This is a genomic window from Pseudoalteromonas sp. 68 DY56-GL68 (assembly GCF_041414825.1).
Classification (GTDB): Bacteria; Pseudomonadota; Gammaproteobacteria; order Enterobacterales; family Alteromonadaceae; genus Pseudoalteromonas.
Map to the genome: position 1 here is coordinate 521,861 of NZ_JAOCZL010000018.1, position 57,671 is coordinate 579,531.

General features: G+C 41.0%; 58 protein-coding genes, 1 tRNA gene and 1 riboswitch (1 of these 60 cut by a window edge). Of the genes, 13 read left to right on the forward strand and 46 right to left on the reverse strand.

The features are described 5' to 3' along the window. Window positions 1–109: 109 nt before the first annotated feature. Window positions 110–185 (reverse strand) — tRNA-Phe (locus tag NYF15_RS10745). A gap of 41 nt (window positions 186–226) precedes the next feature. Here NYF15_RS10745 and NYF15_RS10750 point away from each other — a divergent pair. Both NYF15_RS10750 and NYF15_RS10755 read left to right on the forward strand, forming a co-directional pair. Further along, window positions 227–352, forward strand: coding sequence for a hypothetical protein (locus NYF15_RS10750; protein ID WP_371353562.1), 126 nt, complete (start codon window positions 227–229; stop codon window positions 350–352). A 313-nt stretch (window positions 353–665) separates the two neighbouring features. Further along, window positions 666–3,434, forward strand: a complete 2,769-nt coding sequence (locus NYF15_RS10755) for an ATP-binding protein (protein ID WP_371353563.1) — start codon at window positions 666–668, stop codon at window positions 3,432–3,434. A gap of 33 nt (window positions 3,435–3,467) precedes the next feature. Here the strand turns inward: NYF15_RS10755 and NYF15_RS10760 are convergent, their stop codons facing one another. Continuing rightward, the gene (locus tag NYF15_RS10760) at window positions 3,468–3,740 is read right to left on the reverse strand and encodes an oxidative damage protection protein (RefSeq protein WP_062570343.1); all 273 of its coding nucleotides are present in this window, start codon (window positions 3,738–3,740) and stop codon (window positions 3,468–3,470) included. Window positions 3,741–3,755: 15 nt separating this feature from the next. Continuing rightward, entirely contained in the window at window positions 3,756–4,832 is a 1,077-nt protein-coding gene (gene mutY, locus NYF15_RS10765) for an A/G-specific adenine glycosylase (RefSeq protein WP_371353564.1), read from the reverse strand. A 148-nt stretch (window positions 4,833–4,980) separates the two neighbouring features. Between mutY and trmB the strand changes: the two genes are divergently transcribed. From trmB to arcA, 5 genes are all read left to right on the forward strand, one after another. Continuing rightward, window positions 4,981–5,706, forward strand: a complete 726-nt coding sequence (gene trmB / locus NYF15_RS10770) for a tRNA (guanosine(46)-N7)-methyltransferase TrmB (protein WP_371353565.1) — start codon at window positions 4,981–4,983, stop codon at window positions 5,704–5,706. Window positions 5,707–5,723: 17 nt separating this feature from the next. Beyond that, window positions 5,724–6,752, forward strand: coding sequence for a methyltransferase (locus NYF15_RS10775; RefSeq protein ID WP_130151083.1), 1,029 nt, complete (start codon window positions 5,724–5,726; stop codon window positions 6,750–6,752). Window positions 6,753–6,874: 122 nt separating this feature from the next. After that, window positions 6,875–8,500 (forward strand): ATP-binding protein, encoded by a 1,626-nt coding sequence (locus tag NYF15_RS10780; protein WP_130151082.1) that lies wholly within the window; start codon window positions 6,875–6,877, stop codon window positions 8,498–8,500. After that, window positions 8,497–9,015: a YfiR family protein gene (locus NYF15_RS10785; RefSeq protein WP_130151081.1), complete on the forward strand. Its 519-nt coding sequence runs from the start codon at window positions 8,497–8,499 to the stop codon at window positions 9,013–9,015. The genes NYF15_RS10780 and NYF15_RS10785 overlap by 4 nt, the downstream gene beginning before the upstream one ends. 105 nt (window positions 9,016–9,120) lie before the next feature. Then, window positions 9,121–9,837, forward strand: a complete 717-nt coding sequence (gene arcA / locus NYF15_RS10790) for a two-component system response regulator ArcA (RefSeq protein WP_062570337.1) — start codon at window positions 9,121–9,123, stop codon at window positions 9,835–9,837. 6 nt (window positions 9,838–9,843) lie between these two features. Here arcA and arcB read toward each other — a convergent pair whose 3' ends face one another. Further along, a complete protein-coding gene (gene arcB, locus NYF15_RS10795) occupies window positions 9,844–12,171 on the reverse strand; it encodes an aerobic respiration two-component sensor histidine kinase ArcB (protein WP_371353566.1) in 2,328 nt (775 codons plus the stop codon). Window positions 12,172–12,345: 174 nt separating this feature from the next. Here arcB and folE2 point away from each other — a divergent pair, with 174 nt between their 5' ends. From folE2 to NYF15_RS10815, 4 genes are all read left to right on the forward strand, one after another. After that, the gene (folE2, locus tag NYF15_RS10800) at window positions 12,346–13,266 is read left to right on the forward strand and encodes a GTP cyclohydrolase FolE2 (protein WP_371353567.1); all 921 of its coding nucleotides are present in this window, start codon (window positions 12,346–12,348) and stop codon (window positions 13,264–13,266) included. A gap of 74 nt (window positions 13,267–13,340) precedes the next feature. Continuing rightward, a complete protein-coding gene (locus tag NYF15_RS10805; RefSeq protein ID WP_130151078.1) occupies window positions 13,341–13,934 on the forward strand; it encodes a DUF2726 domain-containing protein in 594 nt (197 codons plus the stop codon). A gap of 124 nt (window positions 13,935–14,058) precedes the next feature. After that, the gene (gene mtnN, locus NYF15_RS10810; protein WP_237119594.1) at window positions 14,059–14,766 is read left to right on the forward strand and encodes a 5'-methylthioadenosine/S-adenosylhomocysteine nucleosidase; all 708 of its coding nucleotides are present in this window, start codon (window positions 14,059–14,061) and stop codon (window positions 14,764–14,766) included. A gap of 1 nt (window position 14,767) precedes the next feature. Then, window positions 14,768–15,721 carry a cobalamin biosynthesis protein gene (locus NYF15_RS10815; RefSeq protein ID WP_371353568.1) on the forward strand — a complete coding sequence of 318 codons (954 nt, stop codon included), beginning with the start codon at window positions 14,768–14,770 and terminating at the stop codon, window positions 15,719–15,721. 53 nt (window positions 15,722–15,774) lie between these two features. Here the strand turns inward: NYF15_RS10815 and tyrS are convergent, their stop codons facing one another. Then, window positions 15,775–16,974: a tyrosine--tRNA ligase gene (gene tyrS, locus NYF15_RS10820; RefSeq protein WP_371353569.1), complete on the reverse strand. Its 1,200-nt coding sequence runs from the start codon at window positions 16,972–16,974 to the stop codon at window positions 15,775–15,777. Window positions 16,975–17,372: 398 nt separating this feature from the next. Here tyrS and NYF15_RS10825 point away from each other — a divergent pair, with 398 nt between their 5' ends. Next, window positions 17,373–18,689, forward strand: a complete 1,317-nt coding sequence (locus NYF15_RS10825) for a peptidoglycan DD-metalloendopeptidase family protein (RefSeq protein WP_130151074.1) — start codon at window positions 17,373–17,375, stop codon at window positions 18,687–18,689. A gap of 100 nt (window positions 18,690–18,789) precedes the next feature. Here NYF15_RS10825 and hrpB read toward each other — a convergent pair whose 3' ends face one another. Then, the gene (gene hrpB / locus NYF15_RS10830) at window positions 18,790–21,210 is read right to left on the reverse strand and encodes an ATP-dependent helicase HrpB (RefSeq protein WP_371353570.1); all 2,421 of its coding nucleotides are present in this window, start codon (window positions 21,208–21,210) and stop codon (window positions 18,790–18,792) included. A gap of 242 nt (window positions 21,211–21,452) precedes the next feature. On the opposite strand from hrpB, the gene NYF15_RS10835 reads away from it, so the two are divergent. Beyond that, window positions 21,453–21,650, forward strand: a complete 198-nt coding sequence (locus NYF15_RS10835; protein ID WP_062570328.1) for a CsbD family protein — start codon at window positions 21,453–21,455, stop codon at window positions 21,648–21,650. Window positions 21,651–21,691: 41 nt separating this feature from the next. On the opposite strand, the gene NYF15_RS10840 is transcribed toward NYF15_RS10835, so the two are convergent. The 40 genes from NYF15_RS10840 to flgC form a co-directional block, all read right to left on the reverse strand. Continuing rightward, window positions 21,692–22,834 (reverse strand): lipase family protein, encoded by a 1,143-nt coding sequence (locus NYF15_RS10840; RefSeq protein WP_371353571.1) that lies wholly within the window; start codon window positions 22,832–22,834, stop codon window positions 21,692–21,694. A 21-nt stretch (window positions 22,835–22,855) separates the two neighbouring features. Then, a complete protein-coding gene (locus NYF15_RS10845; RefSeq protein ID WP_371353572.1) occupies window positions 22,856–23,392 on the reverse strand; it encodes a DUF6795 domain-containing protein in 537 nt (178 codons plus the stop codon). Between the two features lie 275 nt (window positions 23,393–23,667). After that, the gene (locus NYF15_RS10850) at window positions 23,668–24,210 is read right to left on the reverse strand and encodes a DUF6795 domain-containing protein (protein ID WP_371353573.1); all 543 of its coding nucleotides are present in this window, start codon (window positions 24,208–24,210) and stop codon (window positions 23,668–23,670) included. Window positions 24,211–24,373: 163 nt separating this feature from the next. After that, complete coding sequence (locus NYF15_RS10855) at window positions 24,374–25,327, reverse strand: GGDEF domain-containing protein (protein WP_371353574.1); 954 nt, start codon at window positions 25,325–25,327, stop codon at window positions 24,374–24,376. A 350-nt stretch (window positions 25,328–25,677) separates the two neighbouring features. Continuing rightward, window positions 25,678–26,088, reverse strand: coding sequence for a hypothetical protein (locus NYF15_RS10860; RefSeq protein ID WP_371353575.1), 411 nt, complete (start codon window positions 26,086–26,088; stop codon window positions 25,678–25,680). Further along, window positions 26,078–27,433 carry a FliI/YscN family ATPase gene (locus NYF15_RS10865; RefSeq protein ID WP_341803956.1) on the reverse strand — a complete coding sequence of 452 codons (1,356 nt, stop codon included), beginning with the start codon at window positions 27,431–27,433 and terminating at the stop codon, window positions 26,078–26,080. The genes NYF15_RS10860 and NYF15_RS10865 overlap by 11 nt, the downstream gene beginning before the upstream one ends. Beyond that, window positions 27,426–28,058 (reverse strand): FliH/SctL family protein, encoded by a 633-nt coding sequence (locus tag NYF15_RS10870; protein ID WP_237119603.1) that lies wholly within the window; start codon window positions 28,056–28,058, stop codon window positions 27,426–27,428. The genes NYF15_RS10865 and NYF15_RS10870 overlap by 8 nt, the downstream gene beginning before the upstream one ends. A gap of 5 nt (window positions 28,059–28,063) precedes the next feature. After that, the gene (locus NYF15_RS10875) at window positions 28,064–29,095 is read right to left on the reverse strand and encodes a FliG C-terminal domain-containing protein (protein WP_237119604.1); all 1,032 of its coding nucleotides are present in this window, start codon (window positions 29,093–29,095) and stop codon (window positions 28,064–28,066) included. Beyond that, window positions 29,073–30,800 (reverse strand): flagellar basal-body MS-ring/collar protein FliF, encoded by a 1,728-nt coding sequence (fliF, locus tag NYF15_RS10880; RefSeq protein ID WP_130151067.1) that lies wholly within the window; start codon window positions 30,798–30,800, stop codon window positions 29,073–29,075. The genes NYF15_RS10875 and fliF overlap by 23 nt, the downstream gene beginning before the upstream one ends. Before the next feature lie 8 nt (window positions 30,801–30,808). Continuing rightward, window positions 30,809–31,132, reverse strand: a complete 324-nt coding sequence (locus NYF15_RS10885) for a flagellar hook-basal body complex protein FliE (protein ID WP_130151066.1) — start codon at window positions 31,130–31,132, stop codon at window positions 30,809–30,811. A 16-nt stretch (window positions 31,133–31,148) separates the two neighbouring features. After that, window positions 31,149–32,459 carry a sigma-54 dependent transcriptional regulator gene (locus NYF15_RS10890; protein WP_130151065.1) on the reverse strand — a complete coding sequence of 437 codons (1,311 nt, stop codon included), beginning with the start codon at window positions 32,457–32,459 and terminating at the stop codon, window positions 31,149–31,151. A gap of 15 nt (window positions 32,460–32,474) precedes the next feature. After that, on the reverse strand, window positions 32,475–33,359 hold the full coding sequence (locus tag NYF15_RS10895; protein ID WP_237119607.1) for an OmpA family protein: 885 nt from the start codon (window positions 33,357–33,359) through the stop codon (window positions 32,475–32,477). 98 nt (window positions 33,360–33,457) lie between these two features. Further along, window positions 33,458–33,543, reverse strand: a riboswitch (cyclic di-GMP riboswitch). Window positions 33,544–33,675: 132 nt separating this feature from the next. Further along, entirely contained in the window at window positions 33,676–35,748 is a 2,073-nt protein-coding gene (gene flhA / locus NYF15_RS10900) for a flagellar biosynthesis protein FlhA (protein ID WP_371353622.1), read from the reverse strand. Window positions 35,749–35,763: 15 nt separating this feature from the next. Next, a complete protein-coding gene (gene flhB / locus NYF15_RS10905; protein WP_130151063.1) occupies window positions 35,764–36,894 on the reverse strand; it encodes a flagellar biosynthesis protein FlhB in 1,131 nt (376 codons plus the stop codon). Further along, window positions 36,895–37,623 carry a flagellar biosynthetic protein FliR gene (fliR, locus tag NYF15_RS10910; protein WP_371353576.1) on the reverse strand — a complete coding sequence of 243 codons (729 nt, stop codon included), beginning with the start codon at window positions 37,621–37,623 and terminating at the stop codon, window positions 36,895–36,897. Between the two features lie 50 nt (window positions 37,624–37,673). Continuing rightward, complete coding sequence (locus tag NYF15_RS10915) at window positions 37,674–37,943, reverse strand: flagellar biosynthetic protein FliQ (RefSeq protein ID WP_130151061.1); 270 nt, start codon at window positions 37,941–37,943, stop codon at window positions 37,674–37,676. Then, entirely contained in the window at window positions 37,940–38,692 is a 753-nt protein-coding gene (gene fliP, locus NYF15_RS10920; protein WP_062570313.1) for a flagellar type III secretion system pore protein FliP, read from the reverse strand. The genes NYF15_RS10915 and fliP overlap by 4 nt, the downstream gene beginning before the upstream one ends. Before the next feature lie 3 nt (window positions 38,693–38,695). After that, complete coding sequence (locus tag NYF15_RS10925) at window positions 38,696–39,025, reverse strand: FliM/FliN family flagellar motor switch protein (protein WP_130151060.1); 330 nt, start codon at window positions 39,023–39,025, stop codon at window positions 38,696–38,698. A gap of 7 nt (window positions 39,026–39,032) precedes the next feature. Beyond that, on the reverse strand, window positions 39,033–39,917 hold the full coding sequence (locus tag NYF15_RS10930) for a FliM/FliN family flagellar motor C-terminal domain-containing protein (RefSeq protein ID WP_371353577.1): 885 nt from the start codon (window positions 39,915–39,917) through the stop codon (window positions 39,033–39,035). Window positions 39,918–39,944: 27 nt separating this feature from the next. Further along, complete coding sequence (locus tag NYF15_RS10935) at window positions 39,945–40,334, reverse strand: PilZ domain-containing protein (protein WP_130151058.1); 390 nt, start codon at window positions 40,332–40,334, stop codon at window positions 39,945–39,947. Then, window positions 40,327–41,319, reverse strand: coding sequence for a flagellar motor protein MotB (locus tag NYF15_RS10940; RefSeq protein WP_237119609.1), 993 nt, complete (start codon window positions 41,317–41,319; stop codon window positions 40,327–40,329). The genes NYF15_RS10935 and NYF15_RS10940 overlap by 8 nt, the downstream gene beginning before the upstream one ends. Next, window positions 41,320–42,183 (reverse strand): flagellar motor stator protein MotA, encoded by an 864-nt coding sequence (motA, locus tag NYF15_RS10945; protein ID WP_130151056.1) that lies wholly within the window; start codon window positions 42,181–42,183, stop codon window positions 41,320–41,322. Window positions 42,184–42,201: 18 nt separating this feature from the next. Further along, window positions 42,202–42,924, reverse strand: coding sequence for a FliA/WhiG family RNA polymerase sigma factor (locus NYF15_RS10950; RefSeq protein WP_062570307.1), 723 nt, complete (start codon window positions 42,922–42,924; stop codon window positions 42,202–42,204). Window positions 42,925–42,933: 9 nt separating this feature from the next. Further along, on the reverse strand, window positions 42,934–43,371 hold the full coding sequence (fliL, locus tag NYF15_RS10955) for a flagellar basal body-associated protein FliL (protein ID WP_371353578.1): 438 nt from the start codon (window positions 43,369–43,371) through the stop codon (window positions 42,934–42,936). A 16-nt stretch (window positions 43,372–43,387) separates the two neighbouring features. Then, window positions 43,388–44,803, reverse strand: a complete 1,416-nt coding sequence (locus NYF15_RS10960) for a flagellar hook-length control protein FliK (protein ID WP_371353579.1) — start codon at window positions 44,801–44,803, stop codon at window positions 43,388–43,390. Further along, window positions 44,803–45,114 carry a hypothetical protein gene (locus NYF15_RS10965; RefSeq protein WP_371353580.1) on the reverse strand — a complete coding sequence of 104 codons (312 nt, stop codon included), beginning with the start codon at window positions 45,112–45,114 and terminating at the stop codon, window positions 44,803–44,805. The genes NYF15_RS10960 and NYF15_RS10965 overlap by 1 nt, the downstream gene beginning before the upstream one ends. 276 nt (window positions 45,115–45,390) lie before the next feature. Further along, window positions 45,391–45,783 carry a flagellar export chaperone FliS gene (gene fliS, locus NYF15_RS10970; protein WP_062570303.1) on the reverse strand — a complete coding sequence of 131 codons (393 nt, stop codon included), beginning with the start codon at window positions 45,781–45,783 and terminating at the stop codon, window positions 45,391–45,393. A gap of 11 nt (window positions 45,784–45,794) precedes the next feature. Continuing rightward, entirely contained in the window at window positions 45,795–47,087 is a 1,293-nt protein-coding gene (gene fliD, locus NYF15_RS10975; RefSeq protein WP_130151051.1) for a flagellar filament capping protein FliD, read from the reverse strand. Between the two features lie 100 nt (window positions 47,088–47,187). After that, window positions 47,188–48,027 (reverse strand): flagellin, encoded by an 840-nt coding sequence (locus NYF15_RS10980; protein WP_062570301.1) that lies wholly within the window; start codon window positions 48,025–48,027, stop codon window positions 47,188–47,190. Window positions 48,028–48,215: 188 nt separating this feature from the next. Then, window positions 48,216–49,244: a flagellin gene (locus NYF15_RS10985; protein ID WP_130151049.1), complete on the reverse strand. Its 1,029-nt coding sequence runs from the start codon at window positions 49,242–49,244 to the stop codon at window positions 48,216–48,218. A gap of 24 nt (window positions 49,245–49,268) precedes the next feature. Further along, window positions 49,269–50,168, reverse strand: coding sequence for a flagellar hook-associated protein FlgL (gene flgL / locus NYF15_RS10990; protein ID WP_193988437.1), 900 nt, complete (start codon window positions 50,166–50,168; stop codon window positions 49,269–49,271). 9 nt (window positions 50,169–50,177) lie between these two features. After that, window positions 50,178–51,512: a flagellar hook-associated protein FlgK gene (gene flgK, locus NYF15_RS10995; protein WP_371353581.1), complete on the reverse strand. Its 1,335-nt coding sequence runs from the start codon at window positions 51,510–51,512 to the stop codon at window positions 50,178–50,180. A gap of 5 nt (window positions 51,513–51,517) precedes the next feature. Continuing rightward, window positions 51,518–51,994 (reverse strand): rod-binding protein, encoded by a 477-nt coding sequence (locus NYF15_RS11000; protein WP_237119616.1) that lies wholly within the window; start codon window positions 51,992–51,994, stop codon window positions 51,518–51,520. Between the two features lie 15 nt (window positions 51,995–52,009). After that, window positions 52,010–53,119: a flagellar basal body P-ring protein FlgI gene (locus tag NYF15_RS11005; RefSeq protein ID WP_237119617.1), complete on the reverse strand. Its 1,110-nt coding sequence runs from the start codon at window positions 53,117–53,119 to the stop codon at window positions 52,010–52,012. 9 nt (window positions 53,120–53,128) lie between these two features. Continuing rightward, window positions 53,129–53,848: a flagellar basal body L-ring protein FlgH gene (locus tag NYF15_RS11010; RefSeq protein WP_240701243.1), complete on the reverse strand. Its 720-nt coding sequence runs from the start codon at window positions 53,846–53,848 to the stop codon at window positions 53,129–53,131. Between the two features lie 5 nt (window positions 53,849–53,853). Next, window positions 53,854–54,639, reverse strand: a complete 786-nt coding sequence (gene flgG / locus NYF15_RS11015) for a flagellar basal-body rod protein FlgG (protein WP_062570295.1) — start codon at window positions 54,637–54,639, stop codon at window positions 53,854–53,856. 15 nt (window positions 54,640–54,654) lie between these two features. Then, window positions 54,655–55,395, reverse strand: coding sequence for a flagellar basal body rod protein FlgF (locus NYF15_RS11020; protein ID WP_062570294.1), 741 nt, complete (start codon window positions 55,393–55,395; stop codon window positions 54,655–54,657). 11 nt (window positions 55,396–55,406) lie between these two features. Beyond that, window positions 55,407–56,768 (reverse strand): flagellar hook protein FlgE, encoded by a 1,362-nt coding sequence (locus tag NYF15_RS11025; protein ID WP_371353582.1) that lies wholly within the window; start codon window positions 56,766–56,768, stop codon window positions 55,407–55,409. A 17-nt stretch (window positions 56,769–56,785) separates the two neighbouring features. Then, window positions 56,786–57,442, reverse strand: a complete 657-nt coding sequence (locus tag NYF15_RS11030) for a flagellar hook assembly protein FlgD (protein WP_130151043.1) — start codon at window positions 57,440–57,442, stop codon at window positions 56,786–56,788. 4 nt (window positions 57,443–57,446) lie between these two features. Next, window positions 57,447–57,671, reverse strand: the 3' portion of a protein-coding gene (gene flgC, locus NYF15_RS11035) for a flagellar basal body rod protein FlgC (protein WP_062570291.1). 192 nt of this gene lie beyond the right edge of the window; only the last 225 of its 417 coding nucleotides appear in the window; its start codon lies off the right edge, out of view; its stop codon occupies window positions 57,447–57,449.

Consider the following 57,671-nt stretch of genomic DNA (forward strand, 5'->3'; position numbering starts at 1 on the left):
TTACAAGTCAGTTGCTCTACCAACTGAGCTAAGTCGGCACACTAAATTTGTGTGCTTTGCACAATACTGATGTTCTCACTATTAGATACAACACCAATATATTAAATAATGGTGCCCAGAGGCGGAATCGAACCACCGACACGAGGATTTTCAATCCTCTGCTCTACCGACTGAGCTATCTGGGCAATATTCGGTTTTTGTGCTGAACATCCAAAGAGGATTTTCAATGCAACTCCTGATGGCTCTACCGACTGAGCTATCTGGGCAATATTCGGTTTTTGTGCTGAACATCCAAAGAGGATTTTCAATGCAATTCCAAATGGCTCTACCGACTGAGCTATCTGGGCACTAACTTTTACACGCACTTTTAAGCAACAAATCTAGTTGTCGCTGTCTGGGCGTGCGGCGTATTAAACGGGTTTTGCCCTCTCAAGTCAACTTTTTTTTAAGGATTCTGACTGTTTGAACAGTTTTCAATCAAGATTGCTATTTTTCGTACTTTTACGGTTACTTATGCAGCAAAAATTCCTATTCTAATAGTTCCCTACAACGATTATTACTTTGGTTAAGTAAAAACGTGGTGAATTTTTCTTCGTTGATGGTAGGATTGTGTTAATCAATCAAGTAACTACTTCTTACTGCTGTAAAATTGTTGGATAAAAGCCATGTCGAGTAAATCAACATCTCCTGTAAAAGGGCTATTACCGTTATTTATTATAACAAACCTTGTTATTACACTTTTTGCGGTTGTAGCTTACTCTTTTTACCCAACAAAGGATTCTAAAACTCAAGTCACATACCCTAGCCTAAATGCTGTGCAAGTAGTGGAACAATTATCACCACCCTTAGTAAGTGCACTCACAATGCCGGGCCAAGATAAGGTCAAAGAAGTACTGGAGCTTAGCCTTTTACTCAATGCTGGGTTTGATTACTACTTATATAGGTACGAGGTGAATGGTGATGTGTCTTTGGTATTTGCAAACAATAAAGAAGAACTCATCGCTGTAACGAAAGTAAATCAGCAATTAGAACAAGCCAGCATAATTCACAAAGTGCTTGAATTTAACGACCAACCCGTTGGCGAGTTAATCGTAAAACAGCATTCACAAGAACAGCCAATTGTTGAATCAGCTGTAATGTCATATGTATTAGCTGCTGTCGCTCTGATTGCACTTATTTTTCTGTCTGTATTATTAAATGTGTATATTAATAAACGTTTTATGAAAAGTAGTGAACTACTTAGCGATGAACTATTAGCTATTACAGAAAACCAAAATTACCACACTCATGTTACTGAAACCCTTGACTTTGGTTTAGATATTGTAGCTAAAAACATTAACCATTTACTTAGTAAAGTTCAGTCTGCAATTACTGAAAATAAAGCAGCACAACAAGATCTACAAAAACTACAAAGTAGCCTTGAAACTGAAGTACAAAACAGAACACTGGCACTTGAACAAGCAACATTAAAAGCAGAGCAAGCCAACGAAACTAAAACAACCTTCTTAGCAACGATGAGTCACGAAATAAGAACACCAATGAATGGGGTGATTGGGACTATTGATTTGCTGCGGCAAACAGAGCTCGATGGTGCACAACATAGACTTAGTACAATAATTCGTGATTCTGCCTTTTCATTGCTTGGCATTTTAGATGACATTCTCGACTTCTCTAAAATCGAAGCAGGAAAACTCAATATCGATAACATCCCTTTTTCGGTCTCAGATACTATCGAAGAAGTAGCCCGTGTGCTGTCTTCTGTCGCTAAAAAGCGTAACTTAGATCTGGAACTTGCCATAGCACCCGATATTCCGACTAACTTAATTGGCGATACAGTGCGCGTACGCCAAGTGCTTTATAACCTATGTAGTAACGCGATTAAATTTACAACCACAGACGATAACCGAAAAGGTCATGTAAAAATATCTGTCGAAGTCACGCAAAACACAACCGATCATTACACCTTGCGTTTTAGCGTTTCCGACAACGGTAAAGGCATGACCAAGACACAGCTTCGTGAAATATTTAACCCATTTATTCAAGCCGAAAGCTCTATTACGCGCGAGTATGGAGGCACAGGTCTTGGGCTTTCGATCTGTAAGAGCCTTACCGAGTTGATGCTAGGTACGATTACTGTAAACAGTGATTTGGGGATCGGTAGTGAATTTATCGTTGAGCTGCCGTTTAGCACGCAAGGAAAAGTTAACTTTGCTCACAAACAGGTGATGAAAAACCAACGAGTGGTTGTTGTAACTCAGCACGAAAGCAGACAAAGCTTGTTAACTCGTTATCTTTCATTTATGGGCGCTACGACAATCATTGCCAATAGCAATGAAAAAATAGAAGCAGAGCAAGATAAAAAAGACATAATTTGGATTCTCGATGGCATCGAAAGCATGGAGGATATTAACTACATACTACGCCGTTTGCTTTACACCTTAGAAGACAACCATCAACAAGTGATTGTATTAAGTAAGCTAGATGAAGCCACAGTTAATCATAAAAATATTTTTTATTTAAATGCAGCACCACTATGTAAGTCTAACTTTATGGTGTCGTTATTAGTTGCTGCAGGCCTTCATCAGCCAAAACAAATTTCCTCTGCAAAAACACTCAATAACTATTTGAGCGTGGATCAAGCCCGTGAAGAAAATAAATTAATCCTTTTGGTTGAAGACAATGTTCTGAATCAGCAAGTGCTGACAGATCAATTACATTTATTAGGTTATGGTGTCGAGTTGGCTGAAAACGGTGAGCAAGGATTAGAAATGTGGCGTGAAAACCACTACTCGATCATTTTGACCGACTTACACATGCCAAAAATGTCAGGCTATGACATGGTTGAAAAAATTCGCAGCGAAGCCTCTTTGCTTCCTGACATCAACGCCCAACCCTATATTGTTGCTATTACCGCTAATGCACTGAAAGGGGAAAAAGAGCGTTGTTTAAGTATTGGCATGAACGACTACATTACAAAACCTGTCGAACTCAACGTACTTGAGGCAACATTGCTAAAGTGGTCGCATAAAGTCGACCCAGAGCGTACTCCTCTTGAAATAAAACAACCTGCCATGCCAATTGATATGAGCATGCTTGGTAAATACATAAATAACGATGAAGCTAAAAAACTGCGTTTCTTTAAAATGTACCTTGAACAAAGTAATCAACTAACTAAAGAGGTAAATACAGGGGTGATCGATCATGATTTAGAAACCATCATTTCGTCATGCCATCAATTAAAGTCAATTTCCAAAACAATTGGGGCAATGAAAATTGCCGAACTTGCAGCAGCATTTGAACAACGCTGTAAAGAAGAAGAGCTAACAAGTGACGATCTAATTGAGCTGCGCGACGAGTTCGAAATCGAGTACTCTAAAGTAGCACAGTTCTTAAAAGAACAAATCAAAAAAGCCGACCAAGAAAGTGAAAATTAAAAAGGGCCAATCGGCCCTTTTTAATTTCTGTGCTTATTTTTCAGGTGGACGATAACCTTCAATTTCAACGTCTTTACCTTCAAACAAAAAGCCAACCATCTGCTCTTCTAAAAAAGTGCGGTGTTCTGGGTCCATCATGTTTAGATGCTTTTCGTTGATCAACATCGTTTGTTTGTGTTGCCATTGGCCCCACGCTTCTTTACTGATGTTGTTGAAAATCTTTTCACCAAGCTCACCTGGATATAGTTGGAAGCCTAAGCCTTCAGCTTCTTTTTGTAACTTTTGACAAAATACTGTGCGTGCCATAATTGCTCTCTACTCTTATTGCGTGATGTTATTGTAATCTATTGCGCGTAATTGTTTAACCAGCTTTTTCGTAGGGGCTGCAAGGCCGACTTCAACAGACTCATCAAGCGGATACCAAACCAATTGACGCTCATTAATAAGATCTGGAATGCTTGGCAATGATAAAACATGTGGATTAATGGTCAGCTCAAAATGCGAAAACACATGAGTAAACGCTTCAATTTCCTGTGTATTAGCCGTTAAACCATGCTGGGCTAAAAATGTTTCTAGCTCGCTTAACTCACTAAACTCGAAAAAGCCAAATAAGCCTCCCCAAATTCCTGAGTTAGGCCGTTTTTCCATAAGTACTTTATCGTCACAGGCTAAAATAAGCTGATGACTTGACTTTTTCGGTACAGCCTTTTTAGGCTTTGAATGCGGAAACTCTTTAACTTTACCTTCATTAAAAGCAAGGCACTTACTGTTTAAAGGACAAGGCTCACAGTCAAACTTGCTACGTGAACACAGACTTGCCCCTAAATCCATCATTGCTTGATTAAACTCGGTAACCGACTCTTTAGGCGTTAATTGTGATGATAATGACCACAGTTGGTTTTCAACTTTTTTAACCCCATACCAGCCTTCGATCATAAAAAAGCGCGCGAGTACACGTTTAACGTTACCGTCCAAAATTGGGTGATGCTGACCAAGCGATAACGATAAGATAGCCCCCGCTGTTGAGCGACCGATCCCAGGCAAATCCATCACTTCTTCAAGCGTGGTTGGAAACTCACCTTGGTATTTATCACGGACTATTTTTGCCGTTTTATGTAAGTTACGTGCGCGAGCATAATAACCAAGGCCGGTCCAGTGATGCAGCACTTGATCTTCATCGGCATCGGCCAGCGCAATAATATCAGGAAAGCTCTGCATGAACTTTTCAAAATACGGAATGACAGTGACGACCTGGGTTTGCTGAAGCATAACCTCAGAGATCCACACTTTATAAGGGGTTTTATTTAACTGCCATGGAAGAGTTTTACGGCCGTGAAGGTGATACCAGTCAACCACTTGGCTCGCGAACCAAGTTGACTCCTTATTGCTTAAATTCAAAATAACATCTTTACTTGCTGAAGCTCATTGCGGCTCAGTCTATTGCAGTTAGTTAGGCCAAGCAAGCTAAAAGCTTGTACTCAAGGCGCAGGTCAGGGATAATACGCAACCTTTTTCTATAGTCAGTGTTTTTATCAGGCCAAAATATATGAGTGACTCAAGTAACCCAAACCTCGAGCAAGCAAAGCAAGAGGGTAAATATATCCGCACAATTCGTAGTTTCGTTAAGCGCGAAGGTCGCCTAACAAAAGGCCAAGCAGCCGCCATCGAAAAGTGTTGGCCAACAATGGGCCTTGAGCACAAAAATGGCATGCTCGATTTTAAAGATGTATTTGATAACGATAATGACGTCGTGCTAGAAATCGGCTTTGGTATGGGTAAGTCACTGGTTGAAATGGCTAAAAACGCTCCAGAGCTTAACTTCATCGGTATTGAAGTACACCGTCCAGGTGTTGGCGCTTGTTTAATGGATGCCGACGAAGCCGGAGTTACTAATTTACGCGTATTCGAGCACGATGCGGTTGAAGTATTGGCCGATTGTATCGCTGATGAAAGCTTAGCTAAGTTGCAGTTATTCTTCCCTGATCCATGGCACAAAAAACGTCACCACAAGCGTCGTATCGTACAGGCTGAATTTGCACAAAAATTACGTAGCAAATTAAAAATTGGTGGTGTTTTTCACATGGCAACTGACTGGGAAAACTATGCTGAACATATGCTTGAAGTAATGCAATTTGCTGAAGGTTACAAAAACCAATCAGACACGAATGATTATGTTCCTCGCCCAGATTCACGTCCATTGACGAAATTTGAGCAACGCGGTCACCGTTTAGGTCACGGCGTGTGGGATCTAATGTTTGAGCGTACAAAGTAATATAAGGTAAAAGCAGCATGAGCAAGTTAACCAACCCAAGTTTATTATTGCTTCGAAATGAAGACGAGCTTGTTGGAAAGTCCATTTTAGTGGTTAACTTCGAGCAAGATGGCTTTTTACGCGAACTTACAGCGCTAAACCCTGACGCCAAAATTACTGCGTTCAGTTATAATCACGCTAATGCCATGTATGCCAGCAAAATTGCCGGTGTACATGCCGTGGTTGATCACACTATTCCCAATGGCAACTATGATTTAGTTATCTACTATTATCCAAAGGCGAAGCCTGAAGCACTAATGTGTCTTGATAACATTCGTGCTGTATGTCACCAAGATGCCCAGCTGTTTGTGGTAGGTGAAAATAAAAGCGGCGTTAAATCAGCAGAAAAGCAACTAAAAGACTACTCTGGCTTTAGTAACAAAATCGACAGTGCCAAACACTGCATTTTGTATCTATTTTCTGAGCTTACGCTAAACAATAGCTTTGATATCAGCCGGTATCACAAACAATTCCAAGTCAAAACAAACGATCTAGAATTTACAGCTATTAGCGTGCCTGGGGTATTTAACCACGGTGCACTTGATGTGGGTACAGCAGTACTTCTTAATAATGCGCCTCATATTAACACGGGTAAAGTGCTCGACTTTGCGTGTGGTGCAGGTGTTATTGCAACTTACTTAGGACTCAAGCAGCCTGAACTTGAATTTGTGTGTAGCGATGTAAGTGCGCTGGCAACTTATGCCACTGAGCAAACGCTTGCGCTAAATAACCTCAAAGGTGAAGCTTTATTAAGTGATGGCCTTGAAAATATTAGTGGCAAATTTGATTTAATCATCAGCAACCCGCCATTCCATACAGGTATCGCCACAGATTACAGTATTGCCGAAGCATTTTTAGCTAATGCTAAACAACACCTAACCAAGCAAGGTTCATTAACGATTGTTGCTAATAGCTTTTTAAAATACCCGCCCATCCTCGAGGCGCAGTTTGCTAGTTTCAACACAGATTTTAAGAATACCAAATTTGCCGTTTACTCTGCTAAGTAGCAAAAATGCCTAATAGCCTATTCCGTGACTAAATATTTTTCCTAATATTTAGTTACTTTCTATTGTCTTTGCTAGACTAAACAGTTACTAATAATATAAAAAAGATTGGCTTAATAAGGCATATGTCAATATTCAAAAGACAAACAAGTATTCGTAAAGCATTGACTAATGCCGTTATGTTAGTCACAGCATTATGCTTGTCATTGTCGATCTCAATTTCGACTTATCTTGATGTTAAAGAACAAAAAAGCCTTATTATTGATAAAATAACGATCCTCTCGAAGATTGTCTCTTATAATGCCCAAGTGACTGTGCTATTCGACGATAATGACACAGAAACTGAACGCTTAAAGTCATTTGAGTCTGTTCCATTAATCAAAAATATTCATATTTACTCTATTGATGAGTTATCTAACGAGCCCGTCTTCTTTAGTAGCTTTAATGCCAGCAAAACGCCGCCAGTGCCCATTAAAGTCAGCAGCATAAATGAACTATTAGAGCCTCATATAAAAGATAAGGTCATTGAGCTTATCACTCCCATCGTTTACGAAGGCAACACCATAGGCTACGTGTATGTTCGAGGTGGATTAGACAGATTAAACCAATACATCAACAGAAAAATCATTATTGATATTTTTCTGATACTTTTTGTCTTAGTGTTGGTGTACTTTGTCGCGCGCCAGATTCAAAGGCGTATTGCTAACCCAATCGATGAGCTCAGTGTGTTACTGCAAGATGTGTCAAAGAACCATAATTACGAAACACGGGCGAAAAAGACAAATATCGATGAAATAAATCAACTTGCTGCTAGCTTAAATATCATGCTTGCGCGCACACAAAAGCAAATTGAACGTCATGAAAAAGATAAACAAGAAATAAAGCAGCTCAACCAAAGTCTCGAAGAAAAAGTTAACCAACGAACAATAGCCCTACGCGAGGCAAATCAAGAGCTTCTTAATACCCTAGAAAGAATGCACCAGTATCAAAACCAAATTGTTGAAAATGAAAAAATGGCTTCGCTTGGGCAAATGGTTGCGGGTGTTGCCCATGAGGTAAATACCCCTATTGGACTAGGTATAACCGGTTCCACCCTATTACGCGATAAACTTGCAGAAATTTGTACACAGTTTGAACAAAAAACCTTAACCTCAACTCACTTAAAGCGTTTTATTGACGATGGCATTGAAAACCTCGATCTCATTTATCGAAACCTGAATCGAGCAGCAGAACTTGTTTCAAGCTTTAAAAAGGTCGCAGTGAATCAAGATAGTGAGAGTACCTCACAAGTTAATCTTAATAACTTATTAAGTGATGTGGTGCTTTCTATGCGTTCAGAAATACAGTACCGCAACCCTAACATAACAATAAACTGTGACAAAGACCTGAATATAGAAACCAAATCAGGGCCCTTACAGCAAGTTTTACAGCAACTCCTAAGTAACTCTGTGATTCACGCATTTAATGATGATAAAGACAACGAAATCACCTTTAACGTACAAAAGAATGAATCAAACTTCACTATTCATTATTTTGATAATGGTATCGGTGTTGAAAAGTCAGTAAAAAAACGTATTTTCGATCCATTTGTTACCACTAAGCGTGGTGAAGGTGGCAGTGGGTTAGGCATGCATTTAGTTTACAATTTAGTCACTCAAGCGCTTGGTGGCAGTATTGTGTATGACGAGTTAGCGCAAGATGGGGCACACTTCATTATCACCTTACCAATGAATGAAGGTGGAATACGATGAGAAGTATTGTTTTTATATTGCTGCTGTTTTCATCGTGGTCGGTTTTTGCTAAATCTCCAGATCAAGTTAAATCTGCTTTTTTGTTTCAGATTGCAAAGTTTGTCGAGTTTACCCACGATGACATAACCCGCCCTATTTCATTTTGTTTTTATGACTTAGAGTACGGACCAGGTGCGTTCCTAAAAGATAGAAATGAACTGCAAATTAACAAAAAACCAATCAAGGTTATTTTAGTGAAAAAAAGTCAGCAAATTTCTGAACTTTCTCAGGTTTGTGATATCACATACGTTGATGAAACATTAGAAAATGATATACTTCCACTTTGGACCGATACAATTTCATTGGATACTTTAACCATAGGTGAAAGTATCAGTTTTTTAGAAAACGGCGGTATAGCCTCTCTGGTTCAAGAAGGAAATAAAATCCGACTGTATATCAATAAGCAGCACGTATTGCAGCAAAACTTTAAAGTGCAATCTCGATTGTTAGCTATGGCTAAGTTTTATCCAAATTGATTTTACTTGTTAACAATTGGATCTAATCCTATAATCTCTAGTATTCGGTTTTGCTTGGTAATACCGAATTTTTGTAAATAAAATTTCCGAAAAGGTTAATATACAATGCAAACGCCAGTCATTCTGATCGTAGAGGATGAAGACGTAACTCGACTAAACCTCGTTAGTTTATTTGAAGCTGAAGGTTACAAAGTTATTGAAGCCATTGATGGCGATGATATGCATGACAAGCTTACAAATAATGATGATGTGAACCTTGTAGTTATGGACATCAATCTGCCAGGTAAAAACGGGCTAATTTTAGCACGTGAGCTACGCCAAAAACGCAACGTTGGTCTAATTTTCTTAACTGGTCGTGACAACGACGTTGACCGCATCTTAGGTCTTGAGATTGGTGCTGATGATTACATCACAAAACCATTCAACCCACGCGAATTAACAATTCGTGCGCGTAACCTTATTACACGTACAGCGCTTGGTGGTGAAGAAACAAACCTTGAAACAAATGGTGTGATTACATTTAACGGTTGGGAACTTGATGAAAACAGCCGTTGTTTAACATCGCCAAGTGGTGATGCTAAACGTTTACCTAAAGGTGAATACCGTGCACTGCGTCTAATGCTTGACTCTCCTGGTCGTATCTTCAGCCGTGAGCAACTTATTAAGCACATGACAGGTCGTGAGCTGCGTGCTAATGACCGTACTGTAGACGTTACTATTCGTCGTATCAGAAAACACTTTGAAAGCGATAACAGCACATCTGAGCTTATTAGCACCATCCATGGTGAAGGCTATCGCTTCATTGGTAAAATCGACAGCTAATTAGAATTAACTTTCTAACTGTTGTAAAAATGATTGGAGGGCGTCACGCCCTTCATTTATTTTAACTGCTAAAACATCCAGCCACTGTTGTAACTCTTCACTACTTTGTTCAAGCGCGCCGTGCTCCATCTTCTTCGCGTGTAACTGCACATCATTTAAGCCCACAGAGCCAGCCGCACCTTTTAGTTTATGGGCAACAGACTTATACTCTTCTCTATCATCTGATGCCAAAGCATCTGCAAGCTCTGTTTGATACTGCGGGTTCAACTTATTGAATAACTCACAGCTACGATTAAAGATAACTAAACCCATTGAACCAACAAAGTCCTCAATGGTTTCTATATCGAGAAGCTCAACGCGAATACCCGATAAGTCTTTTTTAGTCGCGGCTTTGATTGGCTCAGGCTGACAGTTTTGTTGCTGCTTAATATCAAATAGCTCACCGAGCATTTTATCAAGTTTAGTGGTGTTGATAGGCTTAGCGAGTGCCCCTTGAATGTTAATACCTGCAAGCTCTTCTTCAGCACTACGCACGTTTGCAGTCAACGCGACTATAGGCAGGCCATCAAAATGTTCATCCTCACGGATTTGGCGAGCTACTTCGTCACCATTAATGTCTGGTAACTGCATATCAAGTAATACGAGATCTAAATCATCTTCGGTATAAACGAACGACAATGCATCTTCACCGGTTTCCGCCCAAATAACCTCATGCCCTCGTTGCTCAAGTAAGTTAGTGGCAATTTCAGCATTAAGAGGAACATCCTCAACCAATAAAATATTTAAACTACGCACAGCATAGCTTTTCTCTGTCGGTGCAATACAAAGCTTAAGCGGTATTTCCACAACAAATACACTTCCCTCGCCCTCTGTACTACTCACGTGAATTTCGCCTTTCATTGCAGTTACAAGTGCTTTCGTTACCGCTAGCCCAATGCCAGAGCCAATTGCATTGGTACCATTCACATCTGGTGCTTTATAATACATATCAAAAATACGGTGTAGTTGCTCTCGTGGGATCCCTTGCCCAGTATCAGTGACTCGCATAACAAGCCACGGACCATCAGGGCGGTTTTCACGGCGGCACTCAAGCTCAACATGACCTTGCTGAGTAAACTTCACAGCGTTATTAATTAAATTCCAAACAACCTGGCGTAAGCGAGTTGGGTCGAGCGACGCATAAACATCCAGCGTGCCTTTACGTTTAATATTAAACTCAAGCCCTTTTTGCTCAGCAATAAGGCCTGCAAAATTCACTACATCGTTGATAAAGTCAGCGACATTCACAGAATCCGTGACAATATCTAATTGCTCACGATCAATTTTGTCTAAGTCAATAATATCATTAAAGATATTACCAAGCGTTTCGGCACTAGAAAAAACTGTATTACACCAGCTACGCTGCTGCTTATCGAGCTCAGTATCAAGTAACATACGGGTTAAACCAACGATACCGTTTAAGGGAGTTCTTAGCTCATGACTTAAGGTGGCAATAAATTTCCCTTTATCTTTATATGCCGCTTCAAGTGCTTGAGCAGCCTCTTTACGGCTAGTAATATCACGGCCGAAAGCGAGCAAACCAATGTACTCCCCTTTTTCATTGATAAACGGTAACTTACGCATCTCAAACCAGCGTTTTTCACCATCCACAGGGTATTCAACATCCAAGGTAAGTGCTTGGTGAGTTTGTGCTACCTTTTTATCTGTACACAGCACTTCAGGAAGGTAATCACTAGGGTAGATTTCTTCAACGCTCTTCCCTATTAACTCTTCACTACTTTTACCTATAACTTGTTCAAACATTTTATTACAGCCTGCAAAAACACCATTGTTGTCGCGGTAATAAAATAAATCGGGAGAGGAGTCGACGATTGAGCGTAGTAACATCCCTTGCTGTGCCAGCTCTTGCTGTGTTTTTTTACGTTCTGCGATTTCACGCCTTAGCTCTTCAATTGCTCTGTGCTTTGCATGAAAAGCCATTTTACGTTCATCAATCTCTTCATTTAAGCGACTGATATTGTCTTTTAGTGTTTGGTTTAACAGCTTTTCTTGCTTAGTTGCACTATCCAAATAACTGTAAGAGGCTTCTAACTGACGAATTGAGTTTAATAATACAGAAATTAAAAGTGGCGATACGACTGCGGTAAAAAACATCACCGCAAGAACATCAACCAAGGTAACTGTGCCCACAGCCACATAATAAAACATACATGACAGAATTAATGACATGACTAACAATAAGGCATAACAAACTGCGGCAGTTTTAAACTCACCATATTTGGAGATCAAGCTTGAGAGTGTGCGAGCCCACGGACTCAAAGACGAATCAATCATAGATAAAGCTTAGGCACATAATTGAAAAAAAACAGCATAGTTAATTTTACCACTATTCCTTTAGAAATATTCATATTGTGCGATAAACACAGAATTTTTTCATCAACGCCGATTTTTTATATTTTTTCATGTAAACTACCGCGCTTTAATAACTGCAAAGAAATGAGTATAACCATGCAAACCACAATGCCTGACATTGCTGATACAGCACCTGCTTTACAAACTGGTAAATTAGACTGGGTTGGCATGGGTGAAATTGAGCTCCCTTTTATTTTTGAATCTCACAATATTGCCCCTGTAAATGTGATTGCTAAGGCACGTGCTTTTGTAAACTTATACAAAGAAGATGCCAAAGGCATCCATATGTCGCGATTATTTTTGGCGCTTGATACCTTATCGACTGAGCAACATGTTAACCCGCAGACATTAGCACAAGCACTCGATGCTTTTATTACTAGCCATGATGATTTGAGCGACCGTGCACAAATTGAGTTTAAGTTTGAACTGCCGCTGCGTCGTAAATCACTGTTAAGTGGTAAAGTAGGCTGGAAAAACTACCCTATTCATCTTATAGCAAAAATAAACCAAGGCACCTTAAGCTTTGAATTAATGGTTGATGTTACTTACTCATCAACTTGTCCATGCTCTGCTGCACTTGCTCGTCAGTTAATTCAAAATGCCTTTGCTGAAAAATTTACTGACAATCAACTTGATAAACAAGCTGTCCATGAGTGGCTTGGCAGCACAGAGGGAATAGTAGCAACACCACACTCACAACGTTCGATTGCGAATGTAAAGGTGAAGCTTGATAACAGCATTGAGAGCTTTGATGTTGTTGGTTTAATAGATGCCATTGAAAGCGAACTGAAAACCCCAGTACAAGCAGCCGTAAAACGTGAAGATGAGCAAGAATTTGCTCGCTTAAATGGTCAAAACCTGATGTTTTGTGAAGACGCTGCCCGCAAAATTAAAGCCCTGCTTGAGGCACAAAGCTACGCTGATTATTGGTTGCAAATCAATCACTATGAATCTTTGCATGCGCACGACGCCGTTGCCATTGCGGTAAAAGGTGTTGCCAACGGATATACCGCTTAATTCAGTAACTCCTCACAACTTAGGCACATAAATTGCTAATACAATTCAGTGTCAATTTGTTGTGGAGTTACCAGATGGAATTCGCTTTATTATCAATTTTAGTTTTAGTCGTAGGGGCTTCTGTTGTTGCGTCAAAGTATACAGATGATGGCGGAAACCCATACCCTTTCACTCGTAAACAAAGTGTATTTACACAAGTAGAGAGTGCGTTTTTAAACCTCCTTGAACGTGCAGTAGGCGATCAATATAAGATCGTAAGTCGTGTTAAACTCATCGACTTAATTGACTGCAAACAAGGGCTTTCGCCTAAAGCTAAACGTGCTGCAATTACTAAAGCCAAAAACAAGCAATTAGACTATGTCTTAATTGATAAAGATAAGCTCACCATTGTTGCCGCAGTTGACCTTGTGAATAACACGAACAAGGATGGACACAAGGCGCAGCGTGATTGGTTTGTAAGTGGTGCACTTGAAGCAGCAGGTATTCCACATATCCGCATGAAAGTAAAAGCGGGCTACCAACCTAAAGAAGTGCGTGATGCGATTATGTTTAAACTCGGTAAACCTAGCGCAGCGCCACTAAGACCAACTCGCAACCGCGTAACAAAACCGGCGGTGTTGTCGCCTTCTCAGGCAAAAGCTCACTCAACAGCCTTGGCAGAAATATAAGGTGTCATAATTTTGGCAAAAGCAGACTTTAAGTCTGCTTTTTTGTTTTTACACTTGCTGAATTCTCGTAACTACTTAAGGTTGGGTATATAATCACCCTATTCAATCTAAGGAAACAAATATTATGCATGTTGGTATTATTGGCGCGATGGAGCCAGAAGTAAAAATTTTACGCGAAACCATGGTTAACCCAAGTGTAATGACAAAAGCTGGATTCACATTTTATACAGGTGAGTTAGCAGGTCATACTGTAACACTTGTACAATCAGGCATTGGTAAGGTTGCTTCTGCAGTTGCTACTACGCTTTTAATTGACAACTTCACTCCAGATTGTGTGATTAACACAGGTTCAGCTGGCGGCTTTGAGGCTTCTCTTAACGTGGGTGATGTCGTTATTTCATCTGAAGTTCGTCACCACGATGTTGATGTAACAGCCTTTGGTTACGAAATTGGCCAAGTACCACAAATGCCAGCAGGTTTTGCTGCACATCCTAAATTAATTGAAGCTGCTGAGCAAAGCGTAAGCCAAATCAGCGATGTAAAAACCATGATTGGTCTAATTTGCACAGGCGATTCATTTATGTGTGATCCGGTGCGAATCGATAAAGCACGTGCAGACTTCCCAACCATGCTTGCAGTAGAAATGGAAGGCGCAGCAATTGCTCAAGCCTGTCACTCACTAGACACTCCTTTTGTGGTTATCCGCTCTATGTCTGATATTGCTGGTAAAGAGTCTCCACAATCATTTGAAGAGTACATCGAAACAGCCTCTATTAATTCATCTAAAATGGTTGTTGCTCTACTAGAAAAACTGACGTCGGTGAGTTTATAAGGTGATTGCAAGTTTTGTTCAAACCCATTTGGACATTATTGTATTTTTTATAGCGCTCCTTGCTGAGCGCTTTTTCCCTTTAGTAAGCTGGTATCACCCCAATACACTACTGAGTGTTATTTTTTCTTCACTTGGCGATCGCCTTTACGATCAACATAATCCAAGAAGCTATCAGTATTTATCGTCAATACTTGCATTTACGCTTACAACTTTGCTGATTGTAGTACTGGTCATGCTATTTTTAGAGTTTGCCTTTTATCCTGAGCTGCTCAACGGGCTAATTCTTTACCTATTACTCAATAGCCGTGGACAAGAAAAGAAGACACTTCGAATTGCGCGCTTAGTTAAAAAAAATCAGAAAGCGGCTGCCAGAGAATTACTCGCGGGTTTAGTTGCACGAGATGTATCTCGTCTATCAGCCCCAGGGATTTGCAAAGCATGTATGGAGTCTTTACTGCTACAAAGCGCACGGCAGTATTTTGCCGTAATCTTTTTTTACTTGGTCGGCGGCGCAATAATATGCCTGACTTACCGTTTATTAACCCTTATTCACCAAGCATGGCGCGAAAAACAATTACCTAACAGCCCTTTTTTAATACCTATTGCTAAGCTGTTATTTGTACTTGAATGGATACCTATTCGACTTCTTGCCATGACACTTGCAGCAACAAATGCGAGTAAACAAAGCCTGCATTACATTAAACATTATGGACGCCATTTTTACCAAACCAATACTGGCTGGCTACTTAGCGTAAGTGCGGCATCACTGGGTGTGCAACTAGGGGGGCCTGCTTTATACAAAGGTGTGCGCTTTAACAAAATGCGTGTGGGTACGGAGCGATTACCCTGTGCAGATGACATTCCTATTCTGATAAGCCGACTAAATCAGGCTAAAGCATTTTGGCTACTATTTATCATCTGTATTGAGATAATCACATTTCTGGCCTTTGCTTAACAAATACAAAAAAACCAGCCGAGGCTGGTTTTTATAATACGCCTAATTAACGCTTAAGCGACGGTGATTTTAGCAAACTTACGTTTACCTACTTGGTAAATTTCAGTACTGCCTTTAGCAACTTCAAGCTTAGTATCTGTTACTTTTTCTTCACCATTTATTTTTACAGCACCTTGTTTGATCATACGCATAGCTTCAGACGTACTTGCAACAAGATTAGCTTCTTTTAGTAGATTAGTGATAAATACAGTGTCTTCAGCAATCGTTACTGTTACTTCTGGGATCTCATCGGGTAAAGCATTTTTTTGGAAACGCTTAATAAAATCTTGATGAGCACCTTCTGCCGCTTCTTTACTGTGGAAACGTGCAATCATTTCTTTCGCAAGCTCAATCTTAATGTCGCGCGGGTTTGCACCGTCAGCAACACGCTGTTTAAGAGCTGCAATTTCTTCGATAGATAATGCACTTAATAAGTCATAGTAGCGCCACATTAGCTCATCACTAATAGACATCACTTTACCAAACATATCATTAGGCTCATCAGTAATACCAATGTAGTTACCTAATGACTTAGACATTTTCTGAACGCCGTCAGTACCTTCAAGCAGTGGCATCATTAACACTGTTTGCGGTTTTTGACCTTCATCTTTTTGTAGCTCTCGGCCCATTAGTAGGTTGAAACGTTGATCTGTACCACCAAGCTCAACATCTGCTTCTAATGCAACTGAATCCCACCCTTGTACCAGTGGGTATAAAAATTCGTGGATAGCAATTGATTGACCACCGGCATAACGCTTTTTGAAGTCATCACGTTCTAGCATACGTGCTACTGTTTGACGCGCAGCCAGTTTGATCATACCTGCTGCACCTAAGTTTTCCATCCAAGTAGAATTAAATGCAACAGTTGTTTTTGCAGGATCTAGAATCTTAAATACTTGCTCTTTATATGTTTCTGCATTAGCAAGTACATCTTCACGAGTTAACGGCTTACGCGTCACATTTTTACCCGTTGGGTCGCCGATCATGCCGGTAAAGTCACCAATAAGGAAAATAACCTCATGACCTAAGTCTTGAAAGGTTTTCATTTTATTAATTAAAACCGTATGACCTAAATGCAGATCAGGCGCCGTTGGATCGAAACCCGCTTTAATTTTAAGCTTTTTACCAGACTTTAGTTTTTCAACTAGTTCGTCTTCAATTAATATCTCTTCTGCACCGCGTTTTATCTCAGCTAGAGCGGTTTGTAAATCCACTGTGTATTACTCCAAAAATTCAGCTTACCGGGCGTGGTGGCCTATCAGGGTTAAAAATAGAGCTAAAAATGATTAAATTTAGCAAGTTAGCTCCAGAAAAACTGCACCAAGAGCAAGCCAACTTAAGTATTTTAAGCATCAGCCTAGTGGAGCAGCGCGCGTGATTGTTCTTTATACCGCGTTATTGCATTTTTATGAAGGTACTTTAGTTAACTAATGCATATTTAGCTTAACATCAGACATATGCTGCAAATTTAACCAAAAAAGATTAACACGCTGAGCAATTCTAGCGTAAAATAGCGCTAGTTTAAATCTACAAAACACTGGTATTTGCTCTATTTTAGGTATATCCTGCAATATTAGTAATTAATTTTCTTGACAGCAGAAAAAGGCACGTTATGGTTCACGTAGTGCATAAACTCCCCAAAAAACACAAACTGCTTATTCTCGGTTTGGTTTCTGCTATTATCGGCTTAGCATTATTACCGTCAGAAAAAGCCACCGCTTCAAAGGATAACAGTGCCGACGCACTTGAAATTGGCAAACGCTACGAATTACAAGTTAAAGTTGATGATAACGAAAAACTAACTGAACTAAATTCAGAGCAAGCAGCTGCTAAATTACCAGAATACGACCTTGTCGATCATCAAGTACGTAACGGCGATAATCTAGCACTTATTTTCAAACGCGCGGGCTTTTCGGCGCAAACATTACATAAACTAATCAACACAAATGCTGAAACGCGTAAATTAACCAAAATTCACCCCGGTGAAATTTTGAGTTTTGCTACAGCTGATGACGGTTCTCTCGCACAGCTTCGTTATGTAATTTCAAAAACAGATACTCTGTACGTTACTTTAAATGATGAAGGTAACTACGACACAGCAATCGATAGTAAAGAAATCGAAACCTTGAGTAAGTCAGCCGGTGGCGAAATCAGCAATAGCTTTTGGACCTCAGGTATCGCCGCAGGGTTAAGTGAACGCCAAATAATGAATTTTGCTGACATCTTTGGTTGGGATGTTGACTTTGCAAACGACATTCGTAAAGGCGACCAGTTTGGTCTTATTTACGAAGCGCATTATGTTGATGGCGAGTACATAGGCGACGGCAAAATAATTGCCGCTGAATTTATCAACCAAGGCGAACGCTATTCTGCAATTCGTCATACTGATGGAAACTTCTACACACCTGAAGGCCGTAGTATGAAAAAAGCTTTCTTGCGTGCCCCTGTTAACTTTAAATATATAAGCTCAAGCTTCAACCCACGTCGCTTACACCCAGTAACGAAGACTGTAAAGCCACATAATGGTATTGACTACGCTGCTCGTACGGGGACACCGGTGGTTTCTGCTGGTAATGGTAAAGTGGTTAAAGCTGGCTACAGTAAGTATAACGGTAACTATGTATTTATTAGCCACGGCACTCAATACGTGACTAAATACTTACACTTGAACAAAAAGCTTGTTAAAACAGGTCAAAAAGTAAAACAAGGTCAAAAGATTGGTACTGTTGGTGCAACAGGTCGTGTTACAGGCCCTCATTTACATTATGAGTTTTTAGTAAATGGCGTTCACCGCAACCCTAAAACAGTTAAACTGCCTAAGTCAGAGCCACTACCACGCGATGAGTTAGCTAAGTTTAAACCAATTGCAGACAACTTCTTAGCGCAGCTTGAACGCAATCGTGAGCTACAACTGGCACTTAATAAGTAATCGCTAAAGTTGAATAATTAAAAACCCCAGTAACTAAGTTACTGGGGTTTTGCTTTATAACCACACTGTTCCTCTGAATTAATACATAGTGCGAGTTAGATTACATCTTGCTTTTTACTTTGTTAGTTGCCTGACTTAAAACTGGGTTATCTGGCCAGAAATGTTTAGGATAACGACCTTTCATCTCTTTCTGTACTTCTTTATAACTAGTTTGCCAGAAATTTTCTAAATCTTGAGTGAGTTGTAGTGGCCGCCTTGCTGGCGACAATAGCTCCATTAGAAGGGGTAACTTGCCCTGTGCAAGCAAGGGTGTGCTAGTCATGCCATAAACTTCTTGCATGCGTACACTCAGCTTTGCAGGTCCATCTAGCTGGTATGTAATTCTCACATTTGAGCCACTGGGGACGGTTAAACGCAGCGGCAAAAACTCATTTAGTAAGCTCTGCTGGTGCCAATCAAAACAATTTTTTAATGCTTCACTGTAATTAAGCTTTTTTAATTGCTCTACATTTTTTATCTCATCAAGGAAAGGTGCAAGCCACTGATTATTAGTCGTCAATTCGTCACTACTAATAACAGGAAATGACTGCGGCAATAATTTACTCGCTAAGCTCATTCTAATTAGTAATTGCTCACTTTCACTTTGTTCATTAAATAGTGAAAAACCTTTTTTATTGAACAAATTTAGCCATGCTTTAGTGCGCTCAGCTTTATCAAGAGGCTGTTTACTTGGCTGGCTTGCTACTGTAATAGCCCCTAGCTTTAGTTCCTCTTGATGAATAAAACGTCCAGATTTTTCATCGTATTCACAGCGAGTTTGCTCTGAAAACAAATGCCCTAGCTGATCTTCAAGTTCATTTGGTAAAAATGCGACTGCCGCAAATATTCGACCCCCTTTGTGGCCGCCCATACTGGCAATAGCGAGATAGTCATCGTTATGCCAAAACTCATCACTTAAGTCGGCCCCCGCGCCATTGGCGAGCAAATAGCCGTTGCCACGCTTTTTCGCTAAGCGATCTGGGAATGCAAAAGCCACCAGCAAAGCAAGGGGCTGCATATTTAGCTCACGCACTGCCTTCAAATTTAAACGTGATAGCCAATAGTTTAATTGTTGCTTAAACAGTGGATGAGGCTTTGTATACATACTGTGAAGTGCAAGCTTAAGATCAGCTGGTATACTCACACGACTCTCAAGCAGCGCCACTAAGTATGCAGCGAGTTCATAAATTCCCGGCATACTTGCTTGAAGTTGCTTAGCCTTAATAAGCATATGTGATAAACGAATATCCGCTCCAAAACTAAGCATTTGGCTACCGATTTTTGTTAGTTTTTCATTTTCATCAAGCGCTTCAAGCATTTTTAAAAGTGCTGTTGCGTGTTTAATTTGCTGTGGGCTTGGTGCATCAAGAAGGTTTAGTTCAGTAACAGCTGCGCCCCACTGCTTAGTTTCAAGCAGTAGTTGGCTAATATCACTTGTTAGGATTTCTGGGGCGTCATGGCTGTTACGACGTTCAAACGTTTGCTTACTACCTAGACGATATACCACACCTGCTTCTAAACGCCCTGCACGGCCTGCGCGTTGTACCGCAGAGGAACGAGAGATGCTTTGGGTTACAAGTTCAGTTACCCCCGTTTTTAAGTTGAAGCTGGCTGCACGGCGCTTACCGCTGTCGACAACAATACGGATCCCTTCAATCGTTAAGCTGGTTTCGGCTACATTTGTTGTCAGCACGACTTTTCGCTTACCTTGTTGTGCAGGAGCTATAGCAGCTTGTTGCTCTCCTTTGCTTTGTTCACCAAATAAAGTAAACACTTCGCAATCATCAGCAAGATCGTTCAATGCCTGTTTTACACGTAAAATTTCTCGCTGACCTGGTAAAAACACCAAAGCACTACCAGTTTGCTCATTGAGTGCTTGCTTAATAACCGCAGATATATCCTCTAACCATCGGCTTTCATCTTTAAGTGGAACATAAATTTCATCAATTGGGTAACTTCGCCCTTCAGATGATATTATTGGGCAATCAAAAAACTCACTGTACCGCTCACCGTCTAAAGTGGCCGACATGAGTAAGATTTTTAAATCGTCTCTAAGGGCTGCTTGTGTTTCAAGCGCAAAAGCGAGGGCTGTGTCTGCGGCAATCGAGCGTTCATGAAATTCATCAAAAATAAGTAAATCGACACCGGTTAACTCAGGGTCATTTTGTAGCATCCGTGTCAGCATCCCTTCTGTCACAATTTCCAGCTTGGTTGCATTACTAACTTTTGATTCACCCCTAATGCGCAAACCAACACTTTCACCAACGGCCTCATTTTGTAAAGACGCCAAGTATTGAGCAATATTACGTGCAGCCAAACGCCTAGGTTCAAGCATAACAATCCGCTTGAAGTGGCCTGCTTGCATCAGTGTTAATGGCAGCCATGTTGATTTACCTGCCCCTGGTGGCGCTTGCAGCAAAGCCATAGGGTTATTTTGTATCGTTGTTAACAATGATTGGTAAATATCTTGTACGGGCAGCACGTTTCTTTCTCTTACTTTATTTTTAGCTATTGTAACAAAAAACAGTCGACGACAATGACTCTCCCTTACAAGAAAAAATTACAGGGTTTTATAAATAACTAAGAACAAATTGCAGTAAAAAATAAACGCATTATAGATAAAGCCAATTATTTACAATAATTTCAACAATTTAATTAATTTAATTGAATGGCATATCAATTGCTTTTATTAAAGTGAATGTTTAAAAAAGTAAGGAGATAATGATGAACAGCGATCGTTTAGAAGGCAATTGGAAAGAGTTGAAAGGTAAAGTGCAACGTAAATGGGGCGACCTTACCAATGATGATTTAGATAGAATCGAAGGTAGCCGTACAGAGCTTGTTGGTAAAATCCAGCAAAAATACGGCAAATCGAAAGAAGAAGCAGAGCGTGAAGTTAATGACTTTGAGAAAAGCCATTAATTTTGCAGCCTAACAAAAGCCGCCATCGGCGGCTTTTGTACTTATTTTGTTAGTGCTATTGCTTGGCCTGCAAGAGAAAACACATTTTTAAGCATTAACTTTAAAATATGCCTGATGGATGCATACGTAAATGAGATTGCTTTAAATGGATAGCCGCAAAAAGCCAGCATGTAACCTAAAATCCCCTTCACATCACTCGTATAATTTTTAGAGAGATCGATACTGTCGGTTAATGCTTTAGCAATTTGGTCATAGACGGTAAGCGTATTCGTGTAGTGGTTTTGTATCGCATATAACTTGCCTGTATCACGTAAATATGTGATTAATGCAGCGCCTATTTTTCTTGCCCACCTTGAAGTACGGCTGCACTCTAATCGCTTATCATAATCAAGCCTGACTTCTTCTTGAATCCGTTTTTCCATGCCTTTATTGATTGCAGCATAACTTTTAAAATTACTCGCAGTATGTAAGTAGCCTGGCGTTTGCTCTGTCATACTATGGGCTTTTGGAGTAATTGTTGCAGCACCATTTAAAATATATTCTTGCTCCGTATGCATAAATGGCCAGACTGGCACTAAAGGTACGGGGTCGGCGGCATGTACACAGCGATAAACATGGTTATTTGTTGCAGCTTCTGTCTGTATAGCAAAGCTATGATAACCAACTCGTGGAGCACCAAAAGTATAAAGCTTCACATTTGCACCAAAGTGATTTTTTAACCAATTCGCAGCTAAATTAGCCAAAGCACCGCCTAAGCTATGACCCACAACATGTATATTTAGCTTTTGGCTCGCTTTTTTACTAAAAAATTGTTCTAACTGCTTTCTAAATGAGTTAAAAGTGTGATTAAACCCCGCATGCACAGGCTGACTATTGCTACAGGTACTCAAACCACAATTAAGGTCAGTAATCACATCTCGCATTTTTGCCGTGCCGCGTAGTGCTAAGACATAATCACCTTCAAATAGTCCCTTTTTGCCTTTTGCAATACAACCAAAGTTGGTCGAATGAGTAAAAACGCGTTCAAGAATAGAACCACTGACACCTTTTATAGAGCCAGCTTCCATTAAAAAAGTATTTTTTAAGCGTCGATAATATTCTGTAGACTCTAATGGAGCTCTTTCCAACGTTTCATAGGCCAATGCGGCAAAATCAGCAGCAAAAGCTGGCGTTAATGTTTTCATATTTATTTCCCTATATTAGAATTAATGGTCTTCATCATCAGATTCAATTTCCGATAAGCCATAGTATGAGTCTAGATCTATAACTTCAAAGTCTTCATCCCAACGAGCTATACCACCAGCACTTAGTTTATAACCTTCGACTTCATCATTTCTGAAAAAGAAAGATACTTCTTCATCAGATATATCTGCTTTCAAACAACTTAATTTTTTAGCATATTCATGACGATACTTTGTACCTGATAACCTTGATGTCCATAAGATATATTTAGTGCCTTCATAAAAAAGCGTTATAATTTGAGATGTGAAAAGCTCTGCAAATGGCACAGCTGGTTGGTTAGAGCGAATATTGGCTTCTGGAAAAGAAAAGCCGCCTTTGTCATCAGTATATACATAGTTTTCTACATATTTTCCGTCAGAGAAACAAAGTAGCCTTTCTATTTTTGCGTTAATTAAAGGTTTGCCATTTTCACTCACTTGGCCTTTGACTTCGGGGCATAGGTGTACCTTGTATGCACCAAAATAGTTACCCAACTTCTTAAATGATTCTAAGAGTGACATTAAAAATGAGCCTCAAAACAGGCTGTGAACTTAACGGGAAGAAGATGTTGATGATATTCCTTATCTTGACTCACTATTCACATGCCCTTGTAAATAATGAGCACATAGTACACAACTCAGCGATAAAAAAGAATAGTATCATTGTAAATAATTGTGCCTCAAAACTATGCCAAGCAGATTAGTCTTTAGGTATTTTGCTTTTTAAAACTTGCTTGAAAATTGATATTGAAAGTTATTTAAAGGAAAGAAGTTAACGCTATGACGAGGCTTAAGTGTTATGACTGACACTCTTGATCATCAGATTCAATATCCGATATACCAAGATAAGAATCTACATCTATAACTTCAAAGTCTTCATCCCAACGCGCTATACTCGCAGCTCGAAATTTATAACCCAGAACTTGATTATTTTTAAAATGAAAAAAGACCTCCTCATCAGATATATCTGCTTTCAAACAACTTAATTTTTTAGCATATTCATGACGATACTTTGTACCTGATAACCTTGATGTCCATAAGATATATTTAGTGCCTTCATAAAAAAGCGTTATAATTTGAGATGTGAAAAGCTCTGCAAATGGCACAGCTGGTTGGTTAGAGCGAATATTGGCTTCTGGAAAAGAAAAGCCGCCTTTGTCATCAGTATATACATAGCTTTCTACATATTTACCGTCAGAGAAACAAAGTAACCTTTCTATTTTTGCGTTAATTAAAGGTTGGCCATTTTCACTCACTTGGCCTTTAACTTCGGGGCATAGGTGTACCTTGTATGCACCAAAGTAGTTACCTAACTTCTTAAATGATTCTAAGAGTGGCATTAAAAGTGAGCCTCAAGACAGGCGGTGAACTTAAGAAGAAGATGTTGATGATATTCCTTATCTTAGATCTCTATTCACATACCCTTGTAAATAATGAGCACATAATACACAACTTAGTGATAAAAAGTAGCATCAGTAAAAATAATTGAGTCGGCGGGGCTTATTAGGCTGGCTCGTGTTTGGCTAAATCTGGCTCAGCAACTGTTTGGTTTTTACCTTGAGATTTTGCTTTATATAATCGCTTATCAGCGATATTTAAGCACTGATCAATACTGTCCATATGGGTTCGCTGATACAAACCAATACTTAAACTCACATTGAAGGAATGCTTACCACTTTTAAATGTATTATTTGCTAGTTGTGTGTGTATTTCATCAGCAACGTTTCGTGCGCGAAGTTCATGCCCTTTTGGGATTACAATTAAAAACTCTTCACCACCCCAACGCGAATTAATGTCTTCATCGGTACACACTTTCTTAAAGATATCGGCAATAAAGATAAGCACTTCGTCACCCACTTGGTGACCATAGGTGTCATTCACTTGTTTAAAGTTATCAACATCAATTAAAAGAAACACGGCCCCCTCTTCGAAGCAACGACTTTGCATACACTCAGTCGCATAATGTCGGTTTGATAAATCGGTCATGGCGTCGGTGCGGGCCAGCTTTTTGTTTATTTTAAGTTGCGCTATGAGCTCACGACTGTACTTATTTCGGTAATACTCATAGAACGCACCAAGAATACATAAAATTGAGAAACACAGCATAACTCGTGTAGGAAAGTAATGACTTGGATAACTGTAATAACCCAATTTGTCCGTGTAATAAAAGAGAGTTGAAATCACACAAGCAAGTACGATTAAATCTATCGCTCCACGCTTTAAGCCACGAATAAAAAAGGTCACAGGCGAGGCAATAAATAAGCATAAAGGACCTGTTCCATGATTACCGCCAGACACTATCAAAAAGCACATAATCGCGTACAAGGTGTAAAGCATCAGAATAGCAATTGTATGGTCGCGATTTTTAATAATAAACGGACTGGCAAATACACCCACTGCAACCACTAGCATAGTACTAAGAACGGTGTAGCCATCTAAGTAACTAGTAATAGACATAAAAAAGAGGTAACAGCCCCAATGAATGCAAATACACGTAAAAACCGTGCTTTATCTTGCTGACTTGCATTGACTGTATCGATCACACTTTTGCCTTGCGTTTATTATTGCTTATTCCTAAATAACTTTAACACAAATATCTAATAATGAAGGCGTAATACAGCTTTTCACATGCTAAATGCTTAACAAAAAGAATAAAGTATTAAAAATACCGGCCTTTTTGTTCATTAAGGCTAGGTTATTTCTACCTTAAACAGGAGCAAAGTTTCTATAAATTAATTACTTATAGCACTATCAAAACTGAGTGCTAGGCAAGTGAAAGGTTAGCCCTCTTTATAGGGCTGGTTATTTTAACTACGACGAACGGCTGCATGCGCGACTAACTCATCAAGTTGGTTCTGATGCTGACGAGCCTGTTTTTGCTTGATCTGATGTGCTTTTTTAGCAATGACGCCCTCTAACCCCTTCGTGAATGAAAGTTGTTGGATGCAAGCATGTTGTTGACGTGATTGATCGCCTTGTAGTTGCGTGACTCGTTCGGCCTGCTGCTGCGATAACCCATGTAGAATGTGTTTCATACCTGCTAAATTTTGCAAACCAATTGCATTACCCATCTGGTTGTTTGTTTGCATATCGTCGATAAATTGCTTTAATTGGGCTAATCGCTGTTGTTCTACCTCGGTTTGCTGTTTCAAAACAGCCTGCTCAGAGAGCATGCTATCAAGCTTTTCTTGCTGCATATCTTTAAACTTATCTAGCATCATGTTTTCCTATTAACTGCGAAAGCTGTTGATTTGTAGTCGCAAAGTCTGCTTTTTCATTTAATGATTGGCATAAGAATGCTTCTATTTGTGGATACAAGTGTACAGCTAAATCCAATTCAGCATCTTTCCCTGCTTGGTAGGCACCAAGCGGTATTAATTCATGCACTTGTAGGTATCGACTGTAGAGCTTTTTAAGCTTATAACAAAAGGCAAGCTGCTCAGAGGAGACAATGTTAGGCATAACACGGCTTATAGATGCACCAATATTAATAGCTGGATAATGACCTTTTTCTGCAAGCGTTCGGTCCAATACAATGTGGCCATCTAAAATAGCCCGCGCATTATCCGCAATCGGATCTTGCTGGTCGTCCCCTTCTGCTAACACCGTGTAGATGGCAGTCATTGAGCCTTTACTTTTTTCACTATTTCCAGAGCTTTCAACTAACTGAGTCAGCTTACTAAATACCGATGGTGGATACCCCTTAGCGACAGGCAACTCGCCAACCGCAAGGCCTATTTCTCGCTGTGCTTGCGCATAGCGAGTTAAAGAGTCCATCAATAACAGAACATTTAAATCTTGGTCGCGATAAAAAGCAGCCAATTGATGACTTAACTCCGCCGCTTTTGCTCGCAAAAGCGGTGAATCATCAGCAGGGGAAGCAATTACGATGGCCTTTTTGAGCCCTTCTGGGCCAAGACTTTGCTCTATAAATTCTTTGACTTCCCAGCCACGCTCACCAACTAAAGACACAATTACAACGTCTGCACTGGTAAAGCGAGTCATCATGGCCAGTAGCTTACTTTTACCGACACCTGAGCCTGCAAAAAGCCCTAAACGCTGGCCTTTTCCAACGGTAAAAAGGCCGTTTATTGAGCGGACTCCCACATCCAAGGGTTCGCTCACCCCTTTACGCTGCAACGGATTTAAAGAGGGTTGTTTTTTTAGAACGCAATCAGCTCCTAAATCAACACGACTTAAGTTACCTAAATCGTCTATCGGTTGCATTTGTGCATCAATTACTCTTCCGAGTAAAGACATATCAATCTTTATCGCTTGTGTATCAGCAACAGCTCTGACTCTCGCACCAGCGTATAAACCATCTGCTTTATTTAGTAGCATCAAGAACGCTTTGGTATCATCAAAACCAATCACTTGAGCATCATTCCACGTACCATCAATGCTCTCGACTTGGTATTTTTTTGCCATTAAAAACTGCCCGCCGACAGCTGTTAATGTCATACCATTGACTCTTACAAGACGACCGTAACTTTGAATTAAAGGCGGGGCTGTCAGCTGTTTTGTCGCAGTACTAAGAACATGAGATAACACAGTATTACTCATGAATAACTTGACCGTTAAGAAGGGCTGGCGTTATATCAGTAAGTACAGCATCTAAACGCTCTGAAAGAGATAAGCTATGGCTTTGCTCACTAGAAATAAGCTTTACGCTGCCACTTGCAAGTTGAGGTTCAAAACTCACTGTTAGGGGTATTTTATCAAAGCTTGAATCGTCAAAAAGAGCCGCATCAGCGCTAGAAAACACAATTTCGTTAACATCATCTCGCCCTGCTAATAAATTGAGGGCCTGTTCGACTAAATCAATTAAGCAATTAGGCTGCAAAGTTAACTCACAGGCAATTACCTGCTCCGCGACCTTCGCAACTAACACACTAAGATCTTTTAGTACTTCATTAGACAGCAGATTAAGTTGTTGCTTTGTTTGCTGTGTTAGCACATCGAATTGTGCCAGCATTTGCTGCTTTAATTCTAGTTCACGCTCTTGTAATAATAGTTCAGCTTGCTGCGAGACCCGCTTTTCTATATCAGCTTGTAGCGCCGCTTGACCTTGCTTTAATCCCTCATCAAAGCCTTTTTGCCAAGCAGCCTGTTCAGCTGCGTCAATACGCTGCTGAACACTCTGGTGCTGCTGTTCTTTTGTTAACGTTGGAAACTGATAAGCTTGCATAGCACTTAACCCGCGGTCTCTTCTTCGTATAGCTGATAAGTGATTTCTTCTCGCTTGCTCATATCACGTACAATGCTCATGATTTCACGACGTGCAGCATCCACTTTACTCACCGGCTGTGATGTTGTTGCTTCTAACTGCTGTTGATAAACTTGCGCTAAGCGTTTTGGTAATGCCCCCAAAAGGCGCGCAACAATTTTTTCATCTGCACCTTTTAATGCCATCAACCAAAGCTCGTCAGGTACATCGTTCATTAATTGAGAAAGGGTCTCATCACTTTGCAGTAATAAACTGGCAAAGTCATACATACGCTCTTGTACTGCATCTGCCACTTGTAAATCATGCTTTTTAATAACTTCAATAATTTGGCTTTTATTGCCGTTATATCGACTCATAATATCAGCAACTTTATCAACCCCATTTACCTGAGAGCCGACTTGCTTGCCAACAAATTCAATACAAGCTTCAATGGTTAATCGAATATCATCCATCACATGCTCACTGACTTCTCGTAAGCTGGCAATACGGTATAACAGGTCTTCGTGCTTTGCTTCAGGAAACAATGCAATGACAGCAGCAGCTTGATCGGCGGGTAAAAACGCTAAAAACAGCGCTTGCATTTGCACATGTTCATGCTCTAAGAAACGTACAATTAGCTCAGGTGGGATCCACTCTAAACGACGCAGATCATCACTCATCGCGCCACCATAAATATCATCTAACATGCCACGTGCGAGCTTACGTCCAACGGCTTTATCAAGTGCTCTTTCAAGATACAGCCTTGATGCGCCATTAACCCCACTTTCGTTACGGTAACAATCGAAAAAACTGGTGAGCGTGTCAGCTACATCATTTTTTGTAATGTTAGAAATACTGGCCATTCGCTCTGAGATTGCCTGTACCTCACGGCGACCGAGTTTACGGATCACGCTTGCTGCATTTTCTTCGCCCATACTGAGCAGTAAAATAGCAGCTCTATCGAGTGACGCACGAGCAGGTGCTGACATTGTCACATTATCTTGATTTACTTGACTCAACTTCAACTCCTTGCTCTACCCAATATTTAATCACAGAGGTTACACGCTCGGTTTCTCGGCTTGCTAATAACTGCATGTGTGCTATTTGCTCTTCAAAATCACTGCCTATCTTAGGCAATGCAATATTTTCACCTTCCTGCTCAGGCTGTTCATTTTTGCTATCTCGCTCAAGTGCGCCATCCAGAGGTGTACTTTGTCTTTCATAAGCATCGCTTTTAGCAGCAGCTAATTTTTCTTGCTCATTTTCGCTTGGTGGTGAAGCTGTTGTTTTGCCTTTAATCAAATGATTTACCAGCGGTCTTACCGCAAAGAAAATAAGCATTAAGCTAATAAAAGTACCGAAAATGTAACGAGCATACTCTCGAATTTCAGGCATTTGCCACCATTGTAATCCGTCAGACGGTACAAAAGGTTTTGCTTCAACAAATGCAAAACTGGTGATATTGAACTGATCGCCACGCTGCTCATTAAAACCGGTAGCTGTTTTAACCATTTCGCCTAAAGAATTTAGGCCTTCTTGGCTCCAACCTTCAGCTGTGGCAGCGGCTTGTTCATTAACAAGTACAGATACGCTCATTGAGCTTAAGCGTCCAACTTCAAAACGAGTATGGGTAACAGAGCGGCCATTTTCATATTCACGGCTACTTTCACTGCGCTCAGATACTCGCTCATTTTCAGCCTCTTCACCTTCTTGATCTGGCAGTGGAGGTTGATTAGCCAGTGAACCTGGAATACCACCGGCAAATTGGTCTTGTCGAGAATCTGATTTAACCAATTCTTGCTTTAACACCCCTTGTGGGTCTACCGCTTCACGTGTTTCTTCAACAACGCTAAAATCAACATCTGTTGAAACCTGAATTCGAAAATTTCCTTCACCTAAAATAGGCAGTAACATAATTTCAGCGCGTTGCTCTATGTTACGTTCAACCTTTTCGATAAAAGCGAGCTTCTTATCACTTTCTTTACCAACGGGAGTGGTATCAAATAAATCACCCGACAGTAACTTTCCGCGCTGATCGACTACTGATACATCTCGCGGGTTTAAACCAGGTACTGAGCCAATGATGAGTGAAATAATAGCTTCTACTTGTTCAGGTTTTAGTTCATGCCCTGGCGCTAAATCAACCATCACAGATGCAGCTGATTTTTGCTCTTCCCTGCCTATAAATAAGCTACGCTTTGGTATTGCTAAATGTACTCGCGCATTGCGAACACCTTGCATATTAATAATAGTGCGAGCAAGTTCTCCCTCCAAAGCATGTTGATATTGCATCGATTCCATAAACTGGCTTGTGCCCATCGATACTTTAGCACTGAGGTTATCAACGCCCTCAGGCATTGAAGCTTTAATACCACGTGCCGCTAGAGTGATCCGTGCGTCTGCTAGTTTTTCTTGAGGAACTAAAATATTGCCTGTGTCGTTATCAATGCGAAATACAATTTGTTCTTTATCCAATATTTCTAAAATATTGGCTTTATCGTAACTTTCTTGGTTTCCATAGAGCGGCACGTAGTTCTTTGCTGATGTCCACAAAATAACAACGATAGTTGCAGCTACTAACGTCGCCAACAAAGCGATTGTCGCGACATTTCTATCATGGCTTTTATTTGAAAAGTTTATTTTATTTGAGAAGTTTACGACTTTTTCACGTAGGTTTGTCTCCCCAGACATCGGCGGTACAGCTTTAGTTAATTCGCCTTTCATAACAACCTCTACAGTGACATACGCATGACATCATCAATGCCATTAAGTAGTTTATTGCGTACTTCCATTAACATTGAGAAGCTTAGGCTCGCTTTTTGACTGGCGACCATCGCCCCAACAACATCATCTGTTTGCCCCGTATCTACCGCATGCATCATTTGCGATGAGATATTTTGTTGCTCATTAACCGCGCGAACAACTGTTTTGAATTCGGTACTAATTGCTGCGTCTTGGTATTTACTTGCTGCAGGCGCAATGGTCTCTGCCGCAGCTAGTTGCTGCATATCAGTCATTTTTCCAAGCAGAAGGCGTTGACTTTCAATAGGTGACATTACTCTGTTCCTTAAATTAAGCGATTGCGTCTATATCCATGCCATACTCACGCATGGCAGCTATTTTGTATCGAAGAGCTCGGGTACTCACACCGAGTGCCTCTGCGGTTTGGGTTCTGTGTCCTTTGAAACGGCTAAGTAAATCATAAATATAATCAAATTCAGCTTGTTTCTTGCTATGTTTTAACTGTGACGCACTGGTTGTCGTTAGTGCTTTAACGTTTTCAGGTAGGTTTAGATCTGCCGCTTGGATTTCAACACCGCGAGCCATCACTAATGCCCTTTGCACTACATTTTCCAGCTCACGAACATTACCTGGCCAGTGATAGCTATGCATTAACTGCTCTGCCTGTTGACTAAAGTGAAACTTCTCATCTCCGTATTTAGCAATAAAATACTTTGCTAATGGTAAAATATCGTCACTTCGGTCACGTAATGCTGGCCACATTAACGGCAATACATCTAAGCGGTAAAATAAGTCTTCGCGAAAAAGGCCTTTTTCTACTTGCTCACGCAGCGGCTTATTGCACGCTGCAATCACACGAATGTCGAGTTTAATGCGTTGATGACTGCCTAATCGCTCAACCTCTCGCTCCTGTAGAACACGAAGTAATTTGGCTTGCAGCTCTAAAGGCAGTTCGGTTATCTCATCCAGTAAAATAGTGCCGCCATTTGCAAGCTCAAACTTACCCGCTTGCTGTGCTACCGCACCGGTAAATGCACCTTTGTTATAACCAAATAACATAGACTCCAGCATATTTTCTGGAATAGCTGCACAGTTAACCGCAATAAATGGCTTATCTGCACGTGGAGAAGATTGATGAATGAAGTTAGCTAACTTTTCTTTACCTGTGCCCGACTCACCCATAATCAGTACGCTTGCAGATGTTTGTGCTGCACGATTGGCAAGTCTCAGCACTTGCTGTGATTTCAGTGACACAGCAATTAAGTCACTCACACCATGCTTCATAGAATCAGCGTTGCGGATGGTTAGTTTTAGTTGATCAGCAAAAAACGGTTTAAGTAAAAAGTCGACAGCACCATTATTAAGTGACTGTGAAGCAAGCTCACCTTGGTTCGATTCCACAAGCGTGATAATTTGTCCACCTTGATGAGTTCTTTTAACTAGTTTTACCAAGTCAACCAAGTTCATTTGTGCTTGTTGAGCATCAATTAATACCAGTTCAGGCTGATAACTCAAACAATAACCAATAGCATCGGGGATCGAATCTGTGTACAGAAGTTGATACTGCTCATCATTGATCGCCAATTCAATTTCACGTGATGGTTGTTCTGGCGCAAGCCATAGTAGATGTTTCTGATCCATATTCCTTCTCACACCTTAGCTTTTTTGACGAAATAGACGAATTAAGACGCGTCTATTTGACGACTGACCGTTCGAATCTGAATTGCTTGCCACGGGATAGCGTCCTCCGTGAGCCCTGATTTCAATTAACTTTGCATCGATCCCGTACTCGATAAGTCGGGATGCCACATCATCTGCTCTTTCTTTCGATAACAAACGATTGGCAAGCGGAGAACCTACATTGTCTGTATGTCCATCAATCATGACTTTCTTAACTTTAGGATCGAGTTGAATATAACGAACTAGTTTCTCTAAATAACTCAGGTCTGCGGCACGTTTAACAACACGCTCTCCTGAGTCAAAATTAATTTCATAATCTCTCGCTTGTCGCCAAGACAAAGGCGCTAATTTTTCACGGCATTGCTGATATTGATCAATCGCGTTATCGCTATGAGTTGTAGGAAAAGTCAGTCTGAGCTGCTCATCACCAAACCCGACGATTGTATCTAACCAGTAGCCCTGCTTAATGGCGCTTAAAATAGGTGCAACACCTTGGTTAAACGTAACCTGTTGCTGTTCAATATTGGCTGAAAAGAATTGTATAGAAGGGGCAATCGCTCGTTTATCTTGCCAATCTGCTGTACGAGCAAATACCTGTACATCCGTGATATCACGCTCAGTTAACAGCCACTTAAAATCCAGATGCTGTGGCTCTGAAGGCTCGCTGATAATCGATAATTGTGCATAACTATCTAGTTTCTGGCTAAGCTGGCAATAAAAAGCATCGCCACTGACATACCATGTTGCCTGCTCATAATTTTGGGTAATTACGCGTTCAGCTTTCACAGGCAATGCATAAGCAGTTATAATGCCTACAACAATTAAAAAAGTTGCCTTAACAAGCTGATGTGAGTTATTCATTCGTATTCCAATTATCATAAACAGCCCAATTAAGAGCTTTAACGTGTATAATAAGCGGAACAAATTGCCTGAAGAGGCGAATAGACGTGCCGCTAAGTTAATGTAACCCCACTATCATGACCTTGCGGTTTTAGACTGGAAGCTTTGCGTCCTACCCTTTCGACGTAGTTTGCCATTTAATTGTCTTAGTGTTTCCAACTAAGTAACTGTTATTATAAAACAGTTAACAAGTACCTAATTCTTAATGATTATAGATAAAAAAAACTAAAAAGCAACATTATGGGTATTTATTCATATTAAATTCATACGCCACATACTATCCTAAGGAACCGATAATACTAACCTTAATGTTATCAGGCACTTCGTTATAAGAAAGTACAGATAAACCTCCCTTCGTAAATGAACGAGCATAGCGCGCCAGTAATGGTCTTAGCTGCGGAATAACAATCAACACAGGGTTAACACCTTGAGATTTCATTTCATCTGCAATCACAGGCATGGCTCGTTGAAACTGGCCAAGTAAATTAGGGTCTACAGCGAAACTATCTAATGCTACCTTCCCTGCTTGCATTGCTTGTTCTAACGAACTCTGCATCGTTTGCTCTAGTTTTTCATCTAAGCTATAAGCAGCTAATTCGTCACGACTGCCCATCACTTGTTTTACTAACACACGTTTTAGTGCACAGCGTACATCGGCAGCAAGTAGAATCGGGTCTTTTGTGACTTCAATACTGTCAACTAAAGTGCCTGCAATAGTCACGATATCACCAATCGCAACATGCTCCTTAAGTAGCATTCTCATCACTTTTAGTTGCAGGTTAATTGGTAAAGACTTTTCAAGCGCATCAGCCAAACTAGGTGATACAGCCTTTAATCTTTCGTGTAAGTTTTGAATATCCTCATAACTGAACAGCTCATCTAAATGCTCTTTTATCACTTTGCCCATATGCGTTGCGATCACAGTGGCTAAGTCGACAACTGAATAACCCATATTCAGTGCCTTGGCTTTATTTTGCTCATCAACCCACACCGCTTCCAAACCATAAGCCGGATCCGTCGTTAGTTCACCATCTAACTGGCCGTAAGTATCGCCGGTGTTTAAAGCTAGTAGCTGCTTGGCATTCAGTTGAGCAGACGCAACGGCCACTCCCGCTAGTTTGATTTTATATTCTTGAGGATTAAGATTTAAATTATCTTTAACTCTGATTTCAGGTAACAAGAAACCAAGTTGTTCAGATAAGCTCTTACGCATACCACGTATTGTTTTTGCTAGTTCCTCGCCTTTTTCCTTATCGGCCAAATAAACTAAACGAAAACCAAGCTCAACGCTTAAAGTATCGACATGCGGAATATCTTGCCAGCTCAGAGCTACTTGTTCTTGGGCAATTGTATCTGTAATGCTTTGCGCTTCTTCTAACTGCCCTTGTGGTGTCTTTTTGTAAAGTCGCCAAGCAACATACAAAAGAGGCAGTGCAAAGCCAATAAACGCAAGGCTTGGCATACCTGGTACAATACCTAACACCAACATGACTAAGGCGGCGGTTAGAATAACTCTTGGTGAGGCAAGTAACTGGCTTCCCACCGCTTCACTCATGTCACCTTCATCGTTCATTCTGGTAACAATAATTGCTGCAGCAACAGCCAGCAGTAATGAAGGGACTTGCGCAACTAAGCCGTCACCAATTGTTAAAAGAGCGAAACGTTGAAATGCTTCAGCCATGCTTAAGTCATGCTGAAATACCCCGATACTGACACCACCCAGTAAGTTGATTACTAAGATGATCAGACCGGCTATTGCATCACCGCGTACAAATTTAGAAGCACCATCCATTGAACCATAGAAATCAGCTTCTTGTGCCACGGTGGCACGTCGTTCTTTAGCTTGTTCTGGGCCAATTAATCCCGCATTTAAGTCAGCATCAATTGCCATTTGCTTGCCTGGCATTGCATCAAGAGTAAAACGTGCTGCAACTTCAGAGATACGCTCGCCACCTTTGGTGATTACGACAAAGTTAATCACCATCAGAATAATGAATACGACGATACCGACAACATAGTTGCCACCAATCACCACTTCACCAAATGCTTGAATGACTCGCCCTGCCACATCAGAGCCTTCATGACCATGTAGCAAAACAACCCTCGTCGATGCGATATTTAGGGTAAGACGCATTAAGGTTGCAACCAACAGAATGGTTGGGAAAACAGAGAAATCGAGCGGCTTTGAACTTGAAACAGCAACCAATAACACGATCACAGAAAGTACAATATTGAAGGTGAATAAGGTATCCAGTAGCCATGCGGGTAATGGCAAAATAACCATAGATAAAACAGCTAACAGCAATACCGGTATAGCAGTGTAAGGTCGGGTTAAACTACGCCAATTCAAAGTCATTCTCCACCATTATGGTTTTTGTAAATTTTTGGGAATTTCAAGTTCAGGCAATGGCGCTGGCGCTTGACCTCGCCCTTGCTTGTAAGCCTTTAGCTGCATTACATAAGTAAGTACATAAGCAACCGCTTTATAAAGTCCATTAGGTACTTCTTGGTCGATGCGTGTCGAAAAGTAGATAGCCCGCGCTAAAGCAGGTAACTCAATGACTTCTTTATTGTGCTGACGCCCTAATGTTCTGATCCTAAGTGCCATTTCATCCATACCTTTAGCGACAACATAAGGGGCTTTGGCTTTTTCTTCGTTATAGCGAATCGCAACCGCATAGTGTGTTGGATTTGTAACAATCACGTCTGCTGTGGGGACCCGCTCTTCGATACGCCTATTTGCTTGCTGATATTGAATTTGCTTAATTTTGCTTTTGATCTCGGGGTTACCATCGGATGATTTGCGCTCTTCCTTGACTTCTTGATGGGTCATTTTAATTTTATCTAGAATTTGTTTTTGCTGAATAGGCACATCAATCACAGCCACAAATAACAGCAAAGTTACAGTGATCATCATAGCTAAAAATAGCAGGCTAATACCTTGATTAAGAGCCACCAGCAAGTCTTGATTTTGTAAGGCTACCAACTGTTGCCATAGCTGAGTCAAAAAGCTGAATAAGCAAATAGCTAACAAGGCAATTTTAATCATCGACTTTAACAGTTCAGTCAAAACTTGCTTACCAAACATTCTTCCTAAACCCGAGAGAGGATTTAGCTTACTTAACTTAGGTGCAAGTAATTTTTTTGAGAAAATAAACCCACCAGGTAACACACCCGTGATCCACATAGCACAGAACGCGAGCAATAAAAAAGGCACTAAAGTTGCCAGCATATCGAGTATTGCTTGAGCAATGGCATTTGGCATGAGTTTCGTATTATCGATAATACTATGATCCAGTTGCATACTTGTGCGCATCAAGCCAATAAATAGGTCATAAAATAAATTAGCGAAAAACAATAGCCCTGCCACACTCACCATTAATAAAATAGCCGTATTAAGTTCTTTAGAACGCGCTACTTGCCCGTCTTCACGTGCTTTTTTGAGGCGCTTTTCACTGGGCTGTTCTGTTTTTTCTTGTGCGCTGTTATCTGACATTTACCCTCCCATAGCCGTTTTAAATACGGTTAAAACATGGTAGGTCAGGTTAGCAAATGCATTGCCTGTGTAACTAAGCGTCATAAATACACAAAAGAAACCCATTATTAAGGCCATCGGAAAGCCTAAAACAAAGATATTCAAAGAAGGAGCTGCGCGACTTGCTACACCAAACGTTAGATTGACTAACATCATGGCAATCACGCCAGGTAGTGCAAGCAGTAAAGTAGAGGCTAATAACCAAGCAAATAAATTAACGACAGCCATAATGTCTAAGTTATAAATACTGCTGCCAATCGGCCAAACAGTAAAACTCTCAACCATGACGTGCAAAGTAATTAAATGACCGTCAGCGGCAAAAAACAAAAGCGCTGCCATTATCCAGAACAACTGCCCTAACAATGCAACTTGGTTACCACTGCCTGGGTCCATTACCAAAGCCATCGATAAACCCATTTGCATCGACAACACAAGACCAACCAGAGACATCACTTCAAACAACAACCGCAAGGCAAGCCCCATTAAGACACCAAAAATGATCTGCTCAACAGTCAGCACGACAGCATCTAACGAAAAAATATCAACGGCTGGCGCGAGTGGTAATTGCCCTGCCACTAAAAAGGCCAACATCATAGCCACAGCGATTCGCGCGCGTGGAGTCACTGCAGGGTTTTCAAATACTGGCATTGCCCACAGCAAAGCCGAAAACCGAACAAATGGCCACCACATGGTACCCATCCAGCTAACAATGTCGTTACTAGTTAAAGCAATTAAGGAGTTCAACCAAAAACCCCTGGGATCATAAACTTAAGATCTTCAAACCACGTCAATAAGGTGCGTACTAACCAATGCCCTGCAAACACCACCATTAACAGTGTTAGCAACATACGAGGTAGAAAGGTTAACGTTTGTTCTTGAATAGAGGTGGCACCTTGTATAACTGCCACCACAATACCCAAGATAAGCCCTGGTACTATCAGTACCAAAATCATCTCTATAATGGTATAGACTGCATCGGCAATCAGTTGCGTGGCCATCTCAGGACTCATATTGGCCCTCCGAATGTCGCAGCCAGCGTTCCTGCCACCATTGACCAACCATCAGCGAGTACGAACACCATCAACTTAAATGGTAAGCTGATAATCAAAGGGGATAGCATCATCATACCCATCGACATCAATACGCTGGCAACCACTAAATCAATAATCAAGAAGGGAATAAATAGCATAAAACCGATTTGAAAAGCGGTTGTCAGCTCACTAAGCACAAAAGCAGGCATAAGCACTTCAAATGGAATTTCATCCGCTTTTAAGTTGGTGGGCTCATTAGCAATTAAAAGCACTTGATGTAGCTCGCTTTCACGTGTTTGCTTAAGCATAAATGCACGTAGAGGCTGTTCAGCTCGAGCAAGTGCTTGCTCTAATCCCATCTCTTCTGCCTGAAAAGGCTTATACGCATTTTGATATATATCTTGCCAAACCGGACGCATAATAAGCATGGTAAGCATCAATGCAATACCAATTAAGACACGATTTGGAGGGCTTTGCTGTAGACCCATTGCTTGGCGCAAAATCGCGAGCACAACAATGATCCGAGTAAATGAGGTCAGTACCATTAACAACGCCGGTATTAAACTCAACACTGTCATCATTAACAAAATTTGCAGCTTGACGTTATAGTCTTGCCCTTGCTCTGTGTCTTGCAACGAGAACAATGTTAATTCTTGCGCGTTTAACCAAGTTGGTAAAAGAAGGATAAGTAAACCAAACCCGACGTTGAATGCACTGCGTAAATTCATTACTTAACTATCCGCCTTTTCTTGCTCATCTTGGCTGATAAACTTAATGCCATATTGGCCATCAACCAGTACAACTTCAGCTTTCGCAAAATATACACCGTTCACTTTCACATCCATCGGCTCACCTGCGGCTTTGTCTAAGCGTAAAACATCACCGTGTTTGGCTTGTGATAACTCACCTAACGTTAATTCTGTGCTCGCGACTTCTAGCGTAATAGTTAACGGCACATCAGCAAATACAGACATATCATTCTCATTGCTTGGCTCAGCGGTTAAGTCGTCTAAGCCATCAAGATCTAAACCTGCTAATGCATCATCAAGGTTGTCAGTCATAATTCATTTACTCTTTATTTGTGTTATCTGTAATTTGGAAAGTCAAACTGGCATCTTGTTGTACAATTTGACCTGTAAAGAAGGTTTTATTACCTAACTTGAAAGAAGCAGGCTCACTGAGTTGAATAGGCAATACCTCACCATTTAATGCCGCTTTTAACTGCCTTAACGTGACTTTTTTGCGCGCCATTTCAACATGTCCTTTCACTAAAAATTGGCTGCTTTTTTCCATACTTAATAAGTGTGTTTGTTGTTCGTCATGCTCGCCCTGTGGTTGACTAAAGAAAGCCACTGGTAACCAAATGAACCAGCTGATCACATCGTTATCAAGAATCAACCGTACTTTAAATGCAAGGTAATTGACCGCGCTCGGCAAGTTGTTAGTGCTACATGGTTCAGCGAGTAAGCATGCCCGCTCTTTAAAAATAAGCTCTTGAATACCTTGAACTTGTTTTTGTAATAACCGTGCACAAATGCGGCTTTCTGTACGCGTTAACTCTGCTGGCGGCTCTTCTGCTACAGTCTTATTAGCTTGGCTTAAATCACCACCGAGGCATAAATCAGCCATTCTGTGAGCACTTGTGTAATCCAATGCGATATAAGCATCAGCGTCTATTGGCTCAAAAACAGCACTTTTAAAGAAAACGCGTTTCGCTTCAGCCAGCCAGCTTTGCAAGGTGCTGTGTGAACATAAGTTAATATCAACGGCAAACTGACTATCATTAAATAGCTGTCCTAACTCAAATTCGATGGCTTTATGCAAACTAAACTCACCCGCTCGCTGATGGGCAATTTCGTATTGACGTTGTTGCTGCGTGATCGCATACGGCCTAAACTCTTTACCTTGTTCAGCCTTGAAGAGCTTTATTTTTGGCTTAACAAATTGCTTCATAAAATTTTCCAATATCCAAAAGTGTGGCTATAAAGTCGTTGTGTAATTAGCCTGCTTTTGTAACTCAGCAACTAACTCTATACGCCTTAATTCATCTTTCTTTTGCCATTCAATACCAACAAAGTTCAATTTCTCTGTAACGGGGTGCGTATAACGAATTGTGCCAATAAAAGCATTACTATCATTAAATGCTACACGGACCTTGCCCGGTAACTTATGCTCATTAGGCACCAACATTCCAGCCCCACCTACGCTGATATCTTTAACCACAGCACGGCATATAAAGTAGTTAAACAACCATGAATGATGCAGCTTCACGGCAATGCCACCTTGCTGCATTGCCGCAGGAAGTTGAGTATCTTGCTCACAAAGAGGCCAGCGAGGGTGAGTTCGTTTCGACTCTTCTGACTTATTCATATAACTCCTGAGAGCGTAATACGGGCTGATTTGCTGTTGCGGCACTGGCGGCCTTTTTAACAGGATTATTGATGTTATCCTCAGCGAATAACGCCTCTAACTCTGATTCTGCCTTTTTGGTCAGTATCAGGATTTCGACACGTCTATTTTCACTCGCAAATCTATCTTTTTGATTAATCGGTCTATTAGAAGAAAAAGCATTAACTTGCATAACTTGGTTTGTTGGCATCCCACCTGCGGCCATGATTTTTCTTGCTTGAAATGCACGTGCACCTGACAAGTCCCAGTTATTCGACTGAGTTCCTTTGAATGCACTGGCATCACTGTGACCCGAAATAATGATTTTGTTTTCAATACTTCTGAACAGGCCACCTAAGTGTAAAAATAAGTCTTCAAAAAATGGCGACATCGTTTGCTCTGAACGCGCAAACATTTGATGATTTTTATCATCTTGAATAATCACTCTGAGCCCAGAACTGACTTTTTCAACGTGCAGATTGTTCTGTAATAGCTCTTCTTTGGCTAAATCTTGAAAACTACTTAGCAATAAACTCAGCTCACTCGATGCTGCAAATTCACTGTCTATCACTGAATTAAGCTTATCGCCTTTACCCGCTAAAGGCGCATGATCGCCTTTAGGTACTTTTAAATATTCACTCATGCCTGGGCGAGGATTATCAGGTGGCAAGCGATTTGATGCTTTATGGTCAACAACAGAAGGAGATCCCCCTAAATCGACAGGAAAAGGGCTATTGCCTGGTTCAAATAATGCGGGACTACCATCAAAGATTGAATGTGTGCGCATATAATGAGCAATATCTTTTCGCTCTTGCTCATTGGTAATAGCCATGATCCATAGCACCATGAAGAACGCCATCATCGCTAATGTGAAATCAGCAAAGGCTACTTTCCAAGCACCACTGTGTTTTCCACTCTTTGCTGAGCGGCGACCACGTTTAATAATTACTGGGTTAGAATTATTCATTTAAGCTGCTCGGTTATTGATCCACTGTTCCATCGTGGTAAAAGAAGGTTTACTTTCTTGTGTTATCAGTTTTCGACCAGAGTCAGTCGCCACAATAGCTACATGGCCTTTTGCGTGGGCTACTAACATAGCTCGAACACATTCAAGCATAGTCATTTGTTTCTTAACATACTGCTGCATAGCCGATGACAAAGGTGCCAGTAGGCAGTAACAGCCAAAAATACCAACAAAAGTTCCCACCAGTGCAGCTGCAACGTGATAGCCTATTTCGCTCAAAGGGCCATCTAAGTGCTGCATCGTGATAATAATGCCACCTACCGCTGCTAGAATACCGAAGCCAGGCATTGCTTCGGCAATATCGCCTAATGCATTTGACGGCTTCATTTTTTGCTCTTCAATTGAAAAGATCTCTTGCTCCAACATTGCATCGAAATCATGTGGGCTAATTTTCCCCATACTGTATAGACGAAGGTTGTCACAAATAAATGTTACTAACTCAGGGAAGGCTGTTACCTGTGGGTAGGCTAAAAAAATTGAGCTGGTATCAGGGTTTTCTACATGGTCATCTAACTCTTTAATTCCTTTTAGGCGAGCCAGTTCAAGTAAGGTGTATACCACCATGAGCAAGTCATGATACAAGTCTTTGTTATTTTGATTTTTATTGTCAAAGAATTGATATTTCAACTGACTTAACATTTCAGTTAAAACATGGCGTGAATTACCAACAATAAGCGCCCCTAAGCCCGCACCAAAAATGATTACAAACTCTGCAGGCTGCCACATACTCGCTAAGTTACCACCAGCAATAGCAAAGCCACCTAGTACGGCGGCCAGCACAACGACTAAACCTAATATTCTTTGCATAATTGTTTTCCCGGTTGGTTATTCACTTTGTTGAAGTTTTCTTGTTAAAGATTCTATTGCCAATTTATGTAGTTGGCAGACCCGTGCTTCGGTTAAATCAAGGGCAAGGGCTATTTCTTTCATGTTCATTTCATGGCTGTAGTAAAGATGCAGTAACAACTTGTTTCTTTCTGGTAGGCTGGCGAGTGCTTTTTGTAGCATTAACGCTGTTTCTGTATGTGATAACTGGCTGCCCGCATCAGTAAACGAGTCATCGTGACCTAGCAATGCTTCAAGGCTATCAATTGCTTCAGCTTGACTTGCATAATGCAGTTTCAACAGCTGGTCTAAATCAATATCCAATGCTTGGCATAGCTCACTATCACTGGGCTCTCTACCTAGTTGCTTCAATAACTTGCGCGAAGCATCACGCAATTGATGCGACTGTTGTCTTAGTTGTCGTCCTCGCCAATCTATTCGACGAAACTCATCTAGCATCGCGCCCCGAATACGCTTAAAAGCAAATGCCGAAAATTGTTCGTCGACATTTCGACCATAACGACGAATTGACGAAAGCAGTGCCACTAAACCTATTTGCTGAATATCGTCCATGTCGACAACAACACCCAATTGCGTTCGCATGTGGGAAGCTGCACGCTTCACTAAGTATGCATACCGTTCGAGTAGTTCACCCTCGGTATGTGTACTCATTAAACCTGCTTGCTGCTCATCCGAAGATGGCCATTGTTGTTCAACTAACATACGCGTTCTCTACTGAATGAAAACATTGGTTATTAATACATCAGCCAATTCAAGCGATGACTTATTAGCCAACACTTTATTAAACTGACTAAGTAAGTCTGTTTGAACTTTCTCTACATCGGTAAATGTGCTTCGCACAGTAGCGTGCTCCATATTCGCAAAGTTTTTTACAAGCACATTGCGTAGTACTGGCATAAAGGTTTCTGCATCTGTTTCATTTTGTAAGGTTGGTGCAAAACCAAGGCTCAAATCGAGCACTAAATAACGAGCATATTCATCGTCAGCAACACTGATAATAAAGCGATCCATTGCGATATATTTAACGTCTGGTTTATCAACAGAGGCCACCGGGGCTTGCTCTGCTTTTGATTCTTGAAAATAGCTTGCACCAAAAAAACCAAGTGCTAATAATCCGACAGCAAGTACTGCTAATTGTATTTTTTTCAAAGTTCCACTCCCATTTCTATATCAGTCTATTCAACCAATCTTGTTGCTGCGCTTGCCTAGGCTCAACGGAGGTAGGCAAATCATTTAACTGATTAGCTGCAATATCTTGCTCTTGTGTAAATTCGTGTGTTTGTTTGTGCTGCTGATGTTTATCGCTAATATCAACATCAACAGTACTTTGCTCAGCATTAGTGAGTGATTGGCGAAGTTGCTCAAGCGTTTGTTGCATGGCTTCACGTATTTGTGGATTACTCGCAACAATGTGTACTGTGGTTTTTTCTCCCTCAACACTAATACTTATGTCAATACTGCCTAACTGGGGAGGATCAAGACGGATTTGCGCGCGTTGAACCTGTTGGCCTATTTGCAACTGCACCTTGTCATGCAGCACATTCAGTAAGCGTTGGCCCCATTCACTACTATTTGTCGATAACGACTCAGTTCGCCACTGCTGCACCTGTGTGGCTTGCTCTGAACTGGCAGCAGAAGAAAAAGAAAATGAGCGACTTAATTCTGTCGTCGCAAAATTGGGCTGCTCAAGCGCTGCCTTAACCTTACTGGGCTGTGTTGGGCTTGTTTCCAGCATTAAAGCCGGTCCTACTTTAGTTTCACTTGAGCGCAACGTTTCCAACTCAGCCACAGGGGGCATTTGCGGTTGCTGGCTGCTAAGTGGGTATTCTTTACTCGGCGATACAATAGCCGTATTCAAACTTGATGCATTAAATAAAGGTGCTTGCTTTTTAGTTAACTCAACAGTTTCATTGTTTAATAATTGATTAGCTGCCGGTATAGCTTGAGCACCATTAGGGCTAGGCTGTTGTAACTCTTTAGCGTACGAAGCACTCGCTACTTGTAACTGCTCCTGCTCTGTAGCATTTGCTATCGACTGAGTAGATAAACCATCAAGCAAGGTTTTCGAGGCTGGTTCACCCTGTGTAGTAGGGCTTTGCTCATTCACACGTATTTTTTCTGATATAGCTTCATTTTCAGCAGCAGCCTGCATAGCTGAAGTAAGGCTATTCTGCGCAGGAAGCGAGCCTAAAGCTTGTGGTTCTGTAACTCCCTGAGAAGCGGGTTGAATAGGCAGGGCTGAATCAACTAGGTCCATATTGATTTGTTCTTGTTCTGTTGCTTCAGCACCTTGTTGTGACGATGTTTCAGATAATGCAGAGATACCTGACGCTAACATGCTTGACTCATTTTCAGCTTTAAACTGTGTATATACACCTGAGCGCCATTGAGACGGTAGCTCAAATGGCTTTTCTGTCTCTACTTGCTCAAGCTCAGAGCGAAGCTCACTAGTAGATTGTGCGTGTTCTTCATGTTCGGTTAAATCGAATTGGCTTGTTTCAGGGTCAGTAAAGTTTGCTTGAACCTTTTCAGCACCGGCTCTATTCCCTGAAACATGTGGGTGTATGATTAATTCTTTCATTAACGCGCACCATCAGTAAATTGTTTGTATGCAATAATGCCGTCACGATCTTTTTGATGTTGCTGCATACGTGTTTGTAATTCGTTTTTTTGCGCATTAATTAATGCTAGAAAGTGTGAATATTCACCTTTCAACTCACGCACTCTAGACTGCCAACTTGGATACCAAGGTGCTAACTTCGCCTCATTAAGGATCTGCATTAATTGCTGATCAAAATGACGAATATGTTGCCACTGCTGCTCTTCTATCGCTTTCGACATAGCTTGCAATAGGGTTTGAATTTTCTGGTCTGTTTGCTGTTTATTCATCATGATCATTTCAATTAAAGCGAGCAGCCGTAAACAATTCAGAGCTGCATTAACACCAGCTTAACGAGCAAAAAGCATTCCAAAACACAAAGCATTGATATATAAATAAAAAATTAATTTGCAACATGCTGAACGGAAGTTTAATTTCCGCTTATCGGAAAGGTAGGAAGTAAAGAGGAACTTAAGCGTTTGTTGAGAGTGCTAAGTTACAAAAAAAGCCAACTAAAAATGCTGGCTTTGGATTCAGAACAAATAACATTACTTATAAATAAGGTGTGATTAAGCAGCTTGAGAGCCTAATCCTGCCCAACCCTGCTGTAGGTTTTGCATAACTTCACGTACAGATGACAATGCAGATAAATCATTTTGAAGACTTGCAGTCATTAAAGCACCACCACAGTACTCATAAAGCTGCTGCATATTAACAACGACTTCGCCGCCTTTTTCTGTATCTAAAGAGGCATCTAAACCGCCAAGAATACGCATCATCTTTTCAATGCCCTGAGCTTTTTTATCAAAACGCTTTTGCTGTATATGACCAGCTACACGCTCAAGTTCATCTAAAAACCCATCGAATAACATTAAAACTAACTTATGAATATCAGCGCCAGCCGCACGGCTTTCTACTGAAGTATTTTTATAAGCTGAAAAGCCATCATTTAAATCATACATAATTAATACCCTTAAAATTGTCCCATTGATGACTCTAATTTAGAAATCGTTATTTGCATTTGCGTAAATTGTGATAAGTAACGGTTGTAAACTTGCTCCATAGAATATTCATGGCGCTGTTGCTTATCCGTCACTAGGTTTAAACTCGCCTGCAATGTGTTTTTCTTATCATTAATTAAGCCATAGCTTTTTGTGTATGGCTCAACACGCTGCTCGAGTTTTGCCATCAAACCATCAGCACCTGTTAACATGTGTGTTAGTTGCTCTGGTTGTGTGGCAATTGCATCTTCTAACTTACCTTTATCAATAGATAGCTTGCCATAACGGTCAAATTCAATACCAATGGAAAATAAGGTTTTCCCTGCAAATTCACCTTGAAAGTCATTACGCAATGAACGCCCTATTCCCGATGCCATAACATCTCTTTTTAACGCATCGTTATCATTTATTGAGCTTAATAATGTATTGAATTTATCAACAAATTGCTGAATATTCTCAACGCTTTTCTCATTATCTTGTGCGACAGACACTTTAATGGGTGTCTCTCCAGCCTGCTGGGCTTGAGTAAGGTTAATGCTCACACCATCAATAACATTATCTAGTTGGTTACTGGTTGAGGTCACCGTAATATTTGAGTTTGCACCTAGCTTTACAATAGCATCTTGCGCACTGGTTAATTCCTGCTGTGATGCAATCGCATTACTAATATTTGCACCATTTGCATCTGCACCGGCTGTAAATGTTGTTGATACAGTATTTGCAGCACCAGACTCTTCACTGGTCAGCACTAAAAATGTTTCACTCCCTGAGCGCATCAACGTCGCTTTTACGCCACTATTGTCAGCATGATTGTTGATTGCACTGGCCAAGTCAGTAAGCGTTGCCCCCGCAGGCAAACTTGCTAGGTCAACAGAGAAGCTATCCGTGCCAAGGCTAACAGCCAATTCGCCATCGGTCGATAAGGGTTGGCTTGGATCAAAACTTAATGCTATCTGGTGTGCTTGTGCTAACTGCTCAACAAAAATATCGTAGTCACCGCTGACTGCATCAGCTGAGGCTGTCACATTCATATTTGTTTCGCTACTCACAGACGCTGTATTAGTAAGCAAACCTGTATCAGGGTCTTGGTAATCTTCTAATGCATCAAAAAAATCTGATAAATCATTCTTAAGCTGAGTAAATGCTTTAATTTGATTATTATATTTTGCATATTGCGTAGATAAAATCTGATCTTTTGCTTGTCGCTCAATTTGCGTGTATTGACTCGCTAAATTAGCGGGATCGATGCTAAGCGCTGATGTCATATTGGCTCTCCAATTAACGATAACGAAAGCACTTTACAAAAAAATGCTTTCGTTATTGAAAAGCACCGCTTAATTGGCGGTGCTTATTATAATGATTAGATTAACGTAGTAGTGAACCAATCATTTGTGTTGTGCTGTTTGCTGTACTTAGTACTGAAATACCAGAGTTCATAAGTAGCTGTTGCTTAGTCATATTTGACGTTTCTTGTGCAAAATCAGCATCCATTAATTGACCTGCAGAAGCTTGCGTGTTCTCTTTCATGTTTGTAACGTTGTTCATTGTGTGCTCAAGGCGGTTCATTGTTGCACCTAAACCAGAACGAGCTGTACCAATTTCATCAATGATAGTGTCAACAAATGCGATTTGAGCTTGAGCTGTTGCTACATCAGTAAACGCTGCTGCGTTACCAATTGCAGTAGTTACGTTGCCAAGCTCAGTTGAGATATCCACACCTAGTGTTTCTGCTGCACTTGCACCTACTTGGAAATCAACTTGACCAGCACCGAATTTACCAGCTGCATCAAGTAGTGTTGTACCGTCACCAAACGACGTGTTATCCATGATGTTAGTTAGCTCTGCTGCAAGAGCTGTGTACTCTGCACTTTGTGCTGTCCACTCACCGGCACCATTTGTGTCACTTGCACCTTGCGTTGCAAGTTCTTTCATACGGTATGCAATATTTGTCATTTCTTCAAACGCGCCTTCAGCTGTTTGCATCATAGACATTGCATTGTTACCGTTATAAAGACCTGCTTCTTGACCACGAACCTGTGCATTAAGACGTGTCGCGATTTGCAGACCAGCAGCATCATCTTTTGCAGAGTTAATTTTAAAACCAGAACCTAAACGCTCAAGTGCAACAGAAAGATCGTTGTTGCTACGGTTAAGTTGGTTTTGAATAGAAAGTGACGCCATGTTTGATTGAATTGATAAAGCCATTTTTAAATTCTCCTGTGAATTCTATTTATTTAACTTTCATTTATTAAGAGCGACCACCTACTGTGAAAACTAAAATTTTTTTTCTATTTTTTTCATTTATTTTTAAATCTGTTCAAAACCGCCTGTTATTAAAAACGCAACAGCGTGCTTCAAGGCACGCTGTACGAATTTAAAAACTAATTTATCTTTTAAGCTAAAGCGTATTTCACCATACTACGGGTCATGTTTGCTTGTGCTGTTATCACAGCAATATTATCAACATTTGGCGTAAGCATTTTTGATTTTAATGATTGGCTAAGTTGCGTCATTTGCTCACCAGAGACATCTGCACTTTTTTCTATTTGCTGTAATTGGGCTGTAAGCTCACGGTGCTGGGCTTGGATTTGTAATAAATTAGCCTTTAGCTGACGCTGAGCACGATTTATAAAATCTAAATGTGCGCTGACATCTTGCTGTTTTTTTACCGACTCTTCTAGTTGATCAAGCGGACTTGCGAGCTCTGAAAGTTGGAGTGAAATAGGATTACCCGCTGCAACCCTTACTCCCTGGCCGGTAATGACCCAATTTTCTTTAAGTGCATCACTGTACTCAGGAGATGTAGTGAACAACAAACGGTTATCGCGGTTAACCTCAACATTTATTTGCTGCTTGGCGAATGCTTCAGCAATCGTATTTAAGTTTTCAGCTTCACTTTGATTAGCCGGTAGCTGTAAATGTACGGCTTTACCGCTTCGTCCTAGCAGCAAATGAATACTTTCATCGTGCGGACGCTGTGATATCAAATCGACTTTACTATTTAACTGACGCACAACTTGAGCATTTGGCTGCTGCACTTTAAGTTGCGAATTTAGACCTGAACTTTGTGCGCTTGCTTGTTGCTGCAGTTGAGTAATTTGCTGCGTCATACTGTGGCTTTGTAAAGCAGAAACCGGTGCACTACTAGGCATTGATTTTAACTGTTGCGCGAGCTTTTCTAGACCTGAATATAACTGTTTTATCGTCATTTCACGATGTTCAACTTGCGCCATCGCTTGGCTCAACTGCCCCTTTTTAGCCCATCGAGATAATACGGCAACTTGGCCTTGTTCAGGAGCTGTATTTTTAGCTGATTGCTTTACATCACTAGCCGACACCGAGCTCTTCTGCTCAACAACAGATGCTTTGCTCGACTTAACTGATTCAATCTGCGTTGGCTTCTCGCTACCTTGAACAAGCATGATTAATTATTCCTTAAACAATAACTACTTAATATATGAAAACAATGAAAGCTGTGTAACATTTGCATACACTTGCATCGAAGACTCATAAGCAGCCATTGATTCGTTCATGCGAATATAGGCTTCAGGGTAGTCAACTGCACTAATGTCATCACGCAGGTTAGTCGTAAACGTATTGATGTCTTGGTTGCTGGTTGCCAACGAATCCATTGATGCCATCGTGCCACCGATCACTGTTATTTCGCCGGTAATATGACCTAAGTAATCAGATAAATTATTAATCATAGTGCGTGACTCATTACCAACACCTGCAGCAGGTGGGTTGTCAATTAAATCCAAATAATCTTTCATGGCGTTTAAAAAATCAGCATTAGGGTCTAAATCACTACCGATAATATTTGTTAATACGTTAGAGTCTGGTGATACTGCCACTTCGCGAATACGTTCATCACCGTTATAAATGTAATCTCCCGCTGCATCTTGAATAAAAGGCTTATTATTGGTTTCGCTACCAGAAAATAAATAACGCCCTTCGCCATCCTGAGCATTCATTAAATCGAGCATTCCTTGAAAAATCACCCGCATTTCTTGTCCAAGTGCTTTTAATTGCTCAGTGCCCATTGAACCATCTGCCGCAGTCGTAATGAGCTCTTGTAATGAGTAGCTCTGATTTACAATGCCTGTTAGCTGTACTTCTTGCTGACCTAAAGCGTAATTGACTGCATCCATGTTGCTTTGATATTGCGATAAAGACTCGATTTCACTTTCAAGCTTTAGCAACATAACGGCACCTAAAGGGTCATCCGATGGTTTCGAAATACGCTCATTGGTCGACAATTGAACTGATGCTTTATTAAATTCTGCAGTGTTATGCTGGATATTTTTAATTGAATTAAGATGAAATTGGTGACTACTAATACGCATGACTCACTCCTAAAACATGGTTAGTAAAGTATTGAATACTTGATCAGCCGTAGTAATCACTTTGGCATTCGCGCTGTACATTTGCTGAAAATGCAGCAAATTAGCAGCTTCTTCATCTAGGTTTACGCCGCTTCGGCTATCTCGAGCAAGTACCGCATTGCTATTTAACACTTCCGAGGTTGTCGCACTGTTTTGATTTTGTTTACTTGCAATCCCCAAATCCCCAACCAACACAGAGAAGTCATCATCATTACTTTGAATAGCCGCAATAATATTGGCGACATTGGCGTTATCGCCACGCCCGCCTGCTGCAACCCAATTTCCTCCAGCATCAAACTCCCCCCCTATTAACGCTATTTTTTCTGGGGTAATTGCAGGATTAATTTCGATTGACGATAGAGGGTTTGCAACGTTGTAAGTAAATAAAGGAATACCAGCATCACCATTTAAGTCAAACCCTTCAGATAAAGCAGTATTCACATCATCGGCAAAGTCTTTGACCAAATCACTTAGTTTTTCAAGTGTTGGTTGAATAACTTGCAAGTCGGCACTAATTAAGCCACCAAACTTACCACCGACTTGGTCATTAAGTGTAAATGATTGCCCCTTTAATGACGTGCTAACCTCAGTTCCCGCAACTGACACTGTTGCAGCAGAAGTACCAATAACTAAAGGCGCGCCACTTAGAGTACTAATATCAAGGCTGCCATCATCACGTTCAGTGATGGCAATGCCTATTTGCGATGATAGCTCTGTTATTAATTGTTCGCGCTTGTCTTTGAGTTCTGCGGTAGGCTGCTTATTTGCTATAGCTTGCACTATATTCTGATTCACGTCCGCGATCTGTTGAGCTGTTGAACTAGTATTACTTGCTAGGTTCGTCATCTCTAGGCTCAATTTATCTATTTGTGCCGAAAGCGCGCCATTCATTTGTGCTAAGTCTTGTATCAACCCTTCAGATGAAGAAATAATTTGCTGTCTATATGCATTTGAATCAGGGCTACTTGCCGCAGCATTAAAGGCATTTGTTATCTGCCCAACAGCATCATTAAAATTTAACGAGTCTGTACCAACAATTTCTTCTACATAACCTAAATATGTTTGCTTGCTTTGATAATAAGACAAGTCAGACTGCGTGCGCCAAATATCATCATTTAAAAATGCATCGACAATACGATCGACTGAATTAACATAAACACCGCCTAACGGCGAGTTGCTCGTAGCAAAACTTGCAGCTTGACGTGAGTAGCCATCAACCGCTGCATTTGCAACATTTTGACCTGCAACCGTCATAGCGACATTAGCCGCATTTAAGCCACTCATGGCGTTACTTATCATTGACATAGCAATTACCTAATCGGAATAATATTAAGTGATTGAGCGAATGCAGGGCCACTTAAACGCTCAACAGGCGCAGGCGCTGCCTCAACTTCATTCACCTCTTTACTATGTTCAGCGACAACTTGTGCCATTTCCTTAAATTTATTTTCAACCGGTGTAAACTTTTCGCTAAATTGACGAACGATTGCCTCAGCTAAACCTAACTGGTTATTTGCAGCTAGCTCCTGAGCTGTTTGGGCATCATACATATCACGAAATTGCTGTTGCTCTTTGCTTGCAAAAAAGCCATTTTGTGATGACACGGCCTCGGTTGCAGCATGCATGTTTTTCAAAACCAACTGCAAGAAAATAGCTTCAAATTGCTCCGCAGCCTTTTGAATTCCTTCCTCTTGCGTATTATTAGCTATAAGCTGCTGAACTTGACCAGGATCGATAGCAAGCGATTGTAAGGTATTAAAATCCGGCTTGGTTAACTCAATAGTCACTGTATTGACCCCTTATTAAATCACGAGTAGTTCAGCTTCTAAGGCTCCAGCCTTATCAAGCGCAATTAGAATTGACATTAACTCACTCGGTGTAGCACCAAGCGCATTAATTGCTTTTACAATTTCATCCAGCGAAGTCCCTGTCGGCATCAGTAACATACCATTGTGTTGCTCCTGCACATCGATATTACTCGATTGCAATGGCATCGTTCTGCCATTCGAAAATGCGTTAGGCTGTGAAGCCCCTTCCATTTCAGTTATCGTAATGGTCAAGTTGCCATGACTTACCGCAGCTTGGTTCACTTTTACCAACTCGTTCATCACGACCGTACCAGTACGACTATTAAAAATAACACGTGGCTGTTTAGAGCCTTGTTCTACACGAATGTCTTGAAGCATTGACATGAAAGTGTTGCGGCTATCAGGGTCGATTGGCGCACTGACTTTTAAACGCCCCCAGTTTTCAGCACTTGCAACCGATGGCCCAAAAACTTTATTGATCGCTTTAACAATGTTTCGAGCGGTTTGGTAATTGGGTTCTTTTAAATTCAAAATTACATCAGGTTGCAACTTGAACATATCAGCCGTGTTACGTTCAATGATCGCACCGTCAGGAATAATCCCCGACGTGGGGACGTTTACTGTGACAGATGAACCATTACGGCCACTGGCATTCGTACCACCTACAACAAGGTTACCTTGCGCCAGTGCATATACTTTGCCATCAATGCCCTTTAAAGGAGTAAGCATTAAACTCCCCCCATGAAGGCTTTTGGCGTCCCCTAAAGAGTTAACCGTTACATCAATTGCTTGGCCAGGGTTGGCCATAGGAGGAAGTGTTGCATGCACAGCAACCGCTGCGATATTCTTCGATTTAGGCAGACGGCTTTCATCCATTGTGACGCCGAACTGTTTAAGCATATTATTCAAAGATTGCGCAGAAAACTTTACTTGTGCCTTATCGCCTGAGCCAGCTAGACCAACCACTAAGCCGTAGCCTACAAGCTGATTGTCTCTTACTCCTAATACATCAACCAGCTCAAGAAGCTGGCGTGAAGACGGCTCTGCTCGAACTGGCGTAAAGCAACTACTAAGAACAAGCAATAGTAAAAGTATCTGTTTCATATCTACGCTCTAAAATGGGTTTAAATAACGGCTAAATAAAGAAGTAAACCAACCTGGGCTTGATGCATCGGCCAGTGTGCCGCTACCTGTATAGCTAATTTGTGCTTCGGCAACTCTTAATGATGAAATGCGGTTAGCTACGTCAATATCATCTGGGCGAACGAGGCCTTCCATTTCAATGTATTCATCACCTTGATTTAGCTGAATCTGTTTGCGTCCTTTAATCACTAATGTGCCATTTGAAAGCACATGAATAACGCGCACTGTGATTGCACCGCTTAAAAAGTTTTGCTGACTTGCGCTACTACCACCATCAAATTCAGTGCTTGAACCTATTCCTAAATTAAAATCAGCGACATTCAAGTTACCCGCTAAAGGCACCGACACATCAACATCAGTATTTTTTTCTAAGTTACTATCAGCACTTTTGCTCGACTGTGTGCGCTCATTTAAAACAACCGTTAAAATGTCACCCACTCGATAAGCACGTTTATCGGAATACAGAGAAAACATATAGCTGTCACTGTAAAGGCTACCGTTTTCATAATTTAAGCCTACTTGATACGCATCTTTAGCGACTTCATAGTCTTCGCGTGCTCTGGATTGTTTTTGAATCGGGCACTTGGGTTCACCATGAACAACTTTACATTGCACATATTGTTCATGATCGGTACTGCTACACCCTGCTAGCAGCATAACCAATAAAACAGTAGCACTTAACTTAATCATAACAATCACACATTCTGATTAATGAAACGCAACATTTCGTCAGCTGCAGATACGACCTTAGCGTTCATTTCGTACGCGCGCTGTACCGCAATCATACTTACCATTTCATCAACAACACTGACGTTCGAACCTTCAATGGTAAATTGCTGTAATTCACCAAATGCTTCTTCACCTGGCACACCTTCAATGGCTTCACCAGAGGCTGCTGTTTCACGGTAAAGGTTACCACCTAAGCTCTCTAAACCAGCAGGGTTTGCAAAATTAACCGTTAGTAACTGACCCAATTCAATTGGCTCAACGCCATTATCAACAACTGCACTCACTGTACCATCGCGACCGATGGTGACTTTAGTTGTCCCCTCTGGTAGGGCGATATTTTGCGCAAGCGGTAAGCCGTTACCATTTACCAATAAAGACTCTGAATTTAATTGGAATTGACCATTGCGCGTGTAAAGTAGCTCACCATCTGGGCTTTCAATTTGAAAAAAGCCTTGCCCTGCAATCGCAACATCTAATTGATTGCTGCTTGTCTCAAAGCTTCCTTCAGTAAATTGCTTTTGCGTACCATTAATACGCACCCCAGTTCCCACCTGAATACCCGACGGTAACTGATTCAAGTCATCTGCTTGTGCGCCTGGTTGCTTCTGTACTTGGTAGAATAGGTCTTCAAATACGGCACGGTCTTTTTTGAAACCAGCCGTGCTCACATTTGCTAAGTTGTTTGAAATTGTGGTCATACGCAAGTCTTGCGCTGCTAACCCTGTTTTACTTACCCATAATGCTGAATTCATTATTCACTCCACATCCTAACCGCGACCGCTAACCAGCTTATTACCACTGTTTGCCAGTTCATCAGCTGCTTTCATCATGTTGATATTCATTTCAAATTGGCGGCTGATATTCATTGTTTTAATCATTTCTTGAACCGCATTCACATTCGACCCTTCCAGTACACCTGTACGCAAACGAATAGCTTCATCCATGTCTAGCGGCTCAAGGTTCTCAGCACGAAATAATCCATCACGCCCTTTAACCATCACCGCACCTTCATCACCGGTACTAGCAAGTTTAATTTGTGCTTCTTCAGCGATAACACCACCACCGAGCGGAACCACATTAATGATACCGTCAGGAGCAATTTCTAACTCTGCAAAATCCCCTAACTGAATATCACCGATATTGCTTTGCACACGGCGATTGTTTACGGTTAAGAAACCATCTGCATCAATTTCAAGGTTGCCAGAGCGCGTATAAGCAGGTTCGCCATTGTCATCAATCACTTCTAAAAAACCACCATCGCTAAGAGCAACATCCAGTTTTCTGCCAGTGTCCATCATAGGGCCCGCTGATAAATCGGTAGTGACTGGCAACATTTGTGCGTGATAACGAGTGCGAAACCCACTGCCTGTAACTTGCATTGATTGCGCTTGCTCTAAATCAGCCTTAAAACCTGCGGTGCTTACATTGGCTAAGTTATTGGCTGTTACTTTTAAGGCTGTATTGTTTAGTTCAGCCCCTGAGACAGCGGTATAAATTAACTTTTCCATAAGATGAAACCTTAAGTATTACTAAATAAAATTTGCATCATTTCATCAGCACTACTGATGGTTTTCGCATTTGCCTGGTAGTTCTGTTGGAACGACATTAAGCCGACTAACTGCTCACTGATATCAACATTAGAGCCAACATACGCACCTGCGATTAACCCGCCAACTGTGCCACTATCTGGCTCACTGTATGAGGCACCTCCAGAGTCACGGGTTTCATACCAAACCGTATTATCACCCGCTTCTAAACCATTTGTGTTTGCAAACGAAGCAAGTACAACCTGCCCTTGAAGCTTAGATTCTCCGTTAGTGAATGTGGCGAAAATTTTGCCATCTTCTTCAACTGATAAACCTGAGAAAGTGCCTGCTGAATAGCCACTGGCATCATTTTCAAGAATATTAAAATTAGTACCAAACTGCGTTGTTTTTGCCATATCCAGCGTTAAAGACATTGGCGCAGCACCACCACCAACAGGGAAAGCCATGGTAATTTCACGTTGACTATAAGGGTCAAGAACGTTGTCATCTTCTTGTGCTGGCGGCGCAGGAGGCGTAAAGCCTGGATCAAGCGGTTGCATTTGCCCATCGGCATCAAAGGTAATATTAACAACACCGGCTGTGACAACATTGCCATCTACAACAACATCCTGAGTATCAGTCACAGCCCCTGCGGGGGTACCCAATGCACTTGCTGGTAGTGGTGAACCATCCATAAAGTACATTACTTGCCATTGGTTATCAGCTGTATGATTGAAGTATTGAGTCAATACATGGCTGTTACCTTGCGAATCGAATACTTCTGTTAACTGTGAAAAGTTATACTGTGTGCCATCGGTAGGATCAAAATTATTCGGTGCTACAGGATAAGAAATAATGTCGCTGGCTGAGCTTAAGTTGCCATGAAAATCGATTGCATCAGTTGCGACAGCTGGAATGTTCGCACCTTGTACTTTAAGGTCCGTTAACGCACCAGGGACGATCTCAGCTTCGCCAGCCGCATCAGCATCACTCACGCCATAACCTTGCAGCTTCGCCCCATTTACATTAACAATATTAAGCTCGTTATCTAGGGTAAATTGCCCTGCTTGCGTATAAGCAATACGATTACCTTCAGAGATAGCAAAGAAACCTTGACCATCAATTGCAATATCAAGTGCGTTACCTGTTCTAACAATATCACCACCAGTTACAAAGTCTTCTTTGATATCTGAAACACGTACACCACCACGACTACCACCATTATACACTGCGGCAAATTCTGTATTACCGGTTTTATAACCAGAAGTTGATGAGTTAGCGATATTATTACTTGTTACTTCTAACCCTGTTTGAGTGCTTTTAAGGCCGCTTAAACCTATATTAAACATAGACATAATTATTCCTCTTTAGTCTAGGCAACTTGATTAATATCGGTTAAGGCAAAATTACCTAAGCCATCAACTTGCAATAAAATATCGTCGCTGCTGCTACCCACAGAGACGCGCTCTACTTCACCATTTAGCCAAGGTGTCAGGCGTTGTGAAACACCATTGGTTGTCGAAAAAGCATTAATCGAATAGCCACCCGCATCTTGTTCATCAAATTCGAAATTCAAAGAACCCACACCACTGTATGCCAACTGTTTTTCTTCAACTAACTGGCCATTACTGTCATAAAGTTGCACAGTGACTGAATCAGCAGGTGTTGATAAGTTAACAAGACCCGACACTTTGCCCTCTTTTTCTAAAGCAACCACATCCGCTGGCACTGTCACTGTTTCACCAACTAAGTTAGTCGCTTCAAGGACTAACATGCTGCTACTGTTATCTAAACTCGCGCTGGTGTTATTTTTTATACTTTGCAATGATTCAACATTTGAGAATTCAGCTAGTTGGCTAACGTATTCGGTTCCGTCCATAGGTTGTAACGGATTCTGATTACTGATCTGTGCCACCAGCAACTCTAAAAACATGGTCGACATTTCTTCTGCCGAGTTAACATTACCTGAAATACTTGAGCTTACATTGGCAGTATTGTTATTGCTTTGTGTGGTATTTGCGATATCCATGGTGCTACTGTCCTAATTTAAGAATACTTTGCTGCATGCTGTTAACACGCGACATAACATCAACGGATGTTTGATAACTACGACTTGCTGACATCATGTCTGCCATTTCTTCAAGTACATTGACGTTCGAATAAAAGACATAGCCATCATCATTGGCAAGTGGGTTGTTAGGCTCATAACGTTGCTCAACAGTACGATTAGACTCTGTCACACCCATGGTATTGACAGC

What these genes read in the sequence shown, in the direction of transcription:
- fliR (WP_371353576.1), bottom strand. Translation starts at nt 37,623, where the DNA reads ATGTGGTGGCCATTTGTTCGGTTTTCGGCTTTGCTGTGGGCAATGCCA.
- flgG (WP_062570295.1), bottom strand. Translation starts at nt 54,639, where the DNA reads ATGAATTCAGCATTATGGGTAAGTAAAACAGGGTTAGCAGCGCAAGAC.
- arcA (WP_062570337.1), top strand. Translation starts at nt 9,121, where the DNA reads ATGCAAACGCCAGTCATTCTGATCGTAGAGGATGAAGACGTAACTCGA.
- NYF15_RS10850 (WP_371353573.1), bottom strand. Translation starts at nt 24,210, where the DNA reads ATGCCACTCTTAGAATCATTTAAGAAGTTAGGTAACTACTTTGGTGCA.
- NYF15_RS10785 (WP_130151081.1), top strand. Translation starts at nt 8,497, where the DNA reads ATGAGAAGTATTGTTTTTATATTGCTGCTGTTTTCATCGTGGTCGGTT.
- fliP (WP_062570313.1), bottom strand. Translation starts at nt 38,692, where the DNA reads ATGAATTTACGCAGTGCATTCAACGTCGGGTTTGGTTTACTTATCCTT.
- NYF15_RS10865 (WP_341803956.1), bottom strand. Translation starts at nt 27,433, where the DNA reads ATGAGTAATACTGTGTTATCTCATGTTCTTAGTACTGCGACAAAACAG.
- NYF15_RS11020 (WP_062570294.1), bottom strand. Translation starts at nt 55,395, where the DNA reads ATGGAAAAGTTAATTTATACCGCTGTCTCAGGGGCTGAACTAAACAAT.
- NYF15_RS10840 (WP_371353571.1), bottom strand. Translation starts at nt 22,834, where the DNA reads ATGAAAACATTAACGCCAGCTTTTGCTGCTGATTTTGCCGCATTGGCC.
- arcB (WP_371353566.1), bottom strand. Translation starts at nt 12,171, where the DNA reads ATGATTGATTCGTCTTTGAGTCCGTGGGCTCGCACACTCTCAAGCTTG.
- NYF15_RS11025 (WP_371353582.1), bottom strand. Translation starts at nt 56,768, where the DNA reads ATGTCTATGTTTAATATAGGTTTAAGCGGCCTTAAAAGCACTCAAACA.
- NYF15_RS10980 (WP_062570301.1), bottom strand. Translation starts at nt 48,027, where the DNA reads ATGGCTTTATCAATTCAATCAAACATGGCGTCACTTTCTATTCAAAAC.
- NYF15_RS10930 (WP_371353577.1), bottom strand. Translation starts at nt 39,917, where the DNA reads ATGAAGCAATTTGTTAAGCCAAAAATAAAGCTCTTCAAGGCTGAACAA.
- NYF15_RS10855 (WP_371353574.1), bottom strand. Translation starts at nt 25,327, where the DNA reads ATGTCTATTACTAGTTACTTAGATGGCTACACCGTTCTTAGTACTATG.
- trmB (WP_371353565.1), top strand. Translation starts at nt 4,981, where the DNA reads ATGAGTGACTCAAGTAACCCAAACCTCGAGCAAGCAAAGCAAGAGGGT.
- mtnN (WP_237119594.1), top strand. Translation starts at nt 14,059, where the DNA reads ATGCATGTTGGTATTATTGGCGCGATGGAGCCAGAAGTAAAAATTTTA.
- NYF15_RS10825 (WP_130151074.1), top strand. Translation starts at nt 17,373, where the DNA reads ATGGTTCACGTAGTGCATAAACTCCCCAAAAAACACAAACTGCTTATT.
- NYF15_RS10870 (WP_237119603.1), bottom strand. Translation starts at nt 28,058, where the DNA reads ATGCAAGCTTATCAGTTTCCAACGTTAACAAAAGAACAGCAGCACCAG.
- NYF15_RS11010 (WP_240701243.1), bottom strand. Translation starts at nt 53,848, where the DNA reads ATGATTAAGTTAAGTGCTACTGTTTTATTGGTTATGCTGCTAGCAGGG.
- NYF15_RS11030 (WP_130151043.1), bottom strand. Translation starts at nt 57,442, where the DNA reads ATGGATATCGCAAATACCACACAAAGCAATAACAATACTGCCAATGTA.
- fliS (WP_062570303.1), bottom strand. Translation starts at nt 45,783, where the DNA reads ATGTATGATTTAAATGATGGCTTTTCAGCTTATAAAAATACTTCAGTA.
- NYF15_RS10780 (WP_130151082.1), top strand. Translation starts at nt 6,875, where the DNA reads ATGTCAATATTCAAAAGACAAACAAGTATTCGTAAAGCATTGACTAAT.
- NYF15_RS10885 (WP_130151066.1), bottom strand. Translation starts at nt 31,132, where the DNA reads ATGTCACCTATTGAAAGTCAACGCCTTCTGCTTGGAAAAATGACTGAT.
- NYF15_RS10860 (WP_371353575.1), bottom strand. Translation starts at nt 26,088, where the DNA reads ATGCTAGATAAGTTTAAAGATATGCAGCAAGAAAAGCTTGATAGCATG.
- NYF15_RS10805 (WP_130151078.1), top strand. Translation starts at nt 13,341, where the DNA reads ATGGAATTCGCTTTATTATCAATTTTAGTTTTAGTCGTAGGGGCTTCT.
- flgL (WP_193988437.1), bottom strand. Translation starts at nt 50,168, where the DNA reads ATGCGTATTAGTAGTCACCAATTTCATCTTAATTCAATTAAAAATATC.
- flgK (WP_371353581.1), bottom strand. Translation starts at nt 51,512, where the DNA reads ATGTCAATGATAAGTAACGCCATGAGTGGCTTAAATGCGGCTAATGTC.
- folE2 (WP_371353567.1), top strand. Translation starts at nt 12,346, where the DNA reads ATGCAAACCACAATGCCTGACATTGCTGATACAGCACCTGCTTTACAA.
- fliF (WP_130151067.1), bottom strand. Translation starts at nt 30,800, where the DNA reads ATGAAAGGCGAATTAACTAAAGCTGTACCGCCGATGTCTGGGGAGACA.
- NYF15_RS10925 (WP_130151060.1), bottom strand. Translation starts at nt 39,025, where the DNA reads ATGACTGACAACCTTGATGATGCATTAGCAGGTTTAGATCTTGATGGC.
- NYF15_RS10750 (WP_371353562.1), top strand. Translation starts at nt 227, where the DNA reads ATGCAACTCCTGATGGCTCTACCGACTGAGCTATCTGGGCAATATTCG.
- NYF15_RS10940 (WP_237119609.1), bottom strand. Translation starts at nt 41,319, where the DNA reads ATGAATAATTCTAACCCAGTAATTATTAAACGTGGTCGCCGCTCAGCA.
- NYF15_RS10890 (WP_130151065.1), bottom strand. Translation starts at nt 32,459, where the DNA reads ATGGATCAGAAACATCTACTATGGCTTGCGCCAGAACAACCATCACGT.
- NYF15_RS10950 (WP_062570307.1), bottom strand. Translation starts at nt 42,924, where the DNA reads ATGTTAGTTGAACAACAATGGCCATCTTCGGATGAGCAGCAAGCAGGT.
- NYF15_RS10915 (WP_130151061.1), bottom strand. Translation starts at nt 37,943, where the DNA reads ATGAGTCCTGAGATGGCCACGCAACTGATTGCCGATGCAGTCTATACC.
- fliD (WP_130151051.1), bottom strand. Translation starts at nt 47,087, where the DNA reads ATGACATCAGCGCTTAGCATCGATCCCGCTAATTTAGCGAGTCAATAC.
- NYF15_RS10835 (WP_062570328.1), top strand. Translation starts at nt 21,453, where the DNA reads ATGAACAGCGATCGTTTAGAAGGCAATTGGAAAGAGTTGAAAGGTAAA.
- NYF15_RS10760 (WP_062570343.1), bottom strand. Translation starts at nt 3,740, where the DNA reads ATGGCACGCACAGTATTTTGTCAAAAGTTACAAAAAGAAGCTGAAGGC.
- NYF15_RS11005 (WP_237119617.1), bottom strand. Translation starts at nt 53,119, where the DNA reads ATGAAACAGATACTTTTACTATTGCTTGTTCTTAGTAGTTGCTTTACG.
- NYF15_RS10895 (WP_237119607.1), bottom strand. Translation starts at nt 33,359, where the DNA reads ATGAATAACTCACATCAGCTTGTTAAGGCAACTTTTTTAATTGTTGTA.
- NYF15_RS10935 (WP_130151058.1), bottom strand. Translation starts at nt 40,334, where the DNA reads ATGAATAAGTCAGAAGAGTCGAAACGAACTCACCCTCGCTGGCCTCTT.
- flhB (WP_130151063.1), bottom strand. Translation starts at nt 36,894, where the DNA reads ATGTCAGATAACAGCGCACAAGAAAAAACAGAACAGCCCAGTGAAAAG.
- NYF15_RS10755 (WP_371353563.1), top strand. Translation starts at nt 666, where the DNA reads ATGTCGAGTAAATCAACATCTCCTGTAAAAGGGCTATTACCGTTATTT.
- NYF15_RS10960 (WP_371353579.1), bottom strand. Translation starts at nt 44,803, where the DNA reads ATGAAAGAATTAATCATACACCCACATGTTTCAGGGAATAGAGCCGGT.
- motA (WP_130151056.1), bottom strand. Translation starts at nt 42,183, where the DNA reads ATGCAAAGAATATTAGGTTTAGTCGTTGTGCTGGCCGCCGTACTAGGT.
- NYF15_RS10775 (WP_130151083.1), top strand. Translation starts at nt 5,724, where the DNA reads ATGAGCAAGTTAACCAACCCAAGTTTATTATTGCTTCGAAATGAAGAC.
- NYF15_RS10845 (WP_371353572.1), bottom strand. Translation starts at nt 23,392, where the DNA reads ATGTCACTCTTAGAATCATTTAAGAAGTTGGGTAACTATTTTGGTGCA.
- NYF15_RS10985 (WP_130151049.1), bottom strand. Translation starts at nt 49,244, where the DNA reads ATGCTTGTTCAAGGTAGCGAGAAGCCAACGCAGATTGAATCAGTTAAG.
- NYF15_RS10965 (WP_371353580.1), bottom strand. Translation starts at nt 45,114, where the DNA reads ATGATGAATAAACAGCAAACAGACCAGAAAATTCAAACCCTATTGCAA.